Origin of the sequence: Cellulosimicrobium sp. SL-1 (assembly GCF_011033075.1) — a bacterium.
Lineage (GTDB): Bacteria > Actinomycetota > Actinomycetes > Actinomycetales > Cellulomonadaceae > Cellulosimicrobium > Cellulosimicrobium funkei.
Genome location: NZ_JAACJC010000013.1, coordinates 1 through 55,431 on the forward strand (window position 1 = coordinate 1; position 55,431 = coordinate 55,431).

General features: G+C 74.9%; 59 protein-coding genes. 44 read left to right on the forward strand and 15 right to left on the reverse strand.

Going from position 1 to position 55,431, the window contains the following annotated elements; all coding sequences use genetic code 11:
- The 7 genes from GWJ10_RS18150 to GWJ10_RS18180 form a co-directional block, all read left to right on the forward strand.
- The coding region (locus GWJ10_RS18150) for a methyl-accepting chemotaxis protein (protein ID WP_241005901.1) at nucleotides 1-416 on the forward strand (416 nt) is incomplete at its 5' end.
- A 64-nt stretch (nucleotides 417-480) separates the two neighbouring features.
- Nucleotides 481-1,533, forward strand: coding sequence for a chemotaxis response regulator protein-glutamate methylesterase (locus GWJ10_RS18155; RefSeq protein WP_163188833.1), 1,053 nt, complete (start codon nucleotides 481-483; stop codon nucleotides 1,531-1,533).
- The gene (locus GWJ10_RS18160) at nucleotides 1,530-2,342 is read left to right on the forward strand and encodes a protein-glutamate O-methyltransferase CheR (protein ID WP_021482438.1); all 813 of its coding nucleotides are present in this window, start codon (nucleotides 1,530-1,532) and stop codon (nucleotides 2,340-2,342) included. Before GWJ10_RS18155 ends, GWJ10_RS18160 begins: the two co-directional genes overlap by 4 nt.
- Nucleotides 2,339-2,722, forward strand: a complete 384-nt coding sequence (locus tag GWJ10_RS18165) for a response regulator (protein ID WP_021482437.1) — start codon at nucleotides 2,339-2,341, stop codon at nucleotides 2,720-2,722. The genes GWJ10_RS18160 and GWJ10_RS18165 overlap by 4 nt, the downstream gene beginning before the upstream one ends.
- Nucleotides 2,719-3,189, forward strand: coding sequence for a chemotaxis protein CheX (locus GWJ10_RS18170; protein WP_021482436.1), 471 nt, complete (start codon nucleotides 2,719-2,721; stop codon nucleotides 3,187-3,189). The genes GWJ10_RS18165 and GWJ10_RS18170 overlap by 4 nt, the downstream gene beginning before the upstream one ends.
- Nucleotides 3,186-3,548: a response regulator gene (locus tag GWJ10_RS18175; protein WP_021482435.1), complete on the forward strand. Its 363-nt coding sequence runs from the start codon at nucleotides 3,186-3,188 to the stop codon at nucleotides 3,546-3,548. Before GWJ10_RS18170 ends, GWJ10_RS18175 begins: the two co-directional genes overlap by 4 nt.
- A gap of 31 nt (nucleotides 3,549-3,579) precedes the next feature.
- Nucleotides 3,580-4,068: a hypothetical protein gene (locus GWJ10_RS18180; protein ID WP_021482434.1), complete on the forward strand. Its 489-nt coding sequence runs from the start codon at nucleotides 3,580-3,582 to the stop codon at nucleotides 4,066-4,068.
- A gap of 226 nt (nucleotides 4,069-4,294) precedes the next feature.
- On the opposite strand, the gene GWJ10_RS18185 is transcribed toward GWJ10_RS18180, so the two are convergent.
- The 4 genes from GWJ10_RS18185 to GWJ10_RS18200 are packed head-to-tail and all read right to left on the reverse strand — an operon-like array spanning nucleotide 4,295 to nucleotide 7,484.
- Nucleotides 4,295-4,660: a flagellar assembly protein FliW gene (locus tag GWJ10_RS18185; protein WP_021483278.1), complete on the reverse strand. Its 366-nt coding sequence runs from the start codon at nucleotides 4,658-4,660 to the stop codon at nucleotides 4,295-4,297.
- The gene (gene flgL, locus GWJ10_RS18190) at nucleotides 4,660-5,532 is read right to left on the reverse strand and encodes a flagellar hook-associated protein FlgL (protein ID WP_241005902.1); all 873 of its coding nucleotides are present in this window, start codon (nucleotides 5,530-5,532) and stop codon (nucleotides 4,660-4,662) included. The genes GWJ10_RS18185 and flgL overlap by 1 nt, the downstream gene beginning before the upstream one ends.
- A 29-nt stretch (nucleotides 5,533-5,561) precedes the next feature.
- The gene (flgK, locus tag GWJ10_RS18195; protein WP_163188834.1) at nucleotides 5,562-6,983 is read right to left on the reverse strand and encodes a flagellar hook-associated protein FlgK; all 1,422 of its coding nucleotides are present in this window, start codon (nucleotides 6,981-6,983) and stop codon (nucleotides 5,562-5,564) included.
- 12 nt (nucleotides 6,984-6,995) lie between these two features.
- Nucleotides 6,996-7,484 carry a flagellar protein FlgN gene (locus GWJ10_RS18200; protein WP_021483253.1) on the reverse strand — a complete coding sequence of 163 codons (489 nt, stop codon included), beginning with the start codon at nucleotides 7,482-7,484 and terminating at the stop codon, nucleotides 6,996-6,998.
- Between the two features lie 205 nt (nucleotides 7,485-7,689).
- Here GWJ10_RS18200 and GWJ10_RS18205 point away from each other — a divergent pair, with 205 nt between their 5' ends.
- The 32 genes from GWJ10_RS18205 (at nucleotide 7,690) to csrA (ending at nucleotide 35,078) form a co-directional block, all read left to right on the forward strand.
- Entirely contained in the window at nucleotides 7,690-8,490 is an 801-nt protein-coding gene (locus GWJ10_RS18205) for a sigma-70 family RNA polymerase sigma factor (RefSeq protein ID WP_061266685.1), read from the forward strand.
- Nucleotides 8,491-8,642: 152 nt separating this feature from the next.
- The gene (locus GWJ10_RS18210; protein WP_163188835.1) at nucleotides 8,643-9,506 is read left to right on the forward strand and encodes a flagellin; all 864 of its coding nucleotides are present in this window, start codon (nucleotides 8,643-8,645) and stop codon (nucleotides 9,504-9,506) included.
- Nucleotides 9,507-9,637: 131 nt separating this feature from the next.
- A complete protein-coding gene (locus GWJ10_RS18215; RefSeq protein WP_061266687.1) occupies nucleotides 9,638-10,495 on the forward strand; it encodes a flagellin in 858 nt (285 codons plus the stop codon).
- 231 nt (nucleotides 10,496-10,726) lie between these two features.
- Nucleotides 10,727-11,581: a flagellin gene (locus tag GWJ10_RS18220; RefSeq protein WP_163188836.1), complete on the forward strand. Its 855-nt coding sequence runs from the start codon at nucleotides 10,727-10,729 to the stop codon at nucleotides 11,579-11,581.
- Nucleotides 11,582-11,692: 111 nt separating this feature from the next.
- Complete coding sequence (fliD, locus tag GWJ10_RS18225) at nucleotides 11,693-13,069, forward strand: flagellar filament capping protein FliD (protein ID WP_061266688.1); 1,377 nt, start codon at nucleotides 11,693-11,695, stop codon at nucleotides 13,067-13,069.
- 26 nt (nucleotides 13,070-13,095) lie between these two features.
- Complete coding sequence (fliS, locus tag GWJ10_RS18230) at nucleotides 13,096-13,518, forward strand: flagellar export chaperone FliS (RefSeq protein ID WP_163188837.1); 423 nt, start codon at nucleotides 13,096-13,098, stop codon at nucleotides 13,516-13,518.
- Nucleotides 13,508-13,825: a hypothetical protein gene (locus GWJ10_RS18235; RefSeq protein WP_061266689.1), complete on the forward strand. Its 318-nt coding sequence runs from the start codon at nucleotides 13,508-13,510 to the stop codon at nucleotides 13,823-13,825. The genes fliS and GWJ10_RS18235 overlap by 11 nt, the downstream gene beginning before the upstream one ends.
- 232 nt (nucleotides 13,826-14,057) lie before the next feature.
- Nucleotides 14,058-14,402 carry a flagellar basal body protein gene (locus GWJ10_RS18240; RefSeq protein ID WP_021482579.1) on the forward strand — a complete coding sequence of 115 codons (345 nt, stop codon included), beginning with the start codon at nucleotides 14,058-14,060 and terminating at the stop codon, nucleotides 14,400-14,402.
- A gap of 1 nt (nucleotide 14,403) precedes the next feature.
- Complete coding sequence (locus GWJ10_RS18245) at nucleotides 14,404-14,796, forward strand: flagellar basal body rod C-terminal domain-containing protein (RefSeq protein ID WP_021482578.1); 393 nt, start codon at nucleotides 14,404-14,406, stop codon at nucleotides 14,794-14,796.
- 5 nt (nucleotides 14,797-14,801) lie between these two features.
- A complete protein-coding gene (gene fliE, locus GWJ10_RS18250) occupies nucleotides 14,802-15,131 on the forward strand; it encodes a flagellar hook-basal body complex protein FliE (protein WP_061266694.1) in 330 nt (109 codons plus the stop codon).
- A 2-nt stretch (nucleotides 15,132-15,133) separates the two neighbouring features.
- Nucleotides 15,134-16,762: a flagellar basal-body MS-ring/collar protein FliF gene (gene fliF / locus GWJ10_RS18255; RefSeq protein ID WP_163188838.1), complete on the forward strand. Its 1,629-nt coding sequence runs from the start codon at nucleotides 15,134-15,136 to the stop codon at nucleotides 16,760-16,762.
- The gene (gene fliG, locus GWJ10_RS18260; RefSeq protein WP_163188839.1) at nucleotides 16,759-17,880 is read left to right on the forward strand and encodes a flagellar motor switch protein FliG; all 1,122 of its coding nucleotides are present in this window, start codon (nucleotides 16,759-16,761) and stop codon (nucleotides 17,878-17,880) included. Before fliF ends, fliG begins: the two co-directional genes overlap by 4 nt.
- Nucleotides 17,870-18,520 carry a FliH/SctL family protein gene (locus GWJ10_RS18265; RefSeq protein WP_083711187.1) on the forward strand — a complete coding sequence of 217 codons (651 nt, stop codon included), beginning with the start codon at nucleotides 17,870-17,872 and terminating at the stop codon, nucleotides 18,518-18,520. Before fliG ends, GWJ10_RS18265 begins: the two co-directional genes overlap by 11 nt.
- Nucleotides 18,521-18,615: 95 nt before the next feature.
- Complete coding sequence (locus tag GWJ10_RS18270) at nucleotides 18,616-19,899, forward strand: FliI/YscN family ATPase (protein WP_232322819.1); 1,284 nt, start codon at nucleotides 18,616-18,618, stop codon at nucleotides 19,897-19,899.
- A complete protein-coding gene (locus GWJ10_RS18275) occupies nucleotides 19,899-20,333 on the forward strand; it encodes a flagellar FliJ family protein (RefSeq protein ID WP_043660553.1) in 435 nt (144 codons plus the stop codon). Before GWJ10_RS18270 ends, GWJ10_RS18275 begins: the two co-directional genes overlap by 1 nt.
- Nucleotides 20,334-20,335: 2 nt before the next feature.
- Nucleotides 20,336-21,055 carry a C40 family peptidase gene (locus GWJ10_RS18280; protein ID WP_163188882.1) on the forward strand — a complete coding sequence of 240 codons (720 nt, stop codon included), beginning with the start codon at nucleotides 20,336-20,338 and terminating at the stop codon, nucleotides 21,053-21,055.
- Between the two features lie 11 nt (nucleotides 21,056-21,066).
- The gene (locus GWJ10_RS18285) at nucleotides 21,067-22,662 is read left to right on the forward strand and encodes a flagellar hook-length control protein FliK (protein ID WP_163188840.1); all 1,596 of its coding nucleotides are present in this window, start codon (nucleotides 21,067-21,069) and stop codon (nucleotides 22,660-22,662) included.
- Nucleotides 22,663-22,675: 13 nt separating this feature from the next.
- Nucleotides 22,676-23,164 (forward strand): flagellar hook capping FlgD N-terminal domain-containing protein, encoded by a 489-nt coding sequence (locus GWJ10_RS18290; RefSeq protein ID WP_233139604.1) that lies wholly within the window; start codon nucleotides 22,676-22,678, stop codon nucleotides 23,162-23,164.
- Nucleotides 23,165-23,179: 15 nt separating this feature from the next.
- Nucleotides 23,180-24,361: a flagellar hook protein FlgE gene (locus GWJ10_RS18295; RefSeq protein WP_076403297.1), complete on the forward strand. Its 1,182-nt coding sequence runs from the start codon at nucleotides 23,180-23,182 to the stop codon at nucleotides 24,359-24,361.
- A gap of 145 nt (nucleotides 24,362-24,506) precedes the next feature.
- Entirely contained in the window at nucleotides 24,507-24,818 is a 312-nt protein-coding gene (locus GWJ10_RS18300; RefSeq protein ID WP_034652796.1) for a flagellar FlbD family protein, read from the forward strand.
- A 3-nt stretch (nucleotides 24,819-24,821) separates the two neighbouring features.
- Nucleotides 24,822-25,595, forward strand: coding sequence for a MotA/TolQ/ExbB proton channel family protein (locus GWJ10_RS18305; protein WP_021483317.1), 774 nt, complete (start codon nucleotides 24,822-24,824; stop codon nucleotides 25,593-25,595).
- Nucleotides 25,595-26,488: a flagellar motor protein MotB gene (locus GWJ10_RS18310; RefSeq protein ID WP_081895843.1), complete on the forward strand. Its 894-nt coding sequence runs from the start codon at nucleotides 25,595-25,597 to the stop codon at nucleotides 26,486-26,488. Before GWJ10_RS18305 ends, GWJ10_RS18310 begins: the two co-directional genes overlap by 1 nt.
- A gap of 66 nt (nucleotides 26,489-26,554) precedes the next feature.
- Complete coding sequence (locus GWJ10_RS18315; protein ID WP_228485236.1) at nucleotides 26,555-27,454, forward strand: flagellar motor switch protein FliM; 900 nt, start codon at nucleotides 26,555-26,557, stop codon at nucleotides 27,452-27,454.
- A gap of 3 nt (nucleotides 27,455-27,457) precedes the next feature.
- Nucleotides 27,458-28,162 (forward strand): flagellar motor switch protein FliN, encoded by a 705-nt coding sequence (gene fliN, locus GWJ10_RS18320; protein ID WP_076403293.1) that lies wholly within the window; start codon nucleotides 27,458-27,460, stop codon nucleotides 28,160-28,162.
- Between the two features lie 5 nt (nucleotides 28,163-28,167).
- Complete coding sequence (locus GWJ10_RS18325; protein ID WP_076403291.1) at nucleotides 28,168-28,764, forward strand: flagellar biosynthetic protein FliO; 597 nt, start codon at nucleotides 28,168-28,170, stop codon at nucleotides 28,762-28,764.
- Nucleotides 28,761-29,603: a flagellar type III secretion system pore protein FliP gene (fliP, locus tag GWJ10_RS18330; protein ID WP_163188841.1), complete on the forward strand. Its 843-nt coding sequence runs from the start codon at nucleotides 28,761-28,763 to the stop codon at nucleotides 29,601-29,603. The genes GWJ10_RS18325 and fliP overlap by 4 nt, the downstream gene beginning before the upstream one ends.
- Before the next feature lie 2 nt (nucleotides 29,604-29,605).
- Nucleotides 29,606-29,881: a flagellar biosynthesis protein FliQ gene (gene fliQ, locus GWJ10_RS18335; RefSeq protein ID WP_021482560.1), complete on the forward strand. Its 276-nt coding sequence runs from the start codon at nucleotides 29,606-29,608 to the stop codon at nucleotides 29,879-29,881.
- 6 nt (nucleotides 29,882-29,887) lie between these two features.
- On the forward strand, nucleotides 29,888-30,640 hold the full coding sequence (locus GWJ10_RS18340) for a flagellar biosynthetic protein FliR (RefSeq protein WP_043657044.1): 753 nt from the start codon (nucleotides 29,888-29,890) through the stop codon (nucleotides 30,638-30,640).
- On the forward strand, nucleotides 30,640-31,773 hold the full coding sequence (locus GWJ10_RS18345) for an EscU/YscU/HrcU family type III secretion system export apparatus switch protein (RefSeq protein WP_076403286.1): 1,134 nt from the start codon (nucleotides 30,640-30,642) through the stop codon (nucleotides 31,771-31,773). The genes GWJ10_RS18340 and GWJ10_RS18345 overlap by 1 nt, the downstream gene beginning before the upstream one ends.
- A gap of 127 nt (nucleotides 31,774-31,900) precedes the next feature.
- Nucleotides 31,901-33,946, forward strand: coding sequence for a flagellar biosynthesis protein FlhA (locus tag GWJ10_RS18350; RefSeq protein WP_061266703.1), 2,046 nt, complete (start codon nucleotides 31,901-31,903; stop codon nucleotides 33,944-33,946).
- Nucleotides 33,918-34,769, forward strand: a complete 852-nt coding sequence (locus tag GWJ10_RS18355) for a hypothetical protein (RefSeq protein ID WP_163188842.1) — start codon at nucleotides 33,918-33,920, stop codon at nucleotides 34,767-34,769. The genes GWJ10_RS18350 and GWJ10_RS18355 overlap by 29 nt, the downstream gene beginning before the upstream one ends.
- A 69-nt stretch (nucleotides 34,770-34,838) precedes the next feature.
- Entirely contained in the window at nucleotides 34,839-35,078 is a 240-nt protein-coding gene (gene csrA / locus GWJ10_RS18360) for a carbon storage regulator CsrA (RefSeq protein ID WP_061266705.1), read from the forward strand.
- An 83-nt stretch (nucleotides 35,079-35,161) separates the two neighbouring features.
- Here the strand turns inward: csrA and GWJ10_RS18365 are convergent, their stop codons facing one another.
- Nucleotides 35,162-36,538, reverse strand: coding sequence for a hypothetical protein (locus GWJ10_RS18365; RefSeq protein WP_061266706.1), 1,377 nt, complete (start codon nucleotides 36,536-36,538; stop codon nucleotides 35,162-35,164).
- A 138-nt stretch (nucleotides 36,539-36,676) separates the two neighbouring features.
- Complete coding sequence (locus tag GWJ10_RS18370; RefSeq protein WP_061266707.1) at nucleotides 36,677-37,627, reverse strand: hypothetical protein; 951 nt, start codon at nucleotides 37,625-37,627, stop codon at nucleotides 36,677-36,679.
- Nucleotides 37,628-37,910: 283 nt separating this feature from the next.
- Between GWJ10_RS18370 and GWJ10_RS18375 the strand changes: the two genes are divergently transcribed.
- Entirely contained in the window at nucleotides 37,911-38,522 is a 612-nt protein-coding gene (locus tag GWJ10_RS18375) for a hypothetical protein (RefSeq protein ID WP_163188843.1), read from the forward strand.
- A 12-nt stretch (nucleotides 38,523-38,534) separates the two neighbouring features.
- On the opposite strand, the gene GWJ10_RS18380 is transcribed toward GWJ10_RS18375, so the two are convergent.
- Complete coding sequence (locus GWJ10_RS18380; RefSeq protein WP_163188844.1) at nucleotides 38,535-41,162, reverse strand: LuxR C-terminal-related transcriptional regulator; 2,628 nt, start codon at nucleotides 41,160-41,162, stop codon at nucleotides 38,535-38,537.
- Between the two features lie 298 nt (nucleotides 41,163-41,460).
- On the opposite strand from GWJ10_RS18380, the gene GWJ10_RS18385 reads away from it, so the two are divergent.
- Nucleotides 41,461-43,014 (forward strand): hypothetical protein, encoded by a 1,554-nt coding sequence (locus tag GWJ10_RS18385; RefSeq protein ID WP_163188845.1) that lies wholly within the window; start codon nucleotides 41,461-41,463, stop codon nucleotides 43,012-43,014.
- Nucleotides 43,015-43,080: 66 nt separating this feature from the next.
- Here GWJ10_RS18385 and GWJ10_RS18390 read toward each other — a convergent pair whose 3' ends face one another.
- From GWJ10_RS18390 to GWJ10_RS18410, 5 genes are all read right to left on the reverse strand, one after another.
- A complete protein-coding gene (locus GWJ10_RS18390; protein WP_206158443.1) occupies nucleotides 43,081-44,388 on the reverse strand; it encodes an alpha/beta fold hydrolase in 1,308 nt (435 codons plus the stop codon).
- Nucleotides 44,389-44,441: 53 nt separating this feature from the next.
- Nucleotides 44,442-44,951, reverse strand: coding sequence for a pyridoxamine 5'-phosphate oxidase family protein (locus tag GWJ10_RS18395; RefSeq protein WP_163188846.1), 510 nt, complete (start codon nucleotides 44,949-44,951; stop codon nucleotides 44,442-44,444).
- 151 nt (nucleotides 44,952-45,102) lie between these two features.
- On the reverse strand, nucleotides 45,103-46,620 hold the full coding sequence (gene glpK / locus GWJ10_RS18400; RefSeq protein ID WP_021482287.1) for a glycerol kinase GlpK: 1,518 nt from the start codon (nucleotides 46,618-46,620) through the stop codon (nucleotides 45,103-45,105).
- A gap of 136 nt (nucleotides 46,621-46,756) precedes the next feature.
- Entirely contained in the window at nucleotides 46,757-47,503 is a 747-nt protein-coding gene (locus GWJ10_RS18405) for an MIP/aquaporin family protein (RefSeq protein ID WP_233139602.1), read from the reverse strand.
- Nucleotides 47,504-47,691: 188 nt separating this feature from the next.
- Nucleotides 47,692-49,440, reverse strand: coding sequence for a glycerol-3-phosphate dehydrogenase/oxidase (locus tag GWJ10_RS18410; protein WP_061266713.1), 1,749 nt, complete (start codon nucleotides 49,438-49,440; stop codon nucleotides 47,692-47,694).
- Nucleotides 49,441-49,670: 230 nt separating this feature from the next.
- Here GWJ10_RS18410 and GWJ10_RS18415 point away from each other — a divergent pair, with 230 nt between their 5' ends.
- Together GWJ10_RS18415 and GWJ10_RS18420 are read left to right on the forward strand one after the other, a co-directional pair.
- Nucleotides 49,671-50,621, forward strand: a complete 951-nt coding sequence (locus tag GWJ10_RS18415) for a sugar-binding domain-containing protein (protein ID WP_034655252.1) — start codon at nucleotides 49,671-49,673, stop codon at nucleotides 50,619-50,621.
- Between the two features lie 25 nt (nucleotides 50,622-50,646).
- Nucleotides 50,647-51,300, forward strand: coding sequence for an amino-acid N-acetyltransferase (locus GWJ10_RS18420; protein WP_163188847.1), 654 nt, complete (start codon nucleotides 50,647-50,649; stop codon nucleotides 51,298-51,300).
- 16 nt (nucleotides 51,301-51,316) lie between these two features.
- Here the strand turns inward: GWJ10_RS18420 and GWJ10_RS18425 are convergent, their stop codons facing one another.
- Nucleotides 51,317-52,189, reverse strand: coding sequence for an A/G-specific adenine glycosylase (locus GWJ10_RS18425; RefSeq protein ID WP_241005904.1), 873 nt, complete (start codon nucleotides 52,187-52,189; stop codon nucleotides 51,317-51,319).
- A gap of 283 nt (nucleotides 52,190-52,472) precedes the next feature.
- Here GWJ10_RS18425 and GWJ10_RS18430 point away from each other — a divergent pair, with 283 nt between their 5' ends.
- Nucleotides 52,473-53,315 (forward strand): hypothetical protein, encoded by an 843-nt coding sequence (locus tag GWJ10_RS18430; protein WP_163188848.1) that lies wholly within the window; start codon nucleotides 52,473-52,475, stop codon nucleotides 53,313-53,315.
- Between the two features lie 76 nt (nucleotides 53,316-53,391).
- Here GWJ10_RS18430 and GWJ10_RS18435 read toward each other — a convergent pair whose 3' ends face one another.
- Together GWJ10_RS18435 and disA are read right to left on the reverse strand one after the other, a co-directional pair.
- The gene (locus GWJ10_RS18435; RefSeq protein ID WP_163188849.1) at nucleotides 53,392-54,114 is read right to left on the reverse strand and encodes a methyltransferase domain-containing protein; all 723 of its coding nucleotides are present in this window, start codon (nucleotides 54,112-54,114) and stop codon (nucleotides 53,392-53,394) included.
- Nucleotides 54,115-54,151: 37 nt separating this feature from the next.
- Entirely contained in the window at nucleotides 54,152-55,237 is a 1,086-nt protein-coding gene (gene disA / locus GWJ10_RS18440) for a DNA integrity scanning diadenylate cyclase DisA (protein ID WP_034654928.1), read from the reverse strand.
- Between the last annotated feature and the right edge of the window lie 194 nt (nucleotides 55,238-55,431).

A 55,431-nucleotide genomic window follows, 5' to 3' on the forward strand; every position in this document is an offset into this window, starting at 1 on the left:
CTCGTGCGGGTGAGGCGGGCAAGGGGTTCGCGGTGGTGGCCAGCGAGGTGAAGGAGCTGGCGCAGGAGACGGCGAAGGCGACGGAGGACATCGCGCGTCGGGTGGAGGCGATCCAGGGGGACACGGTCGGTGCGGTGGAGGCGATCGGGGAGATCGCGGACATCATCGGTCGGATCAACGACTACCAGCTGACGATCGCGTCGGCGGTGGAGGAGCAGACGGCGACGACGAACGAGATGTCGCGCGGGGTGCAGGAGGCGGCGACGGGGTCGAGCGAGATCGCGGGCAACATCACCGGCATCGCCGCCGGCGCGCAGGAGAGCGCGCGGTCGATGGAGCAGCTCAACGTCGCCGTCGGCGAGCTCGCCCACGTCTCCGAGCTGCTCGACGCCCAGGTCTCCCGGTTCCGGCTCTGAGACCGCCGGCCATGACGCCCACACCCCGCGCGGCCGGCGCGCGCCGCGCCCGAGGAGGTCGGCGATGATCCGCGTGCTCGTCGTCGACGACTCCGTCGTGATCCGTCGCCTCGTCGCGCAGACGCTCGACCGGGACCCCGAGATCACCGTCGTCGGCACGGCGGCCGACGGTCGCCTCGCCCTCGCGAAGGTCGAGCAGCTCGATCCCGACGTCGTCACGCTCGACATCGAGATGCCCGTCATGGACGGCATCGAGACGGTCCGGGCGCTCCGCGCGGCCGGCCGGCGCATGCCCGTCGTGATGTTCTCGACGCTCACCGAGCGCGGGGCGGCCGCGACGCTCGACGCCCTGACGGCCGGAGCCACGGACTACGTCACCAAGCCGAGCGGGAGCGGGTCGGTCCAGACCGCGCTCGAGCGCGTCGGCCTGGAGCTCACGCCGAAGATCAAGGCGCTCGTCCCGCGCGCGCCCGCCGCCCCGACGGCGCGGTCCGGCGGGACGACGACCGCGGTCCGGCGTCCCGCCCCGGCCCGACCGGTGCGCGCGGTCGTCGTCGGCTCCTCCACGGGCGGGCCGGAGGCGCTGCGGACCGTGCTGTCGTCCCTGACCACGCCGCTGCCCGTCCCGATGCTCGTGGTCCAGCACATGCCGCCGGTGTTCACGCGGCAGCTGGCCGAGCGCCTGGACCGCGCGGGGCCCACGACCGTGGTCGAGGCCGCCGGCGGCGAGGTGCTCCGTCCCGGTCACGCCTACCTGGCGCCCGGCGGCCGGCACCTCGAGCTCGGCCGCCAGGGCACGGGCCTGACGACCCTCGTCACGGACGGGCCGCCCGTCAACTTCACGCGCCCCGCCGTCGACGTCCTGTTCCGCTCCGCGGTCCGCACGCTCGGCGGCGACCTGCTCGCCGTCGTCCTCACGGGGATGGGCTCCGACGGCCGCGACGGTGCGGGGGAGATCGCCCGCGCCGGCGGCCACGTGCTCGCCCAGGACGAGCAGAGCTCGGTCGTCTGGGGCATGCCGGGCGCCGTCACGACCGCGGGGCACGCCCACGCGGTCCTTCCCCTCGACCAGGTCGCCCGCGCCATCGTCGGTGCGGCCGAAGGAGCGCACGCATGACCGTCTCGACCCAGTCGTTCGCCTACGTGAGCGACCTGGTCCGCAAGCACAGCGCGATCCAGCTCGCGCCGGGCAAGGAGTACCTCGTCGAGGCCCGGCTCGGGCCGCTCGCGCGCGAGAAGGGTCTGCAGGGTCCCGACGCCGTCGACAGCTACGTCCGCCGCTACCTGCGGGGCGGCTCCCCGGCGGAGACCGTGCGGGTCGTCGAGGCCATGACGACCAACGAGACGTCCTGGTTCCGCGACACCTCGCCGTTCACCGCCCTGCGCCGGGCGATCCTGCCGGAGCTCGCGGGCGCGGACCTCAGCATCTGGTCCGCGGCGTGCTCGACCGGCCAGGAGCCGTACAGCATCGCGATGGTCCTGCGCGAGGAGCGGGTGCGGAGCTACCGGATCCTCGCGACGGACATCAACGCGCAGGTCGTCGAGCGGGCCCGGACAGGCCGCTACAGCCAGCTCGAGATCAACCGCGGCCTGCCCGCGCCCATGCTCGTGCGCAACTTCCGGCGCGTGGGCGCCGAGTGGGAGGTCGACCCGGCGCTGCGGGAGAACCTCACGTTCCAGCAGCACAACCTGCTCACGGCGCCGCCCGGGCCGCGGATGTTCGACATCGTCTTCCTGCGCAACGTGCTCATCTACTTCGACATGCCGACCAAGCAGTCGATCCTCGCCCGGCTCCGCAGCCGGGTGCGGCCGGGCGGCTTCCTCCTGCTGGGGGCCGCCGAGACCACCGTCGGCGTCGATCCCGCGTGGGAACGGGTCGACGTCACGCAGGGCTCCATCTACCGACTCCGAGGAGGCAGCGCATGAGAGCGCTGATCATCGACGACGCCCGCGTGATGCGCCGCATCGTCGCCACGACGCTGAGGGATCTCGGCTTCGAGACCGCCGAGGCGGGTGACGGACGCCAGGCGCTCGACCTGCTCGAGGCGGGCGAGCGCTTCGACCTCGCGTGCGTCGACTGGAACATGCCGGTGATGGACGGGCTGCAGTTCGTGCAGGCCGTCCGCGCGCGCCGCGAGTGGCGCGACCTCACGCTCATGATGATCACCACGGAGTCCGAGCAGTCGCGCATCGTGCGCGCGCTCGCCGCCGGTGCCCACGAGTACCTCATCAAGCCGTTCACGCCGGACGCACTCATGGGCAAGCTCGACATGCTCGGGCTCCTGCCGACCAAGGAGCTCGCATGATCGACACCCGGGACACGCTCACCCAGAGCGTCCTGCCCATCGCCCAGGACCTCTTCGCCGCCATGGTCGACGGCGAGCCGGGCCTGCTCGAGCCGGTCGACGCCCTCGGGGCGCCGATCCCCGACCCCGTGCACGCGTGGGTCGACATCGTCGGCCCGACCTCGTGGCGCACGCTCGTCGTGACCGCCCGCCCGACCGCGGACCGCATCGCGCGCGCGCTCCTCCAGCTGGACGACGACGAGACCGTGGGCCTCGACGACGTGCGCGACGCGCTCGGCGAGGTCGCCAACGTCGTCGGCGGGAACCTCAAGGGCATGCTCGACGGCGGCTCCTCGCTCACCCTGCCCGTGGTCGACACCACGGGCCCGGCGGTCGCGCGGGCGGCCGACCACGCGCAGGCGCTGCTGTGGCGCGGCGAACCCCTCGTCATCTCGTTGTGGACCTCGAAGGACGGAGAACAGCTGTGAGAGTCGTCGTCGCGGACGACAGCCGCGTGATGCGGCAGATCGTCGTCCGGACCCTGCGCCAGGCCGGGTTCAAGGACTGGGAGATCCTGCAGGCCGGGGACGGCGCCGAGGCGCTCGCCCTCACCCAGGCGGAGCAGCCGGACCTCGTGCTGTCCGACTGGAACATGCCGGAGATGAACGGCATCGACGTCCTGCGCGCGCTGCGCGCCGCGGGGTCGACCGTGCCGTTCGGTTTCGTCACGTCGGAGGGCTCGCCGCAGATGCGCGAGCTCGCGGACGCCGAGGGCGCCCTGTTCCTCATCGCCAAGCCGTTCGACGCGGACACGTTCGAGGACGTCCTGCGTCCCCACGTCCGTTGACCCGACGCACGTCCCCCCGGAGGAGCCCCCTGTGACCACGACCCCCCTGCCCGAGCTCAAGGAGATCCGCGACCTGTACGCGGGACTGGTCGGCCGCGGGTGCACGGCCGTGCGCGCGAGCGCGCTCCTGACGCCCGAGACGCGGCCGGGCGTCATCGCCGCGACCTACGTCAGCCACCGGGCGCAGGTCGAGGCGGTCGTCGCCGTCGACGTCCCGCTCGGTGCCCACCTCGGCGCCTCGATCGGCCTCGTGCCGCCCGGCCCCGCCCAGGACGCGGCGGCCGAGGGCACGCTGAGCGACGTCCTGCTCGAGAACCTGTCCGAGGTCCTCAACGTCACCGCCGCGCTCTTCAACGCGGAGGACGCGCCGCACCTCAAGCTCGCGGAGGTGTTCGACTCGACGCGCGGGCCGCTGCCCGGCGCGCCCGTGTCGTTCCTGCGCAGCACCGGTCGCCGGCTCGACGCGGAGATCGAGATCGCCGGCTACGGCGGCGGGGCGCTGACGGTGGTCCTCGCCTGACGGCGACGGGACCGACCCGTGCGGAGGCCGGGCCGGGGGCGCACGCCCCGGGCCCGGCCTCTCGTCGTCCCCGGCCCGGTGCTCGTCCCCGGTGCCCGTCCCCGGTGCCCGTCCCGGTGCGCGTCCCGGCACCGCACCGCACGGCACGACGACGGACAGCCACCCCGGTGCCGTGAGCGGCGCCGGGGCGGCTGTGGTCGGGGTGGGGACGCGGTCGTCCGCGACGTCAGGCGGTGACGAGGGTCCGTCGCAGGTCGAGCCCCTGGCCGTCGAGGACGGACTGGACCGCGGCGCCCGTGTCGGGGTGCACGAGCACCGGCGCCATGAGGTTCGCGTGCACGCCGCCGGCGCGCACGCTCGCGACGACGAGCACGAGCGGGTCGGTGTCCTCGGCCCCGATGCGCGCGAGGTCGGACGACGGGATGGCGGGGGAGTAGCCGGGCACCCAGCGGCCGGGGTCGAGGACGAGCATCTCGACGCCCGGGGTGTCGAGCGCGGACAGCGTGTAGACGCCGTCGCCCTGCTCGGTGAGCAGCTCGAACCGGCGGGCCGCGAGGCCGGGAGGCGGGGTGACGAAGGTGAGCGTGGTCATCAGCGGAGGTAGTCCAGGAGGGAGGGCTGCAGGAGGGTGGCGCCGATGCTCAGGGTCGCCTGGTAGGCGACCTGCTTGAGCTGGAGGTCGATCGCGAGCTCGGCGAGGTCGACGTCCTCGATGGCGCCGCGGCGCGTCTCGAGCGAGGTGCGGTTGCCGAGGTTGGTGTCGGCGGCGCGCTCGAGCTGGTTCTGGCGCGCGCCGACGGTCGTGTGCTGGGTGAGGACCGCGTCGAGCCGCGCGTCGACGGCGGCGAGATGGCTGCCGCTCCCGTTGCCGGCCCGCAGGTCGGCCGCCACGGTGTCCAGCAGCGCGAACACCGAGCCGGACCCGGTGCCGAAGACGGCGGCGCCGTCGATGTCGACGCGCACCGTCGAGTCGACGCCGATGCGGCGCTCGACGGACGCCCCGCCGCCCGTGAACGAGTAGTCGTCGCGGAACGCGACCCCCTCGTCCGAGGTCCCGGCGAAGACGGTGCGCCCGAGGTACGTCGAGTTCGACTGGCGCAGCAGCTCGTCGCGCAGCTCCACGAGCTCCGCGGCGACGGCCTCCCGGCCCTCCGTCGACGTCGTGTCCGACGCGCCCTGGAGGACGAGGTCGCGCACCCGCTGGACGATGTCGGTCACGGTGCCGAGCGTCGAGTCGAGCGTCGCGAGCCAGCCCTCGCCGTTCGCGATGTTGCGGTCGTACTGCTGCTCGGCCGCGAGGCGGCCGCGGATCGCGAGGGCGTCCGCCGCGGACGACGGGTCGCTCGAGGCGCGCGTGAGCTTGCGCCCCGAGGTGCCCTGCTCCTGGAGCTCGGCGATCCTCGCGAGGTTGGACTGCAGGCTCCTCGTGACGTACGAGGCCTGCATCTGGTTGGTGATGCGCACGGTTCTCCCCTTGCGGACCTGGTCGTGGGCTACAGCCCGACGCGGCCGGTGCGGTTGATGAGGTGGTCGAGCATCTCGTCGACGGCGGTGAGCACGCGGGCCGCGCCCTGGTAGGCGTGCTGGTACTGCATGAGGTTCACGGTCTCCTCGTCGAGCGAGACGGCGGAGTGCGAGAGCAGGTCGCTGAAGGCCGCCGTCGACGCCGTGGTCGCGAGCTTCGCGTCGTAGCCGGCGGAGCTCGACCTCACGGCGAGCTGCGTGACGTGCGTCGACCACACCGCGTCGGGACCGCCGCCGGCGCTCCCGAGCGCGGCGATGCGGTCGGCCACGGACCCGTCGAGGGATCCCGCCCCGACGGCGGCGGTCGCGACCTGGCTGGGCGCGGTCACCGCGACCCGCAGGCCGGCGCCCGCGGACCTGCCGGGCTCGATCGCGAAGAACGCGCCGCCCGGCGTGCCCGACGGCGTCAGGCCCGTCGTGTGCAGCGCGTTGACCTGCGTGACGAGCGCCGACGCGAGCGCGTCGTAGCCCGCCGCGGCCTGGGCGTAGATCCCGCCGGACGACACCGGCGCGAGGGCCGACAGGTGCCCGGCGAGCTCGCCGCCCTCGAGCCCGACGGCCGCGCCCGGGCGGTGCGACCACTCGAGCCGCACCGCGTCGTCGGCCGCGCCGTCGAGCGTCGAGGACCCGACGAGCCGGACCTCGTTCACGTGGTGGCCGTCGACGAGGAGGTTCCCGCCCAGGAGCACGTTGACGGTGCCGTCGGGGTTCGTGCTCGTCTGGGCGCCCGCGAGGCGCGCCAGGTCGGCGGCGAGCTGGTTGCGCTGGTCGACGAGCTCGTTGGCGGAGCCGTTCTGGCCGGAGGCGTCGAGGATGCGCGTGTTGAGGGCGGCGATCTTGTCGGCGACCGTGTTGATCTCGGCCACGAGCGAGCCCGCGCTCGTGCGCGCCTGGCCCCACGCGGCCTCCACGCGGGCGCGGCCGTCGACGATCCGGTCGACGACGGCGCCGGCCTCCTCGACCACGACCCAGGCCTGGGCGTCCTTGCCCGGGGAGTTCGCGGCGTCCTGCCACGCGCCCCAGAACGACTGCAGCGCGGCGGACAGCCCGGTGTCGGAGGGCTCGCCGTGGATGTCCTCGACGGCCGTGAACGCCGCGGCGCGCACGCTCGCGTACCCGTCGGCGGACGCCGTCTGGCGCACGCGCGACTCGAGGAAGAGGTTCCCGAGCCGGGCGACGCCGTCGATCGTCACGCCCTGGCCGGACCGGGCGGACTGCGAGAGCCGCCCCAGGCCCATCTCGGTGAGCGGGGCCGTGGCCGACTGCTGCACGCGCTGGCGCGTGTAGCCCGGCGTGTTGACGTTGGCCACGTTCTGACCGGTGACGTCGATGCCCGCCTGGGCGGCGCTCATGCCCCGGAAGGCGGTGTTGAGGATGGAGAACGAGCTCATGGGCGGGACTCCTTACAGCACCGTGTCGAAGAGGCGGGCGACGTCGGACCGGTCCGTGGTGGCGCCGGTCGCGTCGTAGGTGCGGGGCTCGCCGCCGAGCGTCGCGAGCGTCTCCTGCGTCGAGCGCGACGCGTGGTTGACGAACTGCGTGTTCGTGTCGCGGACGGTCTTGATCCGCACCGTCAGCTCCGTGAGGCCCGTGAGGTGGCCCTCGAAGATCTCGCGCCAGGGCCCCGCGGCCGGGGCGGCCGCGGCGATCTCCCGCAGCGTGGCGTCGGGCGCCAGGCCCCACTCGGCCGCGACGGTCTCGGACGCGACGGTGCGCACGAGGGTCGCCTCGCGCACCTTCTCCATCACGGTCTCGACCTCGCGGTTCGCGTGGGCGAGCCAGCGGGTGCGGCCGGCGGTGAGGAGCAGCTGCTCCTCCTCGAGCTTGAACAGCAGCATCTCGAGCAGCTCGCGCTCTCGCCACAGCAGGGTCGACAGCTCCTGAGGGCCCAACGTGGCTCTCCCTTGTGTGCGCGGTGGTCGGTCGGGACGGCGGGCAGCGCCCGCTCGAGACCCACTGTCGGCACGCGCGGCGCGCATGTGGCGGCTGATCCCCGCGCCCGCTGCATGGGAGAGGTCAGGACGCGGTGCCACCGCGTGCCTCACCCGCGTCTCCCGGTGCCGTACCGGGCCCGCCCCAGCAGAAAGGTGCTTCGGCGTGAACCTCTCCGAGCGCAACGCTCTCGTCGTCGACAACCTTGCCCTCGTCGGCTTCCTCGTCTCCGACCTGTGCGCGCGGGCCGACCACCTCTCGCGCGAGGACCTCGCGTCGGTCGGCGCGGTCGCCCTCACCACGGCGGCCACGAGCTTCGACCCGACGCGCGGCGTGCCGTTCGGCGCGTACGCGCGGCGCCGCATCGTGGGGGCGCTCGCCGACGAGCTGCGCTCGCAGGACTGGGCCCCGCGCTCGGCGCGCCGCCGCATCAAGGCGCTGACGGCCGTGACGGCGTCGCTCACCGCGTCCCTCGGCCGCGAGCCGACCGACGCGCAGGTCGCCGAGGCGATGGGCGTCGCGGTCGCGGACGTGCGCGCGGCGCGGGACGACGCCGGGCGCTCGATCGTGGCGATGGAGGACACCACCTACGACCACGTCGCGCTCGAGGCGCCGACCCCGGAGGAGCAGGTCCTGTCCGTCGAGGAACGGCACGTGGTGCGCGAGGCGGTGGCCGCGCTGCCGGACCAGCTGCGGCACGTCGTCGAGCAGGTGTACTTCGCGGGGCGCAGCGTCGGCGAGCTCGCCGCCGAGCTGGGGATCAGCCACTCGACCGTCTCGCACGCGCGCATCGAGGCGGTCCGCCTGCTCCGCGAGGGGCTCGAGGCCCACTACTCGGGCCGCGAGGCGAAGGGCCCGGCCGCGCCGCTCACGGCCCGCCGGCGGGAGTACCTCGCCGCGATGGGCGAGCGCGTCGCGGGCGGTGCCACGCAGCGCTCCGCCTGGGCGGTGCCCGCGGCGTCGTGACCCGGGCCGCGACGGCGTCGACCGGCGTCGGTCGACGTCGGCCACCGTCGGGCCGCGGCGTCCGACAGTCCCCAGGAGCAGGCCGGTCGAGGTGACGGGCCGGTACCGGACGAGCCGGCCCGCCCGGGGCCGCGCGGGACAGGAGCGCACGCATGGGTCTCTCGATCGTGACGAACGTGGCGGCGACGACGACGTACCGCCGCCTCGCGACGACGCAGCGCGAGCAGGGGGCGTCGGCGGAGCGGCTCGCGTCCGGCCTGCGGATCACCACCGCCGCGGACGACTCCGCGGGCCTGACGACGGCGGAGGGCCTGCGGGCCCAGGCGAACGGCAGCGCCGTCGCGCAGCGCAACGCGGCGGACGCGGTCGCCATGCTCGAGACGGCGGACGGCGCGCTCGGCGGCATCCAGAGCATGCTCCAGCGCATGCGCGAGCTCGCGCTCCAGGCCGCGAACGACACGAACGGGCCGGACGCGCGCGCCGCGATGGAGGACGAGCTGACGGCGCTCGCGCGCGAGGTGAGCCGGACCCACAACGAGTCGGCCTTCGCCGACCAGCTCCTCCTCGCGAGCGAGCCGACCGTGACCTTCCAGGTCGGTGCCGAGGGGGACGCCGCCTCGACGATCTCCGTCCAGCTCCCGCGCGTGACGTGGGCGGTGTCGTCGGTGCTCGTCGCGGGCGACGGCGACCTGCGCGTGAGCCTGACCGGCGCGGGGTACCCAGAGCTCGCGCACATGACCTCGCGTGCGGCGGTCGAGGCGATCGACCGCGCGATCTCGCGCGTCTCGGAGGAGCGCTCGCGCATGGGCGCGACGATCAACCGGCTCGACCACGCGGCGCGCGTCGCGGGCAGCACGGGGGAGAACCTGCGCGCGGCGGAGTCGCGGATCCGGGACGCCGACCTCGCCCAGGAGCTGCGCGACGGCGCCCGCCTGAACGTGCTGGCGCAGGCGGGGACGGCGATGCTCGCGCAGGCCAACCAGGCGCCGTCGTCGGTGCTGCAGCTCCTGGGCTGAGCCCCCGAGGCTCCCGAAAAGTGACACAGGTCACTGACCACGAGGGGGCGGTGGCTGCCGAGAGTGCTCGGTGACCGGCCCATGGATGGGCTGGGGGATCATCCACTCGCCCGTCTCACGGAGGACTCATCATGGGCTTCAGCGTCAACACGAACGTCTCGGCACTCAACACGTACCGGAACCTCACGAGCACCCAGAACAGCCAGAGCAAGTCGCTGGAGAAGCTGTCCTCGGGTCTGCGGATCAACCGTGCGGCGGACGACGCAGCGGGTCTGTCGATCGCCGAGGGTCTCAAGGCCCAGGTGAACGGTTACAGCGTCGCGGCGCGCAACGCGCAGGACGGCATCAGCGTCGTGCAGACGGCGGAAGGTGCGCTGGGTGAGGCGCAGTCGATCCTGCAGCGCATGCGTGACCTGTCGGTGCAGGCCGCGAACGACACGAACAACGCCGACGCGCGCACCGCCATCAGCTCGGAGCTGGGCGAGCTCGCGGACGAGCTCGACCGGATCGTCGACTCGACGAACTTCAACGGGATCGACCTGCTCAAGTCGACGTCGACGGACCTCACGGTCCAGGTCGGCGCCGAGGGCGCGGGCGGCGGGAACACCATCTCGATCGACCTCACCACCAACGACCTGCAGGGCATCATCGAGGCCGGCGTCTACGACGCCACCAACGGTGGGACGTCGCTCAACGTCGCGACCGCCGCCGGCGCGCAGGCGGCGATCGAGACGATCGACACGGCGCTCAAGGCCGTGTCGACGGCTCGCTCGGGCCTGGGTGCGACGCAGAACCGCCTGGAGTACGCGATCTCCAACATCAACGTCGCGACGGAGAACCTGACCTCCGCCGAGTCGCGCATCCGCGACGTCGACATGGCCAAGGAGATGATGAACTACTCGCGCACCAACATCCTGTCCCAGGCCGGCACCGCGATGCTGGCCCAGGCGAACCAGGCCAGCTCGGGAGTGCTCCAGCTCCTCGGCTGACCCTGACGGCCGCGCGGCCGGTCCCGCGCGGCCGTCCCCACCGACGGCGTCGCACCGGAGCACCCGGTGCGACGCCGTCGTGCTGTGCGCACCGCGGGCGCCCCCGACGGGACGGGGAACTCGTCGAAAGTCGTCCCCCACGACGTGGTGGTGGCTGCCGAGAGTGCTCGGTGACCGGCCCACGGATGGGCTGGGGGATCATCCACTCGCCCGTCTCACGGAGGACTCATCATGGGCTTCAGCGTCAACACGAACGTCTCGGCACTCAACACGTACCGGAACCTCACGAGCACCCAGAACAGCCAGAGCAAGTCGCTGGAGAAGCTGTCCTCGGGTCTGCGGATCAACCGTGCGGCGGACGACGCAGCGGGTCTGTCGATCGCCGAGGGTCTCAAGGCCCAGGTGAACGGTTACAGCGTGGCGGCGCGCAACGCGCAGGACGGCATCAGCGTCGTGCAGACGGCGGAAGGTGCGCTGGGTGAGGCGCAGTCGATCCTGCAGCGCATGCGTGACCTGTCGGTGCAGGCCGCGAACGACACGAACAACGCCGACGCGCGCACCGCCATCAAGTCGGAGCTCGACGAGCTCGCGGACGAGCTCGACCGGATCGTCGACTCGACGAACTTCAACGGCATCGACCTGCTCAAGGCCAGCGCGACCGACCTCACGGTCCAGGTGGGCGCCGAGGGCACCGGTGACGGCAACACCATCACCATCGACCTCACCACCAACGACCTCCAGACGGTCATCGAGGCGGGCGTGTACAACACCGCGGGCGGCAGCTCCCTCACGGTGAACACGGCGGCGAACGCGCAGGCGGCGATCGAGACGATCGACACGGCGCTCAAGGCCGTGTCGACGGCTCGCTCGGGCCTGGGTGCGACGCAGAACCGCCTGGAGTACGCGATCTCCAACATCAACGTCGCGACGGAGAACCTGACCTCCGCCGAGTCGCGCATCCGCGACGTCGACATGGCCAAGGAGATGATGAACTACTCGCGCACCAACATCCTGTCCCAGGCCGGCACCGCGATGCTGGCCCAGGCGAACCAGGCCAGCTCGGGAGTCCTCCAGCTCCTCGGCTGACCCTGACGGCCACCCGGCGGGCGGCACGGACCGCCCTCCGCGCCGTCCGCCGGGTCTTCTCCGCACCACGTCCCCAGCACGTCCCCCGTCCCACACCTGGAGGTGATCCGCGTGGGCATCTCCTTCACCGGGCTGTCGAGCGGTCTCAACACGGCAGACCTCGTCAAGCAGCTCATCGCCGTCGAGTCGATCCCGCAGCAGCAGCTCCAGGCCAAGGTCAAGGCCGAGCGCTCCGAGATCTCCGCGCTCCAGGACCTCAACACGCGCGTGGCCGCGCTCGCGAAGCTCGCCAAGGAGCTCACCGCCGGCGACGCGCTCGCGCTCTTCACCGCGAAGGGCTCGTCCGACGCGGTCTCGGTCACCGCCCGCGCCGGCGCCTCCCCGGGGAGCATCGACGTCGTCGTCGACGCCGTCGCCACCGCGCAGAAGTCGGTCACCGCGACCCTCACGACGGCTCCCACCACGCGCTTCACCCTCACGGACGCCGCGGGCGAGCACACCGAGCTGACCGCGGCCTCCACGTCGCTCGACGACGTCGTCGCGGCGATCAACCGCGCCGACGCGGGCGTCACCGCGGTCAAGGTCGGTGCGGGTACCGACGCCGCGACGGGGGAGAAGCTCTACCGCCTCCAGCTCACGGGCGCCGCGACGGGCGCCGCGGGCGCGTTCTCGTTCCACGCCGGGACCGCCGCCGAGGTGGACGCCGGCACCGCGACGAACCTGCTCGCCGCTCCCGGCGCGGCCACCGTCACGGCGGCCGCCGACTCCGTGGTGCGCCTGTGGGCCGGCACCGCCGCCGAGCAGACCGTCACCTCGGCGTCGAGCACGTTCACCGACCTCCTTCCCGGCATCGACGTCACCGTCTCGAAGGCGTCCGCCGACCCCGTCACCGTCACCGTCGCCGAGGACCCCGAGGCGCGCGCGAACAAGGTCCGCAGCCTCGTCGACGCCGTGAGCGCGATCCTCGCGCGCATCGGGACGCAGACCAAGGTGACCATCGGGTCCGACGGATCGACCTCCGGCGCGACGCTCGCCGGCGAGTCCATCGTGCGCAACGCGCGCCAGTCGCTGCTCGGCGCCGTCACGGACCCGGTGGACGGGGCGTCGCTGTCGTCGATCGGCATCGAGATCACGCGCTACGGCGAGGTCACGTTCGACGCCGAGAAGCTCTCGGCGGCCCTCGCCGCCGACCCCGACACGACGATGAGCACGTTCACGCAGGTCGCGACGCGCGTCCAGAAGGCCTCCGAGATGCTCTCCGACAAGTACGACGGCCTCCTCACGACGTCCGTCAAGAACCGCGAGACCCAGGCCACCCGCCTGGACGACCAGATCGCCCGGTGGGACCAGCGGCTCGAGCAGCGCTTCAAGCGCCTCACCGCGCAGTACACCGTCATGGAGGTCCAGCTCGCCAAGCTCGACTCGCAGCAGCAGTGGCTGACGGGCCAGCTCGCGACCCTCATGCCCTCCTCGTCCTCGAAGCGCTGAGCCGCACCTCCAGCGAAGGAACCGCCGTGACCCACCTCGCCCGGAGCGCCTACGGGCGCGACGCCATCCTCACCGCGTCCCCCGCGCGCCTGCTGACGCTGCTCTACGACCGTCTCGTGCTCGACCTGCGCCGGGCCGAGGCCGCGCAGGGCGAGGAGCGGTGGGCCGCCGCGTCCGAGCAGCTCCTGCACGCCCAGGCGATCGTGGCCGAGCTCATGGGCTCGCTCGACACCACGGTCTGGGACGGTGCCGAGGACCTCATGGCCCTCTACGTCTACGTCCACGAAGCCTTGATCGCCGCGAACGTCCACCGCGACATCGGGCGCACGCACGAGGTCCTCGAGATCGTCGTGCCGCTCCAGGAGACGTGGCGCCAGGCCGCGGAGGTGCTGCCCGCCGGGCACGGGAGCGCCGCGGCGCACGGCGGCGGAGCGACCGGTGTCGCCTGACCGCGCAGGCACGGTCACGGCCTGGACCCGTGCCCTCGACGAGCTCGACGCGATGGCGTCGGTCGCGGGCGAGCACGCCGGCGAGACGGCCGTCGCCCACCTGGCCGCGTGGACCCCTCCGACCGGGCTGGGGCGGCTCCCGGCCGAGCTCGTGGACCGCGCGCTCGAGGTCCTGGTCCGCCAGGCCGACGTGGTGGACCGCCTGCACGCCGCCATCGTGGAGAACCGGCGGCACTCCCGTGCCCTGACGTGCGTGCCCCGCGCGCACGACTCGACCGCGGCGGCGTACCTCGACGTGAGCGCCTGACCCTCGCGACACCTCCGGCCCGGCGGCGCTCCCGGGCGAGCACGGCTCACGCGTCGCGACCCTGCATAGGGGTCGGGTGAGCACACGACCGACCGCGCAGCACGCGTCCCCGCTGCGCGCGCACGACGCACGACGGCGGCCCCTCGGCCGTCGTCGGCTCAGGGTGAGCACGGACCGCTCCCCCCGCAGGCCATCGGACGGCCGACACCGACGACGTGGGGAATCCGCGACCGTGTTCGACTCCGTCACCTCCGTAGCGATCCAGAGCGCGCTGGACGGGCTGTCCGCCCGGCAGAGCGCCATCGCCGAGAACGTCGCCAACATCAACACCCCGGGCTACACCGCGAAGCGCGTGCAGTTCGAGGAGGCGCTGGCGGCCTCCGTCGCCGACGGCGACGCCCGGCGCACCGCCTTCACCGTCGACCGCTCGCTCGAGCCGACCCGGCTCGACGGCTCGAACGTCAACCTCGACACCGAGACCGTCTCGAACGTCGACACCGTCCTGCGCTACCAGTTCGCGACCCAGGCCGTCGGCGGCGAGGCCGCCGCCCTGCGCGCGGCGATGCGGACGGCCTGACATGACCTACGACGCTCTCGGCATCGCCGGCACCGGCCTCACCCTGCACCGCAAGTGGCTCGACGCCGTCGCGGACAACCTCGCGAACGTCAACACCGTCACGTCGACCGACGACGCCGCGTTCCGCGCCCGCTACGTCCTCGCCACCGAGGGCGGCGAGAAGAACCCGGGCGCGTACGTCGCCGGGGCGGCGTGGGGGAGCGCGGAGGGCCGGCTCACGTACGAGCCGGACCACCCGCTCGCGGACGAGGACGGCTACGTGCGCTACCCGGACATCGACATGTCCGAGCAGATGGGCAGCCTCATCCTCGCCCAGCGCGGCTACCAGGCGAACGCCGCCGTGATCGACCGCGCGAAGACGGCCTACGAAGCAGCACTCCAGATCGGGAAGTGATCCTCATGTCCATCCCCTCCGTCGAGGCCACGACCGGCACCGGGTACCTCACCGGCGTCGAGAGCCTCTCCGCGACCGCTGCCGCCGCGACCGGGTCGACCGGTGCCGCGGGCGCGAGCGCCTTCGCCGACGTGCTGGGCGGCGCGGTCGACAGCACGCAGCAGCTCCAGGGCGCCGCGAACGAGCTGGCGATCGCCGCCGTCACGGGCGACCTCGAGAGCGTCCACCAGGCGACCATCGCCTCCACCCGTGCCCAGACGACCCTCGAGCTCGTCGCCGCCGTGCGCAACAAGGCGGTCGACGCGTTCAACGAGATCATGAGGATGCAGGCCTGACGATGCCCGAGAAGATCAGGTCGACGTTCGGCCGCGCGTTCGGCGCCGTCCGCGACTTCACCATCGCCCAGCGCACGCTCGCGCTGCTCGCCCTCGCGATCCTCGTGGTCGGGATCGTCGCGCTCGTGTCGTGGGCGTCGCGCCCCAGCTACACGCCCCTGTTCTCCGGCATGTCGAGCGCGGACGCCGCCGCGATCGTCGACCAGCTCCGCTCGCAGGGCGTGCCCTACGAGCTGACCGACGGCGGCGGCACGGTGCTCGTGCCCGAGGAGCGGGTCTACGAGCAGCGGCTCGCGGCCGCGACGGCCGGCCTGCCCGCCGACGAGTCGACGGGCGGCTACTCGCTGCTCGACGAGATGGGCGTCACGTCGAGCGAGTTCCAGCAGGACGTGACGTACAAGCGCGCGCTCGAGGGCGAGCTCGCCCGCACCCTCTCCGCGATGGACGGCGTCGAGACGGCGACCGTCCAGCTCGCGATCCCCGAGAAGACGGTCTTCGCGGCCGAGCAGGGCACCCCGACCGCGTCGGTGTTCGTCGCTCCCGCCCGCGGCCAGAAGCTCACGACCGAGCAGGTCGAGGCGATGGTCCACCTCGTCTCGGCGTCGATCGACGGCATGGCACCCACCGACGTCGCGGTCGTCGACGCGCAGGGAGAGGTGCTCTCCGAGGTCGGCGTCGGGGCGCGCTCGTCGGGCGAGCAGGCCGGGCAGTACGAGGAGAAGGTGTCCGGGCAGGTGCAGGCGATGCTCGACCGCGTCGTCGGGGCCGGGAACTCGACCGTCGCGGTGACCGCGCAGATGGACGTGGCGAGCTCCGAGCGTCTCGAGGAGACGTTCCGCACGCCGGAGGGCGGGCCCGTCCTCAACGAGTCCACGACGACCGAGGAGTACACCGGCGCGGGCGGTGGCGTCGCCGGGGTGCTGGGACCGGACAACATCGCCGTCCCGGGCGGCGCCGGCGGGGACAGCAGCTACACGTCGGAGGACGCCACGCGCAACAACGCGATCGACAAGGTCACGGAGACCACGACGACGCCCGCCGGCGCGCTGACCCGGCAGGCCGTGTCCGTCGCGCTCGACGCCGAGGTGGCCCGGGGGATGGACACGGCCGCGATCACCGCGATGGTCTCCGCCGCCGCCGGCATCGACGCCGAGCGCGGGGACACCGTCGAGGTCGCGGTGCTGCCGTTCGACACGGGCGCCGCGGAGTCGGCCCAGGCCGCGCTCGCCGCGGCGGAGGAGGCGGCCGCCGCCGAGAGCCGGGCGCAGATGCTGCGCACCGCGGCGGTCGTCGCCGGGGTGCTCATCGCCCTGGTGATCGTGCTCGTGGCCGTGCGGCGCGCCCGTCGTCGCCGCGAGCGGCGCGAGACGGTCGACCTCGAGGACCTCCGCATGACGACCCTGCACGAGCTCGACCGCGACGACGAGCACCCGGCGCTCCTGTCCGGCGGCGGTCAGGGCGAGCTCGAGCCCGTGCCCGAGCGGCCGGAGATCCAGCCCCCGACCCCGCGGTTCACGAGCCTCGACCAGCGTCGGGCCGAGATCGACGCGCTCGCGGCGACCGACCCCGACAAGACGGCCGAGTACCTGCGGGTGCTGCTCGCCGAGGACCGGGCGGGGGCGCAGCGATGAGCGTCACGACGGCACCGCCCGAGACGGCGCCGCCGGGCACCGGCGCCGCCGGTCTGGCGGCCGCCCTCGACCCCGCCGCCGCGGCGGCCGCGACCGAGGCGGCGCGCAAGGTCGCCGCGATGAGCGGGGTGCAGAAGGTCGCCCTGGTGCTCATGCAGCTCAGCCAGGAGCGGGCGGCGACGGTCCTGTCGCTGCTCTCCGAGGAGGAGGCCTCCGAGGTCGCCGCCGAGATCATGCGCACCCAGGTGGTGGACGAGGACCTGGCGGTCGCGGCCCTCGACGAGTTCTACGACATGGCGCTGTCCGGCACGCCGCGCCCGCGCGGGGGCAAGGACTTCGCCGTCGGGCTGCTCGAGGCGTCGATGGGCGCCGACCGGGCGGCCGACGTGGTCGAGCGCCTCGTCGCGAGCATGCAGGGCAAGGCGTTCGAGTACCTCGACGGCACCGAGCCGGGACAGATCGTGTCCCTGCTCGACGGCGAGCACCCACAGACCGTCGCCCTCGTCCTCGCGCACCTCAGCTCGGGCGTCGCGTCCGCGGTGCTCGCCAAGCTGGCCGACGACTACCGCACGGACGTCGCGCAGGCGCTCGCGACCATGGGCACCGCGTCGCCGGACGCGGTGAAGATCGTGTCGGAGCAGTTCCGCACCCGCATGGGCGCGAGCATCACCCCGCGTCAGCCGGTCGAGATCCTCGGCGGCGTCCAGCCGCTCGTCGACATCATCAACCGCTCCGACGGCGCCACGGAGAAGGCGGTCCTCGAAGGGCTCGAGGCCCGCGACCCGCAGCTCGCCGAGGAGGTCCGCTCGCGCATGCTGACCTTCGAGGACATCGCCTCGTTCGAGGCGCGCGACGTGCAGATCATCCTGCGCGGCGTCGAGATGTCGGTGCTCGCGCTCGCGATGAAGGGCACGACCGCCAAGGTCGTCGAGACGATCACGAAGAACATCTCCGAGCGCAACCGGGCGCTGCTGGAGGAGGAGGTCGCCGGGCTGGGCGGGGTGCGCATCAGCCAGGTCGAGGAGGCGCGCGCGGAGATCGTCCGCGTCGTCCGCAACCTCGAGGCCGACGAGAAGATCACGATCCACCGCACGGACGGGGACGAGCTTGTCTACTGACGCCTCCTTCGTGCCGCGGGCCGTGCCGGTCCTGCGCAGCGACCGCGTCGCGGAGGTCGAGGCGGCGGCGTCGGCCCGCGGGTACGCCGCCGGCTACGCGGCCGGGGCCCGCGCGGCCCGCGACGAGGCGGAGCGCCTGCGCGCCGCGCTCGAGGCGGACCACGCGCGGCGCACCGCCGAGCGCGACGAGCGGACCGCGCGCGCGGTCGCCGTCCTGCGCGAGGCCGCCCGGGCGCTCGGCGAGCGGACGGTCCCCGTCGTCGCCGCGGCGCAGGACGCCACGGTCCGGGGCGCGCTCGACCTCGCGGGGTCCGTCCTCGGGTACGAGCTCACCGACCGGCCGGGGGCCGCCCGCGCGGCCCTCGCGCGCGCGACGGCCGTCGCCGACGGCGCGGTCGTCGCCGTCCGGCTGCACCCCGACGACGTGCGCCTGCTGACCGAGGCCGGGGTCGACGACGTCCGCCTCGTCGCGGACGCGTCGCTCGACCGCGGCGACGCCGTCGCGGAGCTCGAGCACGGCTTCCTCGACGCGCGCGTGCGCGCCGCCGTCGACCGGGCGCGGGCCGAGCTGGCGCTGCTCGACGTCGGGCCCGACCTCCCGCCCGACGCCGGGCCCGGCGCGGCCGGAGGGTCGTCGTGACGGCCCCGGTCGGCTCCGCCGTGCCGGGCACGCGCACCACGGCGGGCGCGACCCGCCCGCACTCCCGCCCGCCCGCGCTCGAGTCCCTCGTCGCGGTGGCGCGGCCCGAGCGGGTCGGCGTCGTGACGTCGGCCGTCGGGCTGAGCCTCGAGGTCGCGGGCCTGAGCTGCGGCATCGGCGACCTCGTCCACGTCGGCGACGGCCCGCACCCCCTCGACGCGGAGGTCGTCGCGACCGCCGAGGGCAGGGCGCGCTGCATGCCGCTCGGCCGGCTCTCCGGTGTCCGCGCGGGCGACCCGGTGCGCACGCGCGGCACCGGGGTCCTCGTCCCGACCGGGCGCGGCCTGTTCGGCCGCGTGGTCGACGCGCTCGGCCGCCCCGTGGACGGGCGCGGCCCGCTCGGGCGCGCGCCCCGCGTGCCCGTGGACGCGGACGCGCCCGCCGCGATGGAGCGGGCGCGCATCGACACGCCGCTCCAGACCGGCGTACGGGTCCTCGACACGCTCACCACGCTCGGCCGGGGCCAGCGCATCGGGCTGTTCGCCGGCTCCGGCGTCGGCAAGTCCTCGCTGCTGTCGATGGTCGCGCGCGGGACCGACGCCGAGGTGTCGGTCATCGCGCTCGTCGGCGAGCGCGGGCGCGAGGTGCGCGAGTTCCTCGAGGACGACCTCGGCCCCGAGGGCCTGGCCCGGTCGGTCGTCGTCGTCGCGACGTCCGACGAGCCCGCGATGATGCGCCGCCGCGCAGCCTTCACGGCGACCCGGATCGCCGAGTCGTTCCGGGAGGCCGGGTCGCACGTCGTCCTCATGATGGACTCCCTCACGCGCGTGTCCATGGCGCAGCGCGAGATCGGGCTGTCCGTGGGGGAGCCCCCCGCGACGCGCGGCTACCCGCCGTCGACGTTCTCCCTCATGGGGAACCTGCTCGAGCGCGCGGGCACCGCGGCGACGGGCTCCGTCACCGGGATCTACACCGTCCTCGTCGACGGCGACGACCACAACGAGCCGATCGCCGACCAGGCGCGCTCGATCCTCGACGGGCACGTGGTGCTCGACCGGTCCATCGCCGTCTCGGGCCACTACCCGGCGGTCGACGCGCTCGCGTCGGTCTCGCGCGTCGCGTCGCGCGTGACCACGCCCGAGCAGAGGTCGGTCGCGCTCACGCTGCGCCGGGTCCTCGCGGCGCGCCGCAAGGCGCAGGACATCCTCGACATCGGGGCGTACAAGAAGGGCACCGACCCCCTCGTCGACGCGAGCCTCGAGCACCAGGGGGCGATCGACGCCTTCCTGCAGCAGGTCATGACCGACAGGACGCCGGCCGAGGAGTCGTGGGCGCGCCTCACGCGGCTCACCCAGGTGCTGGCCGGAGGGGAGGACTGATGGCGGGGAAGTTCCGGCTCGCGGGCGTGCTGCGCCTGCGTCGCCTCGAGGAGGACGGCGCCAAGGCGGCGCTCGCGGGAGCGCACGCGGACCTCGCGCGCACCGTGGAGGAGGCGGGCGGTCTCGCCGCCTACCTCGACGCCTCGCCCGAGCGCCCGACGACGAGCGCGGCGCTGTCCGGGCTCGCGGCCTCCCGCGCCGCGGCGAGCGCGTTGTTCTCCGTGCTCGAGTCCGAGGAGCGCGTGCGCGCGCACGCCGTGGACGAGGCGCGCGCCGAGCTCGCGCGCGCCCGCGCCGCCGCGCTGGGCCTCGAGAAGCTCGAGGAGCGGCACGACGCCGAGACGGCCCGCGCGGAAGGGCGCGCCGACCAGGCCGCGCTCGACGAGATCGCCTCGGCCGCGCGGCGCACGACGGCCGGGGGGTCGACGACGTGAGCATGACCCAGGCGCTCGCCCGCGTGGGCGAGATCCGCACGGAGATCGTGGCGCTGCACGACGTCGTGACCGCCCCCGGCCGGTCGACGCCGGCGTCGTCGTCGTCCACGAGCGCGACCGACTTCGCGTCGGCGCTCTCGGCGCTCTCGGCGCTGCCGACGACGGGCGCGACGGGCACCGGCTCGGACGTGGTCGGGCGCCTGCTCGGCACGCTGTCCGGGGCGACCGGCGCCGACGAGCTCGCGCGCAGCGCGCTGTTCGGGGCGGGTGCATCGCCGGGCGCCGCGGCGGCGGCAGCCGTCGCGCCGGCCGCCCCCGCTGCGCCCGCCGGCCCGGCGACCGCGCCGGACGGCGCGACCGACGGCGCGGCGGGACGGTCGGTCGTCGAGACGGCGCGCCAGTACCTCGGCGTGCCGTACGTGTGGGGCGGCGAGAGCCTCGGCGAGGGCGGCCTCGACTGCTCGGGCCTCGTCCAGCTCGTGTACTCCGCGCACGGCGTCGACCTGCCGCGCGTCGCGCGCGACCAGATGCGCCAGGGGACCGAGGTCGGCTCGCTCGCCGAGGCGCGACCCGGCGACCTCGTGGTGCAGCGCGGGGGCAAGCACATCGGCATCTACGTGGGCGACGGGCAGATGATCCACGCGCCCAAGCCCGGCCGCACCGTCGAGATCACGGACGTCACCGACGCCTCCGTGACGACCGTCCGCCGCGTGATCGGCTGAGGAGGACCACGATGACCCTGACCACGAACGCCCTGGTCGCGGCTCCGGCACCGGCCACGACGGCGCGGCCCCGGGCGGCGTCCGGAGCGTCGGCCGACGCGTTCGGCCGCAGCTTCGACGCCGCGCTCGGCGAGGCGGCCCGCGGCCGCCCGGAGCCCGCGCGCGCTCGCGGGGGCACCCCTGCCGACCGGGCCGTCGACGACGGGCCCGCCGCCGGGTCCTCGACCGGCAGCACCCCGACCGCCGGGCTCTCGACCGCCGGGCTCTCGACCGACGGGTCCTCGACCGACGGGCCCGCGGCCACCGGGGCCCCCGGCGCCGACTCCTCGGCGGACGGCGCCACCGCCGCGGACGGTCAGCCCGCCGTGCCGCCCGTGCCCGTCGGCCTGCCGGGCCTGCCGGTGCTCCCCGACGCGGCGCCCGTCGGTCTCGACGGCGCGCTCGCCGGCACCGCCACGCCGGACGGCGCGGCAGCTGCCGCCGTCGCGGACGACGCGGCGCCCGGCGACGAGCACGGTCCGACGCGCGCCGCGTCGTCGGCCGACGCCGCGGGCGCCCCGGACGCGTCCACGGCTGCCCCGGCCACGGGCGACCGCCCGGGCGCACCCGGCACAGCCTCGGCGGCCGGCACAGCCTCGGCGGCCGGCACCGCCTCGGCGGTCGGCACCGCGGCGGCGGCCGGGCCGGGCGAGGCTCGGACGCCGACCGGTGCACCGTGGTCGTCCGACGCGACGGCGACGGCGGACGGCCCGGTGACGGTGCCCGCCGCGACGCGGGCGAGCGGTGGTGCCGGAGAGGCCGTCGCGACGGCCGGACCCCTGGCGAGCGCCGGGCCCGGGGCCGGGACGACCACGACCCCGCCGCCGGGTCCGGTCCCCGCCACGCCGGGTGCGCCGGTCCCCGCCGCGCCGGGTGCGCCGACCAGCTCGGGGGGCGTCGCCGTCGCCCCTGCACCGGGGGAGGCGGACGGCGTGACCTCACCGGTCCCGACCGGCCCGGAGGGCACGACCCTCGCGCCGGACGCCGCGCCGCGGGCCGCCGGGGAGCTCCTCGCCGCCGCCCCCGTCGCGGCCCCTGCCGCACCGGCCGCCGTCGGCGCGCCCGCGGTGACCGCCCCGGCGGCCGCGTCGCACCCGGCACAGCCGCTGCACGCCCAGGTCGCCGGGCCCGTCGTCCGGCTCGCCGAGGCGGGCGACGGCGACCACGTGCTCACGCTCTCCGTGACGCCCGAGAACCTCGGGCCCGTGACGGTCCGCGCGCACGTCGCGGGCGGTGACCTGCGCATCGAGCTCTACGCGCCGCACGACACGGGCCGCGAGGCGCTGCGCGCCATCGTCGCCGACCTGCGGCGCGACCTCGCGGGCATCGCGGGCGGGGCGTCGTCGGTCACCGTCGCGGACGCGGGAGCACCGGGCACGGCCGTGGACGGTCGGGACGGCCGCGGCGCCACCGCGGACGGGTCCGGCGCGCGTCGCGACCCGCAGGAGCCCGGCGCGCACGACCGCGGCCCGGCCCGGCCGCACCGAGGGGCCACCGAGCCCGAGACCGAGCCGACAGTGGTCGGCAGGACGTACGGCGCCGCCCGGCGCCTCGACGTCCTCGTCTGAGGAGAGGAACCACGTGCCCGTCGAACCCGTGAGCGCGCCGGCGCCGGCATCGATGTATGCCACGAAGAGCGTGCGCGCGCCCAAGCAGGAGTACGACAGCGAGCTCTTCCTCGGGCTCCTCGTGACCCAGCTGCGCAACCAGGACCCGTCCAGCTCCATGGACACCGGCGAGATCGTCTCGCAGACGACGTCGCTCGCCATGATGGAGGCGCTCACGCGGATGACCGGGCTCGTCGAGGAGTCGTTCGCGCTCCAGATGCGCCAGTCGGCCGCCGACCTCCTGGGCAACAAGGTCTCCTACCTCGACGCCGACGGCGTCGAGCACACGGGCACCGCCACCGCGGTGTCGTACCGCGACGCGGTACCCACCGTGACGATCGGCGGGGTGACGGTCGACCTCGACCACGTCTCCGCCGTCACCTCCTCGGTCAGCACGGATGCCACCGGGACCCCGGCAGCCACGGACGGCGCCACCGACGACCACGGCAGCTCCGCCGCCTGACCCGAAAGGACTCTCGTGCTCCGCTCCCTCAACACCGGAATCTCCGGCCTGCGCGCCCACCAGAACATGCTGGACGTCACGGGCAACAACATCGCGAACGTCAACACGACGGGCTTCAAGTCCTCGCGCACCCAGTTCCAGGACACGCTGTCCCAGCTCGTCGCGGCGGGTGTCGCGCCCGACCAGCAGGTCGGCGGCGCGAACCCCGCGCAGATCGGCCTCGGCGTCACGACGGCCGCCATCACGACGCAGTTCACGCAGGGCGCCGCGCAGACGACGGGCGTCCCGACCGACCTCATGATCGACGGCGACGGGTTCTTCGTCGTCGAGCGGGGCGGCCAGGCGTACTACACGCGCAACGGCGGGTTCACGTTCGACGGCGCGGGCCGGCTCGTCAACGCGAGCGGCGACCTCGTCCAGGGCTGGACCGCCACCGACGGCGTGGTGAACACGAGCAGCCCGCTCGGCAACCTCACGATCCCCGTCGGGGACGTCATCCCGCCCCGCGCGACCACGGGCGTGACGTTCGGGGGCAACCTGCCCTCGGACGCCGCGGACGGCACCGAGCTCGTGCGCGACGTCGAGGTCTTCGACGCGGCGGGCCGGGCGAGCAAGCTCTCGCTCGTCTTCACGGCCGCCGCCGGCGGCTGGTCCGTGAGCGCCCGCGACGGCGCGACCGGCGCGACGCTCGCGGGCCCGCAGGCCCTCACGTTCACGGGTGGTGCCCTGACCGGCGGCGGGTCCCTCGCCGTCGGCGGCGTGACGGTCGGCCTCGACGGGCTCACGTCGTACGCGGGGCTGTCGAACGTCGCCGTCGCGAGCAAGGACGGCGGGGCCGCCGGGTCGCTCACGTCGTACTCGGTCTCCGGCGACGGCTCGATCGTCGGCCGCTACTCGAACGGCCGGACCGAGGTCCTCGGCCAGGTCGCGCTCGCGACGTTCACCAACGCCGGCGGGCTCGAGAAGGCGGGCGACTCGCTCTTCGCGGCGACGCAGTACTCGGGCGACCTGCTGGTCGGCGCCGCGGGCGACCCGGGCCTCGGCTCGATCACCGCGGGCGCTCTCGAGATGTCGAACGTCGACCTCTCGCAGGAGTTCACCAACCTCATCGTGTCGCAGCGCGGGTTCCAGGCGAACTCGCGCGTGATCACGACGTCCGACGAGGTGCTCACCGAGCTCGTCAACCTCAAGCGCTGACCCGGGCGCGGTGGGGTGCCTCCCGGCCCGACCGGGAGGCACCCCACCGAACCCCGGACCGGACCCCGCACCGCCCCCTGACCCGCACCTCCGTCCCGAACCCGTCCGCACCTGACCCGGACCCGTCCCACCCGAAGGGAGAGCCGTGATCGTCCTCACGCGCTTCAGCTCCGAGCGCATCGCGATCAACGCGGACCTGGTGGCCCGCGTCGAGACCAACCCGGACACGCGCGTGACGCTCATCGACGGCTCGCGCTACATCGTGACCGAGCCCATGGAGGTCGTGATCCGCCTCGTCGAGGAGCACAAGGCGCGCGTGCTCGCGCTCGCGCGCTCCCTGCCCGCCCCCGCCGAGCGCGCACCGCTCGAGGTCGTCCGGTCCGCGCCCGACGACGCCCCCGCCCCCGGCGACCGCCCGGTCGCCCTCGCACCCCTGCCCGACACGAGGACGAAGTAGGCCATGGACCCCGCAACCATCATCGGCATCCTCGTCGCGTTCGGCTCGCTCATCGCGATGGTGTACCTCGAGGGGTCGCAGATCACCTCGATCCTGCTCCCGGCACCGATCATCCTCGTCTTCGGGGCGAGCATCTTCGCCGCCGTCGCGTCGGGGACGCTCAAGGACTCGGTCCGGGCCTTCAAGACGCTGCCGCGCGCGTTCACGGGCAAGGCGCCGCGTCCCGCGGAGGCCATCGAGGAGGTCGTCCGGGCCGCGGAGATCGTCCAGAACGACGGCGGCCTGCTCGCCCTCGAGGCCGAGTCCCAGAAGACGGACGACCCGTTCCAGCGCAGCGCGCTGCAGTCGCTCGCCGACGGCTCGGACGCCGAGCAGCTGCGCACCCTGCTCGAGGAGCGGATCGAGACCAAGGCCCGCGAGGACGCCGTCGCGTACGACTTCTTCAACGCGATCGGCGGCTACGCCCCCACGATCGGCATCGTCGGCACCGTCGTCTCGCTGACCCACGTGCTGGAGAACCTGTCCGAGCCCGAGAAGCTCGGGCACATGATCGCCGCGGCGTTCATCGCGACCCTGTGGGGCATCCTCTCCGCCAACTTCATCTGGCTGCCCATCGGCGCGAAGCTCAAGCGCCTGTCCGACCTCGAGATCGAGCGGCTCCACGTCCTCCTCGAGGGCTACATGTCGATCCAGGCGGGCTCGCGCGCCCGGGTCATCGACGAGCGGCTCAAGACGATGGTCCCCGAGTGGTCGTTGCCCGAGGACAAGGCCGCCTGATGGCGCGGCGTCGCAGGGGCGGCCACGGCGGCGGGGGCGGCGGTGGCGGGCACGACACGGGCGGCTCCGGCCGCTGGATGGTGTCGTACATGGACATGGTGACCGTGCTCATGTGCCTGTTCATCGTCCTGTTCGCCATCAGCTCGGTCGACCAGGGCAAGTACCAGGAGCTGAAGTCCTCGCTCGCGGAGGGCTTCGGCAACGTCGAGGACGCCGCGGTCGTCGAGGAGGTCGTGGAGAACCCGGCGGAGGAGCCGGTCGACGTCGAGACGGACCTCGAGCGCGCGCTCGACGAGGTGTCGGACCTCTCCGCGCTGCGCGACGCGATGGCCCGCGACCTCGCCGCGCACGGGCGGTCCGACACGGTCCGGTTCGACATCGACGAGCGCGGGCTCACCGTGCGGCTCGTGTCCGCGGACACGTTCTTCTCGCCCGGGAGCGCGGACCTCACGCAGGAGGCGCGGGCGGTGCTCGACGTCGTGGGCCCGGCGCTCGCGCCGACCGCGCACGAGATCCGCATCGAGGGCAACGCGGACTACACCTCGACCGTGACGTCGGTCTTCCCGTCGAACTGGGAGCTGTCGTCGTCGCGCGCCACCGCCGTGCTGCGCCACCTCGTCGAGCAGGACGGTCTCGCCGAGCACCGGATCGCCGCGGTGGGCTTCGGGTCGGCGCGTCCGCTCGCCGAGGGCACGAGCCCCGAGGCGCTCGCGACGAACCGCCGCGTCGACATCATGGTGCTCTCGTCCGCGCCGGAGGCCGTGCGCGCGCTCATCCCGCAGGTGCTGTCGGGGCAGCTCAGCGCGGCGGACGTCCCGGCCGCGGAGGCGGACGCGCGGGCTCTCGCGCGGGCCGCCGAGACGGCGGGGGAGGCGGGCGCTCCGGGGGAGTGACGCGGTCCGTCGAGCCTGCGCGGCGTCGCGCAGGCTCGCGTCGTGCGCGCCCGCATAGGAGCGGTCGTGAGCACGACGACACCCGAGCGGGTCCAGCAGCCCGCACCGAGCCGCAAGGTCGAGGTCTACGACTTCCGCCGCCCGACGACGCTCGTCCGCGAGCACCACCGCATCCTCGAGATGGCGTTCGAGAGCTTCGCGCGCCAGTGGGGCACGCAGCTCACGGCCCGCGTGCGGGTCGTGAGCCAGGTCAACCTCGCCGCGGTCGCGATGCGCACCTACGACGACTACGTCGCCGAGCTGCCCGTGACGACGACGTTCGTCGTGTGCGAGCTCGAGGGGATCGGCCCGCGCGCCGTCCTGCAGTTCCCGCACACGGACGCCCTCACGTGGATCGCCCACATGCTCGGCGCCGGACCGACCATCCCGGTCGTCGACCGCAAGTTCACCGACGTCGAGCGCACGCTCGTGACGTCGCTGCTCACCGAGACGCTGCGCGACCTGCGCCACTCGATGGGCCGGCTGCTCGAGAACCCGCTGCGGATCTCGTCGATCCAGCACAACTCGCAGTTCGCCCAGGCCGCCCCCACCGCCGAGCTCATGATCGTCGCCGAGCTCGACCTCCGCGTCGGCGAGCGCGCGTGCCGGGCGACCCTCGCCGTGCCGTCGGTCGCGCTGCTCCCGCACCTCGGCGAGGCCAACCCGGCGGACGACCCCGCCGACGCGACCCGGCGCACGCGCCAGCACGTCGCGCGCTCGCTCGTCGACGTCACCGTCGAGCTCACCGGCGCGTCCATGACGCCGACCGAGGTGCTGGACCTCGCCGTCGGCGACGTCGTGCACGTCCCCCACGCCCAGTCCCGCCCGCTCGACGTCATCGTCGACGGCCACGTCCTGGCCCGCGGCGCCGTCGGCTCGTCCGGCTCCCGCCTCGCCTGCCGCATCGTCACCACCGAGGAGAACTGACCCATGAGCACCGCCACCCCGGTCGAGCAGTCCGTCGTCGAGGCCGCGTCCGCCGCCGCCCACGCGCTCGTCGAGCTCGTCCCGACCAGCACCCCGCTGCGCGCGGCCCTGCGCGGCGGCGCCCCCGTCGGCCCGCAGGCCGCACGGGCGGTCGTCGCCTCGTACGTGGGGGACTCCGGCACCGACCTCGCGCTCGCCCTCATCGACCAGGACACGCTCGCCGACGCCTCCCAGGAGGCGGCGCTCGACGTCACCGACGTCCTGCGCCCCGCCCTGGAGGCCGCGGGGTCGACCACCGGCGTCGGCGTGCTCGGGGAGGTGCGCGTCGCCGACGCGACCGCGCTCTTCGAGGACCCGGAGTCCGTCGTGTTCGAGCTCTCCACGGACGACGGCCCGACGGCGGGCTGGTTCGTCGTGCGCACGCGCCGCGCCCTGCAGAGCCTGCCCGACGAGGCCGTGACCGGTGCCCGGCTCGCGCGCATCTCCAACGTCGAGATGCGTCTCTCCGTCATCGTGGGCCGCACCCGGATGCCGGTGCGGGACGTGCTCAGCCTCGAGCCGGGCGCCGTCGTCGAGCTCGACCGGTCCGCCGGGGCGCCGGCGGACGTGCAGCTCAACGGCCGCACGATCGCCAAGGGCGAGGTCGTGGTCGTCGACGGCGGCGACTACGGGGTGCGCATCACCAAGATCCTCGACGCGGACGACTGACCGGCATGGACGTCACCACCGTGCTGCGCGTCGCCTTCTCGCTGGCGGTCGTGCTCGGGCTCCTGTGGGTCTCGTACCGCGTCGCGAGCAAGACCTCGCGCTCCGCGCCGCGCGGGCGCCAGGAGCAGCTGACCGTGGTCGCGCGCCAGGGGCTGTCGCAGAAGAGCGCCGCGGTCCTGCTCGAGGCCGGGGGCCGCCGGTACCTCCTCGGCGTGACGGAGTCGTCCGTGACCGTCATCGACGGCCCGTTATCCGTGCCGTCCGACGTCCCGCCCACCGCGGTCACCACGGTCACCGCCGCGGACGCGACGCCCGGTGCCCCGACCTCGGACGAGCCGTCGTTCGACGACGCCGTCACCGCGGCACGGCTGTGGCTCGCGCAGCCGCCCGCGAACGGGGACGCCCCGGCGTGGAACGGCGAGCCCGGCTCGGTTCCCGCCGACGTGCCCGCCGACGTGCCCCCGGCCGTCTCGGGGCCTCGGGCCGGGGCCCTCACGACCGCCGTCGTCGCGCCGCCCGTGCCGACGAGCGCCCTGCGCACCTTCCTCGCGCCCGACACGTGGCGCAAGGCCGCGCGGGTCGTGCGAGGAGGTGCCCGGTGACACGCGCCCTCCCGTCGCGCCGCGCGCTGCGCGTCGCGGTGCTCGTCGGGGCGGTCCTGCTCCTCGTCGCGGTCGCGACCGTCCTGCTCGCGCCCCACGCGGGCGCCGCGGTCGTCGACCCGACCGACCCGGCCCCGCCCACCCAGCCGGTCGACCCGCAGGACGGCGGGTCGACGCTCTCGGTGGAGATCAACGGGCCGAACGGCGAGCCGTCGTCGTCCCTCGTGACGCTGGTCGGCATCACGCTGCTGTCGCTCGCGCCGACGCTGCTGCTCATGATGACGTCGTTCACCAAGATCTTCGTCGTCCTCGCCCTGACCCGGAACGCGCTGGGCACCGCCACGGTGCCGCCCAACATGGTCCTCGCCGGGCTCGCGCTGTTCCTCTCGCTGTTCGTCATGTGGCCGGTGTTCGGCGAGATCAACGACACCGCGGTCCAGCCCTACCTCGACGGCACCACGACCTTCAGCCAGGCGCTCGACGCGGGCGCCGTGCCGCTGCGCGAGTTCATGCTCGCCCACACTCGCGAGGAGGACCTCGCGCTCATGACGCGCGCCGCCGACCTCGAGAACCCGGCGACCCCCGTCGACGTCCCGCTCACGACGCTCGTCCCCGCGTTCGTCATCTCGGAGCTCCGCGCCGCGTTCATCATCGGGTTCGTCGTCTTCGTGCCGTTCCTCGTCATCGACCTCGTCGTCGCCGCGGCCCTCATGAGCATGGGCATGATGATGCTGCCGCCGACGATGATCTCGCTGCCGTTCAAGCTGCTGCTCTTCGTCCTCGTCGACGGGTGGGGTCTCATCACGACGTCGCTCATCGGCTCGTACGGGATGGGTTGACCGTGGAGACCGCCGCCGTCCTCGACGTCGCCACGCAGGCGCTCGTCCTCGCCGCCAAGCTCGCGGCCCCCGTGCTCGTCACGTCGCTCGTCGTGGGCCTCGCCATCTCGATCGTGCAGTCCGTCACGCAGATCCAGGAGATCACGCTCTCGTTCGTCCCCAAGGCGCTCGCGGTCGCCGTCGCGCTCGTCGTGTGCGGCAACTGGATGATCGGCGAGATGGTGACGTTCACGCACGAGATGTTCGACCTCATCCCGTCGCTGCTGAACGGGGGCTGACGTCCCGTGCAGCTCGAGATCGACCTCGCGTGGCTCCAGGCGACGATGCTCGCGGGCGTGCGCATGGCCGCGTTCATGACCATCGCGCCGCCGTTCTCGCACCACGCCATCCCGCGCCAGGTGCGCGCGATCCTCGCGGTGTCGCTCGGGCTCGTGGTCTCCGGTCGTGCCGCCCCCGGGTACGAGGCGACCGGGACCGCGACGTTCCTCGCGCACCTCGTCGCCGAGGCGGTCACGGGCGCGATGCTCGGGACGCTCGTCATGGTCGTCTTCTCGGCGATCACCGCCGCCGGCGCCCACCTCGACCTGTTCGGCGGGTTCTCGCTCGGCATGGCGTACGACCCGCAGACGAACGTCAACGGGTCGCAGTTCACGCGCCTCTTCGCGCTCCTCGCGGTCGTGCTCATGTTCGTCTCCGACGCGTACCAGCTGATGGTGCTCGGCCTCGCCCGCTCGTACGAGGCCGTCCCGGTGGGCGGCCTGGCCGGCGTCCCCGCGGCGTCGTTCGTCGAGGCCCTCACCGGCTCGTTCGTGGCGGGGCTGCAGATCGCCGGCCCGATCGTCGTCGTGCTCTTCCTGGCCGACGCCGGGCTCGGCCTGGTCAACCGGGTCGCCCCCGCGCTCAACGCGTTCGCGATGGGCTTCCCGCTGAAGATCTTCCTCACGCTCGCGCTCGTCGGGACGGTGCTCGTCGCGCTCCCGCATGTCGTCTCGGTGCTCACGGCCGAGGCCGTCGAGCGCATGGGCGGGGTGGGCTGATGGCCGACTCCACCGAGGAGAAGACCGAGCAGGCCTCCGACCGGAAGATGAAGGAGGTCCGGTCCAAGGGCCAGCTCGGCAAGTCGCAGGACCTCACGGCCTGGGTCGGGGTCGGGATCGCCGGTGCGGTGATCCCGCTGACCGTGAGCGCTGCGGCACGGGCCGCGACCGACCAGGTGCTGTCGCTGCGCACCGTGATCGAGAACCCTGAGCCCGCGGTCGCGCTCCAGCTCGCGCAGGACGCGCTCGGTTCCGTGGTGCCGACCATGCTGCCGCTGCTCGGGGCGATCGCCGTCGCCGTGCTGCTCGCGTCGGTCGCGCAGGGCGGCCTGCACCTGAAGCGGCTGAGGCCCGAGGCCGACCAGTTCAACCCGATGAGCGGGCTCAAGCGGATGTTCGGGGCGCAGGCGCTGTGGAACGGCGCGAAGGCCCTGCTCAAGACGACGGTCGTCGGCGTCGTGCTCTACGCGGTCGTCCAGTCCCTCATGCCGGTCCTCCTGGCCGCGGGCGGCCTGCCGATCGCGTCGTTGCTCGAGGCGGCGGGCTCCGGCGTGCGCTCGCTCCTGGTCTGGGCGACGGCGGCGGGCCTCACCCTCGCGCTGTTCGACGTGCTCGTCGTGGCGCGACGCAACCGCAAGAAGACGCGCATGACCAAGAAGGAGCTCAAGGACGAGAACAAGAGCACCGACGGCGACCCGCTCGTGAAGTCGCAGCGCCGGTCGATGGCGCGCTCGATGACGCGCAACCGCATGATCGCCGCCGTGGCCGACGCGGACGTCGTCGTCGTCAACCCGACCCACGTCGCCGTCGCGCTGCGGTACGAGCCCGGGCGCTCCGCGCCGCGCGTCGTCGCGAAGGGCGCCGACCACGTCGCCGCCCGCATCCGCGAGAAGGCCGAGGAGTCGCGGGTGCCGATGGTCCGCGACGTCCCGCTCGCGCGCGCCCTGCACCGGGCGTGCGACGTCGGGCAGGAGGTGCCCGTCGAGCTCTACATGGCCGTCGCGCGCGTCCTCGCGTTCGTCATGGCGCTCACGCGCCGCGGCGCGGCGGCCTCGTCCGTCCCGCACCGCATGGCCCGCCCGGCGATCGCGCCGGGCGAGTGGCCCGCCGCCGACGACGCGCGGGCCGCGTGACCCCGCCCGGCCGAGCCGTCGGCGCGCGCTGCGGCGGCCACGACCTGCATAGGACGTCGCGTCAGCAGCCGCCGACGCCCCGGACCCGGAAGGACCAGCGTTCCGCGTGAAGAACCGATCCCTCGCCATGATCGCCGTGCCGCTCGGCGTCGTCGGCATCGTCCTGCTGCTCGTCGTGCCGATCCCCGCGGCCCTGCTCGACGTGCTCATCATCGTCAACATCCTGCTGTCGCTCGTGATCCTGCTGACGTCGATGTTCGTCAAGAAGCCGCTCGACTTCTCGGTGTTCCCGTCGCTGCTGCTCGTCGCGACGCTGTTCCGGCTGGGCCTCAACGTCGCCTCGACGCGGCTCGTGCTCGGGGACGGCTACGCGGGCGAGGTCATCGGCGCGTTCGGCCACATCGTGGTCGACGGGAACCTCGTCATCGGCATGGTCGTGTTCCTCATCCTCGTCGTCATCCAGTTCCTCGTGATCACCAAGGGCGCCGAGCGCGTGGCCGAGGTCGGCGCGCGCTTCACGCTCGACGCGATGCCCGGCAAGCAGATGGCGATCGACGCCGACCTCAACGCGGGGCTCATCAGCGAGCAGGACGCGCGGGCCCGCCGCGCCGAGATCTCCGCGGAGTCCGACTTCTACGGGGCGATGGACGGCGCGTCGAAGTTCGTCAAGGGCGACGCCATCGCGGGCATCGTCATCACGCTCATCAACCTGCTCGGCGGCATCGTGATCGGCGTCGTCATGCACGGCATGCCGGCCATGGAGGCCGTCGACACGTACTCCATCCTCACGGTGGGCGACGGGCTGGTCACCCAGGTCCCCGCGCTGCTCATGGCGGTCGCCACGGGCATGATCGTCACGCGCTCGAACTCGGGCGAGGGCGACGTCGGCTCGCAGGCGTCGAGCCAGCTCGTCCAGTCCCGGCAGGCGCTCGCCATCGCGGGCGTCGCGGCGTTCGCCATGGCCCTCATCGAGGGCATGCCGAAGCTGCCGTTCCTCGTGCTCGGGGTGGGCCTGATCATCGCGGCCCAGCAGATCAAGGCGAGCCAGCGGCGGGCCGAGGTGGCGCGCGCCGCGGCCGAGCAGATCGAGAAGGAGGGCACGCGCAGCGACGGCACCGAGGACCTCCTCGAGCAGATGCGCGTGCACGCGCTCGAGATCCTGCTCGCGCCCGACCTCGTCGACCTGGTCACCGGCGCGCACGACGACCTGCTCGGACGGGTCCGCGCCCTGCGGCGCAAGATCGCGACCGACCTCGGGGTCGTCGTGCCCCCCGTCCGCACGCGCGACTCCCTGGAGCTCCCGGCGTCGACCTACGCGGTGCGGATCGCCGGCGTCGAGGCCGGTCGCGGCCAGGCGCCGGCCGGCAAGGTCCTCGCGCTCGGCGACGACCTCGCCGCGCTGCCCGGGCTGGCGACGGTCGACCCGGTGTTCGGCATGGACGGCAAGTGGGTCCCGGTGGAGATGCGGCACAGCGCCGAGATGGCGGGCGCCACGGTCATCGACCGGGTCTCCGTTCTCGTCACGCACCTGTCCGCCCTCATCGCCGCGAACGCGGCGCGGCTGCTGTCCCGCGAGGACGTGCGCGTGCTCACCGACGAGGTCAAGCGGACCAACCCGTCGGCCGTCGACGAGCTCACGCCGGCTCTGCTGTCGCTCGCGGAGGTCCAGCGCGTCCTGCAGGGGCTGCTCGAGGAGCAGGTCGCCGTCAACGACCTGCCCCGGATCTACGAGGCGCTCGCGCTCGCCGCGAAGCGCTCGACCGACCCCGAGCACCTCGTCGAGGCGGCGCGCGCCGCGCTCGGACCGGCGATCCCGGCCCGGCACACGGTCGCCGGCACGATCCGGGTCGTGACGATCGCGCCCGCCCTGGAGCAGGCGATGCTCGCGGGCCGCCAGCCCGGCGGCGACCAGGGCACCGCGATCGTCGTGGACCCGGCGCGCCTCGACGCGTTCCGCTCGTCCGTGGGCGAGCGGGTGCAGGAGGCCCGGGCCACCGGCGAGGACGTCGTCCTCGTGTGCGCGCCGTCGCTGCGCGCGGCGGTCCGGCGCCTCGTCGCGACGCAGGTGCCCGACCTCGCCGTGCTGTCGTACACCGAGGTGACGGCGGGCAACGCGCTCATCGAGACGGTCGGGGTGGTGAACGATGCCCCGGCGATTGCGGCTCGAGGGTGAGTCCCTCGACGCCGTGCTCGCCCAGGCGCGGCGCCTGCACGGCCCGGACGCGCGGATCGTCTCCGCCGAGCGGGTCATCACGGGTGGCTTCAAGGGGCTCTTCGGGCGGCAGCACTACGAGGTGGTCGTCGAGGTGGGCGACGCGCCGCCCCGGACCGCCGTCGGGCCGGTCCGGTTCCCCGCGGCCCGCCGGGCGGGCATCGCGGCGCTGCTCGACGACGCCGACGAGGGCGACGCGCTGCGCCCGGCGCCGTCGGCGGCGGTCGAGGTCTCGACCCGCGGCGACGACTTCGCGGCGCTGCTCGACGAGCTCGTGGCCGAGACGGCGGAGCCGCCGCCCGCGGCCGTCACCGCCCCGCCCGCGCCCGTGTCGCCGCTGCCGCGCGCGGCGCCGGGCGACCTCGTGGCGCTCGTCGGGCTGGCCGCGGACGTCGTCCCGGCGGCCCGCGCGCTGGCGCAGCGGGAGGGCCTGCTCACGGCCTGCGCGGGCAGCGCGACCGACGACGACACGGTGCGCGTCGACGACCGCCGCGCGGCGACCGAGGCGCGCGCCCGCGGGGTTCGTGCGGCCCGCGCCACGGTCGTGGCCGTCGGGGTGCGCGTGGACGCGGTCGGCGTGGCGCGGGTCCTCGACGAGCTGGGCGCCGAGCAGGTCGCGGTCGTGGTCGACGCCTCGCGCAAGCCCGCGGACACCGAGCGCTGGGTCGCCGAGGTGCAGCGGCTCGTGCTGGTCCGCGCCATGGTCGTGGTCGGGCGCGAGCTGACGGCGACGCCCGACTCCGTGCTCGCGCTCGGGCTCCCCGAGCTGCGGCCCGCAGGCTGACCCGCGCCGCACCCGCATAGGTCCTCCGAACGGTCAGGATGACACGCGGGACGTCAGGAGGACGTGGCGATGCTGGTGCTGGGACGCAAGGTGGGAGAACGGATCCTCGTCGGCGAGGACGTCGTGGTCACGGTCGTGTCGGTGGGCCGGGACGGGGTGCGCGTCGGGATCGACGCGCCCCGCGAGGTGCGGGTCCACCGGGCCGAGATCGTCGACCAGGTCGCCGCGGACAACCGGGCCGCCGCGCTCGGGGCGCCCGGGGGCGAGGCGCGCGCCCGCGCGCTGCTGGGGCTGGACGCGCGCTCCTGACGCACCGCACGGGACGTGCGGGGCCCGCGGCGGCGGAGAGCCGCCGTCGGGGGTGCCCGTCCCGTCGGGAGGCCCGCCGGGCGCTACCCGCGTCCCTCGCGGCCGCCGCCGTGGCCCCGGTCCTGCCGGCCCGAGTCCTTGTCGGGGCGCCGGTCGTCGTACGTCTGCGGCTGCGGCGTCGCCGTCCCTGACAGGGACGAGCCGCGTGCGTCGTCCGACCGCGGTGCGGGACGGTCGGGCTTCGGGAGAGCCGGACGCGTGACGGGCGGCCCGGGTCGCGCGGGCACGGGCGTCGGAGCGGGCCGAGCGGCCGGCGCGGGCTTCGGCGTCGGCTTCGGCGACGGCTTCGCTGCAGCCGGCGGCGCGGGCTGGGGCGTGGCCGCCGGTGCCGGCGCCGCTCCCGAGGCCGGTGCGGGTGCTGGCGCGGGCGTCTGCGGGACGGCCGGGCCCGGCGGGGCCGGCACGACCACGGGCAGCGGCTCGACCACGGGCCCGCTGCCGGGCTCGGCGGCGGGCACCTCGACGGCGTCGCCCACCCGCGGACCGACCGGCTCGTCCGCCGGCTCGTCGACGAGCTCGACCGCGGGTGCCGGCGACGGCGCCAGGCCCGTCAGCACCGGGGAGGACAGGTCGAGGCGGACGGATGCGGCGCCGGCGCCGTCGAGCGGCGCCCACGCGGTCGAGCCGGTCCCCGGGGTCGTGCCCAGGAGCACCTGCTCGGGCCGTGCCGAGACGCCCGGGCCACCACCGACCTCGTCCTGCGCGGGCGCGACGACGACCCCGAACGCGAGCGTCGCGGCCGAGAGCACCGCGGCGGCGCCCCAGCGCACGGGACGACCCGGGCCGCTGGTGCGCGCGCGTCCCCGCACCCTGGGCGCACGGCGGCGCTCCTGGCGTGCGAGGGTGTGCGCCGACGAGACCGACGCTGCAGGCCGGACCGTCGGGAGCACGCGCGTGGCGGTGGCCTCGTCCAGCGGGTGCGGCGTGGGCGGGAGCCCCACCGCCACGGCACCCGCGCGGACGACCTCTCGCGGCGCGGGACGGTCCACGACGGCGGCGGTCTCGCGGAGCAGCAGCAGGGCCGCGCGGTCGGCCGCGAGGCGGTGGCGGTACGGCGGGACGGCGACCGCGCCCTCCGCGGCCAGCGCGCGCACCGCGCGCAGTGCCTCGAAGCGCACCGTGGGCGACCAGGCGCGGCCCTCGGGCGGACGGCGACCGGCGACGAGGTCGTCGAGCACGGCGCGCTGCGCGTCGGTCACCGCCCGCAGCGCGGCGACCTGGTCCGTCCCCGAGACCCCCGCGGCGCGCACGTGCCGCCGGGCGTCGCGCGCGAGCCCGACGGCGTGCGCGGCGACCAGGCCGTCCACCGCGCGCTCGCGCTCGCCCTCCGGCACCGTCGCGGCGACGACGCGTGCGTCCTCGACGACCGAGCGTCGAGACCCGGGTCCCTCGTCAGACATGTCCTGCTGCCCCCGTGCTCCTGCGCCCGCCCTGCGGCCGCCCCCTGGTCCCCGTGCGCGCCACGGTGCGGTTCTCCTGCTCGCCGCGGTACGCCGCGGGCCTCCCGGCAGGTGCGGGTCGTGGAGCGACGCTCGCGCTCACACGCTGTCCACGGCGTCGAGGACGATGCCGACGTCCCGGAGGTGCTGCGCCGCCAGCACCCGGACCCGGTCGATGTGGGCGACGGTCCGGTGCCGGGGCAGACCCAGCGTCCGGGCGATCCACACGACCGTGTCGTGGCCCGGGAGCGGGCCGCCGCCCCCGTAGGCCTCGGACATCCAGAGCGCCGCGACCCGTCCGCGGACCGGGTCCTCCGCGTGCGCCGCGTCGACGACGGAGCGGACGAGCGCCGGGACCTCGACCGCGTGCAGCACGCAGTCCGCGTGCGCGTCCGTCGTGCGCGCGGAGTCCAGGGCCTCGTCGAACGACAGCGCGCCGCGCAGCACGAGCTCGTCGGCCTCCGTCACGACCATGCCCTGCCGGACGACGTCTGCCCGGTGGGCGCCGAGGCGCTCGTTCGTCGCGCGGACGGCCTCCTCGACCGAGGGTGCCGCGCCGCGCAGCGCGGCGAGCTCCGACCGCGTGCGCGCGAGCTCGCGGCGGCGACGCTGCGCGGCCACCATGCCCGACGCCGGCGCGGTCGCGTGGTCGAGGAACGAGCGGACCCGGGGCCGGGCCGTGTAGACGACGATGGCGAGGAACGAGCGCATGCTGCGCAGGTACGCCGGGTCGCGCCGGGACCGCTCGAGCATCTCCCAGGCGGTCTCCACGACGATCGCCGCGACGTCGTCGAGGTGCTGAGCCGCGGGCACCGAGTTGGTGCGGCACAGGCGCGCCGCGATCCGGCGCCACTGCGTCGCGTGGGCGGCGAGGAGCGCCGAGACCTCGGCGCGGTAGCGGTCGTCGTCCTCGATCGCGACGACGCGGGCGACCTCGTCCCGGAGCGCCCCGGGGTCGTCGTCCTCCTGCGGGCCCTCGTCGACGGCGCGCACGGGACGCGCGTCGCGCGCCCGCTGCGGGCGCGGGTCGAGCAGGGTCCGGTCGGTCACGGTCCAAGCATGCGGACCCGGAGGGGCTCCTGGCGCGCGGGACACCGTCTTTCACACCGGACTTCACCCTCGGGTGCCCCGGGCAGCGGGTGATCTCCGCACGCTTCGCCCGCCGCGGGTGTTTCGCGGACGTCGCCACGGTGGGATGCTGTCCTCGGCGACGGGCTCGCCGGCTGGACAGGGCAGGACGAGATCAGGAGGTGGACCGGGTGCACGCAGCGTCCTGCGCTTCGACGGCGTCGCCGTGCCGGGCCGCCGACGCCCCGGGCGGGGTGGTGTCGCGGTGACCCCCGAGGAGGGCGCCGGCGCGCCGTGGGACGACACGACCTGGGCCATCTGGGCCGTGGGCCTCGTGGAGCCGCTCATCGACCCCGACGACCGGCTCGCGACCATGGCCGCGATGCGCGCGCAGGCGAAGGCGCACCCGCTGCGCGCCGTGACGCTCCTCGCCGGCGCCCTCACCGACCTCCTGGACTCGTTGCCCGACGACGACCCGTGGCGCCACCTGGACCCCGCGACGTTCGGCACGTACCGGGACGGCCTGGACCTGGTCCCGTCGGAGGCCGTCGTGATCGCCGAGGACATCGGCCTCGCGGCGCTCGCCCGGCCGCTCGGGCACGGCGGGGCGCGGGTCATGAGCGAGGCGCAGCACGGGTGGGAGAACGCCGCGCACGCGGCGAACGAGCTCGAGGACCCGGTGCGCACGCTCACGCGCGCCGTGGCGTGGGCCGCCTGGCGCCGCCGCGTGTACGTGGGCGAGGACAGCTACCCCGTCCTCGTGGTCTTCTCGTGGCTGCCGCGCGCGGCGCTCATCGCCGCGGGGCGCGAGATCGACGACGACCTCGCGCGCGCCGAGATGCGCGCGTCCGCCAAGATCGTCGACGACCTCGTCTGACCGGCCCGGGCCTCAGCGCCCGTCCGTGCCGCTCGCGGGCAGGGGACGCTGGGCCGGGAGCAGCCCCAGCTCGATCCCGCGGGCGAGGGCGTCCTCGCGCCGACGCACCCCGAGCTTCCGGTAGATCGAGCGGAGCTGGCTCTTCACCGTGTTCACGGACACGGTGAGGCTCCGGGAGACGTCGACCGCGGTCGCGTGCCGCATGAGGGTGTCGAGGACGACGACCTCGCGGTCGGACAGGGGCTGGGGGAGGTCGACCGTCGCGGCGAAGAGCTCCGGCACGGGTTCCGCGTCCCCGATGAGGCGCTGCGCCGTCTGGTCCTTGCTCCGTGCCGCGAGCTCGACGAGCGTGAGGAGGTCGTGCCGGGCGGGGAGCGCGAGGGCGAACCGCAGCCGTCGGTCCTCGGCGACGCCGGCGAGCTTGTCCAGGGCGTCGCGCGCCTGCGTCTCCTCCTCGGCGTGCGTGAGGGCGGCGGCGAGCAGGACGGCGTGCGCGGCCCGCAGGCGTGGCGCGGCGGTCCGCGGCGGCGTGTGCGCGACGAGCACGTCCCGCGCGGTGCTCCACCGGCCGGTGAGCAGGGCGACGTGGGCCCGCAGCAGCCAGGTGAGCGACGACGTCGCCGGGGCGACCTTGAGCCAGGAGTGCACCGCGCCGACCTGGCCGCGCGCGAGCCCGAGCAGGCCGCTCACGTAGTCGAGGTGGTCGATGTCGCGCGCGGAGATGCGGCGGCGGCCGCGCTCGGACTCGATGTAGCGGCGCAGCCGCTCGATGCCCAGGGCCGGCTCGAAGGACACCAGGTCGACGTACGCCTGGACCGTGGCGACGACCGGGCGGGTCTCGAGCGTCGCGAGGTGCGGTCGCAGCACGTCGAGGTGGGCCTGGGCGCCGCGGGCGTCGAAGCGCTCGAGGCACACGATCGCGCGGGCGATGCGGTACAGGTGGTCGTCGCGCCCCGCGCGGACCTCGGCGTGGGGCGACGCCTCGATGACCTCGAGGTCGCGCACGGCCTCCGGCAGGTCCCCGCGGAGCGCGAGCACGAGCGCACGCAGCGACAGGCCGTAGAGCGTGCGGGGGTCGACGGCGGGGGAGCCGCCGAGGTCCTCGAGCGTGGCGAGCGCCTCGTCGTCCGCGCCCGCCCGCGCGAACGACATCGCGACCTCGGCGCGGAGCCGGGGCAGCTCGCGCACGAGCTCCCGGCGCTCGTCCACGCCCAGCTCGTCGAGCGTCTGCCGAGCCCGGCGCGCCGGCTCGAGCGCGCGCTGCGTCGCGTTCGTGGAACGCAGCGCGACGCTCTCGAGCACGTCCAGGACGACGCGTTCCGTCGTCGAGGTCGCCCTCGCCCGGGGGCGCAGGGCGGCCAGCGTCAGCTGGTACGTCTCGATCGCCTCGGTGCGCTCCCCGGGGACGCTGTCGTGGTGGATCGCGAGGGCCCCGGCGAGCAGCGGCCAGCGCCGCAGGTCCGTCTGCGGGAGGCCCTTGAGGACGTCGAGGCGGGCCAGCGCCTGCGGCTCGAGCAGCTCGCCCCAGTACCGCGAGACGGCCGAGGACGCGAGCCCGAGGTCGCCCGCGCCGACCGCGCGCCGCAGCGCCTCGACGGGATAGCCGTTCGTCAGGTACCAGCGTGCGGCGGCGAGCTGGGCGAGCCCCCACTCGTCCGGGTGCTCCTCGCGGACGCGCTCCGCCACGAACGTCCGCACCACCGGGAACAGGACGAAGACCCGGCCCGCGGGACGTCGCTCCCACGCACCCAGCCCGCGCTCCTCGAGCATCCACAGCAGCTGCGGTGCCGCGGGCTCCCGCGTCAGCGCCACGGCGAGGTCGGCGGTGAGGACGTCCGCGACCGCGCACCGCCGCAGGACCTGCTCGAGCCGAGGGCGCTCGGCGCCCTCGAGCTGCTTCTCGAGCGCGGCGCGCAGCAGCTCGTCGGCGACCTGGACGTGCGCCGGGGTCCCGTGGGAGCCGGCCATCTCCGCGGCGAGCATCGCGACCCGCAGGTACAGCGGCTGGCCGCCGGTGAGGACGTGCGCCTCCGCGGGGTCGAGGTCCACGCCCGCCTGGCGCAGCATGCGGGCCGTCTCGTCCCGGGTCAGCGGCAGCTGGTCCGCCGTGATGACGGTCCGGTCGAGCTCGAGCCCGACCGATGCGGCCTCCAGGGGGGAGACCGTGCTCGTGGCCACGGCCACGGAGAGGTTCGGGCACAGGCGCAGCAGGGCGAGGACGTCGTCGTGGACCGCGGCGTCCGTGACGTCCTGGTAGTCGTCGATGACGACCACGACCTCCCCGGGCACCGCGAGGAACGCGTCGGCCAGCCGGCCGGGCACGTCGTCGGGGGCGAGCTCCGCGGGACCCAGCGCGGCCTCGAACGCCACGAGCCCGGCGCGCGCGGCGCGTCGCGCGACCGCGCGCCAGAGGTCCGTCCGGGACATCTCCGGGATGACGGACAGCCAGAGACCCGGCGTGGCCCGGCGTCGGGACCACTCGGCGAGGAGGGAGGTCTTGCCCGCACCTGCGGGGCCGCGGACCACGCGGAGAGCGGCGTCCACCTCGAGCCGGTCGAGCAGGCGCTCGCGGACGAGCTCGGTGTGCGGGGGGCGTGGCGCCCCGTACAGACGGAACGTCGTCGTGTCCGTCACCGACATGCTGCCTCCGTGCTTCCCCCGCTCCACGGGCGGGCGGACGGACGGCGGCGAACCGCGTCCGGCCACGGCTCCGCCCCGAGAGCCGGCACCGCGCCGTGATCCGCTCTCACCCTAGGCGAGGAGGTGCGCCGGTTCTCGGGGAAGGCGGGTGAAGCGCTCGAACCAGGTCGCCCGCGGCTCCCGCCACCCCGGACGAAACGGGACGCCCGGGGACGATGCGGACAGCGCGGCCCCTCGCGTGCATAGGGGCCTCGGTCGCGTCCACCCGCGGACGCGACCGGAGAGGAGCCGCACGCCCATGTCTGTGCACCGGGCCCGCCCACGGACCGCGCTCGCCGCGGTGCTGGTGTGCGCCGTCGTGGTCGGCGCGTCCACGACGGCCCACGCCGCCCCGGTCGCCAGTGCCACGGCAGACCCGGGCGTCGCGCCCGTGGCGACGGAGACCCTCGCGCGGGTCGTGGAGGACGGCCGGCCCGGTGCCGCGGGTGCGGCGACGTCCACCGCTGCGGCCGACGGCACGGGCCCCGACGCGGCATCCGGCACGCACCCCGGCGCGGGCACGGACTCCGGCTCCGGCGCGGGCGCCGGCACCGTGGGCGTCGGGCCGGTCGTGCCTGCCGTGCCCGGCGCTCCCGTGCCGGACGGACCGGAGCCTCCCGCGCCCGGGTCGGCCGCTCCGGAGGAGGGCGCGTCTCCCTCCGTCCCCGCTCCCGACCCGGCGGCCCCGGAGGAGGGCGAGACGCCCCCCGGCCCCGACCCCACCGTGCCCGACGGCGGGCCCGCGCCCCGCGTGGTCGTGCTGCCGCCGGTCCTCGTCCGCGCGGCGGCCGGGGACGCGGTCTACCTCGTGCCGGTGGTCGAGGGCGTGCGCTGGTCCCTGGGCGGCGAGCCGATGACGTGCACCGTGGTCGTGGTCGACGGGTACCGGACCGTCGAGGCGCCGCGGGACGGCGGCGTCCTGCGGGCGACGGCCGTGGCGGAGGACGGCCACGTGCTGCAGCTCCCGGACGGGCGGTCCGCCGCCGAGGCGGTCACGGAGCTGCTCCCCGTCGTCACGGCGGTGCTCCCCGCCGCGCAGGACGGCCCGGGTAGGGCGGACACGTACACCGTGCCCGACGCCGAGGGCCTCGTCGTCCGCGACGCGACCGGCGCGGTGCTCCCGCCCGGCAGCACGCACGCCGTCGAGGGGTACCTCGACCACGTGGCGCGCGTCGTCCTGACGCTCTCCCCGGCCGCGGGCCTGCGGCTCGCGGCCGAGGGCGCGGCGGAGCCGGTGCTGCCGGGGTCGGACGGGTCGCGCGCCGTCGAGCTCGTGTTCTCCGGTCTCACCGAGGTCCGGGCGCCGACGCCCGTGGTCGTCGCCGCGCGCCCGGGCGCGGCGGCCGCGGTCGAGGTGCCGCGGGCCGACGGCGTGGAGTTCGTCCTCGACGAGCGGGTCCTCGCCCCGGGCCGCCATCCTGCCCGGGGCACGGTGACCGTGACGGCGCGCGCGCTCGACGGCTACGTCCTCGTCGGCGAGGCGTCGTGGGAGCTCGTGCTCGACGGGCCGGCCGTCCCCGAGGCGCCCGCCGCCCCGCCCGCGTCGCCTGCTCCGGCCGCCCCGGCGCCCGCTGCGACACCGGACGCGTCCGCGCCGACGACGGCGGACGGGCCCGCGCTCGACCTGGCGCCGGTGGTCGGCACGGCGGACCCGTCGGGCGCCGTCGTCGTGGCCGCGGGCGGGGCGCCCGCCGCGGTGCCACCGGCCCCGCCGCGCGGCGACGCCGGGTTCGACCTGCTCACACTGGTGCTGGGCGGGGCGCTCGTGTCCGGGGCGTGGGTGCTGCGCGCGCGCCGCGACCAGACGGCCTGACTCCGCCCAGCCGGGGTCTGGGAGCCGGGCGCCGCAGCCCGTCCAGCGGGCCGGGCGCGGCACGCCTCAGGCGCGCGGGCCGCCGCGGGCGCCGAGCCGCTCGACCAGGCGCGCGAGGACGTCGCCCGTGCGCAGGCCGTCGTGCTCGAACTCGTTCGTCACCCACGTGCGGACGTTGCCCACGCGCGCCGCCGTCTCGAGCGAGAGCCCGGCGTCGACGAACATGTCGTCGACGTACACCGCCGCCTCGACGGGCACCTCGTTGCGCGCGAGGACGTCGAGGTCGTACAGGTCGGGCCACTCCTCGCGCGCGGCGAGCGCCTCCGCCGCCGCGCGGAACGGCCGCAGCGCGGCGATCTCCTCGAGCATCCAGGGGTAGATCATCTCGCCGGTGAGGAGCAGCGGTCGCGCCGCCGGGTCGAAGGCCGGCTCCTCGGCGCGGACCGCCTCGGCGGCCCACGCAGTCGGGCCGGTGCCCGACTGCGCGTAGATCGACTCGTGGAGCACGGCGTAGAGCGGGTTGGTGCGGAACGACGTCGCCGCCGCGACCTCCGCGAGGAACGTGTCCGTGAGGGCGTCCGGCGCGTCCGCGTCGAACGCCTCGTCCACGAGCCAGTGGATGCGCTCCGGGCCGGGCTTCATCCCGAGGTCCGTGCCGAGCGACTGGAGCCGGCGCACGGTGAGCCGGTCGCCGTCGGGCAGGCGCACGTCGTCGGCCGCGAGGAGGTCGGCGACGCGCGCGAGACGGGCCGCGTCGTCCGGGTACCGCTCCCGGTAGGCGGCGTTCTTCGCGACGACGCGCGGCTGGGTGCGGCGGTACACCTCGCGCGCGTCCGCCGTCAGGCCGGGCAGCCCGCCCGTGACGTAGCACGCGGCGAGCGCCTCGGGCGCACGCGACAGGTACGTCATCGTGAGGAAGCCGCCGTAGGACTGGCCGAGCGACGTCCACCGCCGCCCGCCGTACACCGTCCGGCGCACGTGCTCGGCGTCGGCGACGATCGCGTCCGCCCGGAAGCGGGAGAGGTACTCCGCCTGGGCGGCCCCCGGGCCGCGCGCGGCGAGCGCCGCCCCGCGCACGGCCGAGGACCGGCCGGTGCCGCGCTGGTCGAGCAGCACCACTCGGTGCGTCGCGAGCGCGGTGCCGACCCAGCCGTCCGGCCCCGTGGGCCGGGGCCCCTTGCCACCCGGGCCGCCCTGGAGGAACACGAGCAGCGGCAGGTCGTCGTGACGCCGGACCGGGTCGACGAGCTCGCGCACGAACAGCGTGAGGCGGCGAGGGTCCGTGTCGTCGTCCCACACGAGCGGCACCTCGAGCTCGCGGTCGGTGACGTGTATGCCGGGCAGGGTGTACGCGGTCTCGTGGGCGACGCTCACCCGGCCACCCTAGCCGCGCCGCGCGCGGCGCTCCCGGCGGTCGGCGGCACGTGTCACAGCTCGACGGTCTCGTTCTCCCCGCCGTGGTAGCGCGAGCCGGTGACCTTCGCCTTGACCAGGCTGAACAGCGTCGCGACGCGGCCGCCAGGGGAGTCCCAGTACTCCGCGGAGTGGGCGTGCAGCCGGACGAGCACCACGCCGGGCGTGTCCGGGCCGTCGGGGAACCAGGCGTCGGCGACCGTGTTCCACAGCTCGCGGATCTTGTCGCGGTCGCGGACGACCGCGGCGCGCCCGGACACCGAGACCCAGGACGTCGAGCCCGAGAAGGCCGCGTTCGCCGCCGAGTCCCGCGCGATCTCGGCGACCTTGTGCGAGTCGGCGGCGGCGAAGAACCACAGGTCGCCGTCGAAGTCGACGGCCTGGACGCCCATCGGCCGGCTGACCAGGCTCCCGTCGGTCGCGACGGTGGTCAGCATGGCGATCTTCTCGTCCTTGATGAGCTCGCGGACCGTGGCGACCTCGTCGGAGCTCGCGTGGGGCTGCTCGTGGTGCGTGCCGGTCATGTCGTCTCCCGTCGTCGGGCCGCGGGGCGCGGCACCTCGACGCTAGGCACGACGCGCGCGACTCGCCCCGTGGGAGCACGACGAGGGGGCGGGGTGCGCGACGCCGCGGCGCCGTGCACCCCACCCCCTCGGCAGGTGGTCCCGGGACGGGCTACTGCTCCACGTCCTCGTCGACCCACTCCATGGTCTTCGTCACGGCCTTCTTCCAGTTCCGGTACAGGCGCTCGCGCTCGCCGGACTCCATCGACGGGCTCCAGCGCTTGTCCTCGGCCCAGTTGTCGATGACGTCCTGCTCGCCCTTCCAGAAGCCGACGGCGATGCCCGCGGCGTAGGCGGCGCCGAGCGCCGTCGTCTCGGCGACCTTGGGGCGCACGACGTCGACGCCGAGCTGGTCGGCCTGGAACTGCATGAGGAGCTCGTTGGCGACCATGCCGCCGTCGACGCGCAGCTCGGTGAGGTCGACGCCCGAGTCGGCGTTCATCGCGTCGACGACCTCGCGGCTCTGGAACGCCGTCGCCTCGAGCGCGGCGCGCGCGATGTGGTTGCGGTTGACGTACCGCGTGAGGCCCACGAGCGCGCCGCGCGCGTCGGGCCGCCAGTAGGGCGCGAACAGGCCGGAGAACGCCGGCACGAAGTAGGCGCCGCCGTTGTCCTGGACCTTGCCCGCGAGCCACTCGACGTCGGGCGCGTCCTCGAACATGCCCAGGTTGTCGCGCAGCCACTGCACGAGCGAGCCGGTCACGGCGATCGAGCCCTCGAGCGCGTACACCGCGGGTGCGTCGCCGATCTTGTAGCAGACGGTCGTGAGCAGGCCGTTCTTGCTCATGACCTTCTCCGTGCCCGTGTTGAGCAGCAGGAAGTTGCCGGTGCCGTACGTGTTCTTGGCCTGGCCGACCTCGAAGCACGCCTGGCCGAACGTCGCCGCCTGCTGGTCGCCGAGGATGCCGGCGATCGGGACGCCGGGGACGAGGCCGCGGGGCCGGCCGTGACCGTACACCTCGGACGACGACCGGATCTCGGGGAGCATCGACAGCGGGATGCCCATGTCCGCGGCGATGTCCTCGCGCCAGGAGAGCGTGTCGAGGTCCATGAGCATCGTGCGCGACGCGTTCGTCACGTCGGTGACGTGCACGCCGCCCTCGGTGCCGCCCGTCATGTTCCACAGCACCCACGTGTCGGTGTTGCCGAACAGCAGGTCGCCCTTCTCGGCCTTCTCGCGCGCGCCCTCGACGTTGTCGAGGATCCACTTGATCTTCGGGCCGGAGAAGTAGGTGGCGAGCGGCAGACCGACGATCGACTTGTACTTCTCGGGGCCCTCGTCGCCGCCGAGCTCGTCGACGATCTTCTGGGTGCGCGTGTCCTGCCAGACGATGGCGTTGTAGACGGGCTTGCCCGTGGTCTTGTCCCAGACGACGGCCGTCTCGCGCTGGTTCGTGATGCCGACGGCCGCGATGTCCTCGTGCGTGAGGTTGCCTCGGGTGAGGGCGAGACCGACGACCTCGCGCACGTTGTTCCAGATCTGCTCGGGGTTGTGCTCGACCCACCCCGCGCGCGGGAAGATCTGGTCGTGCTCGAGCTGCCCGGTGGAGTAGATCTCCCCGGAGTGGTTGAAGACGATGGCCCGGGAGCTCGTGGTCCCCTGGTCGATGGCGAGAACGTAGTCGGCCATGGTGCGTTCAGTCCTTCACGTCGGTGTGGGTGTGGTTGCGGCGTTGGTGCCCGGCGCCCGACGGCGCGGGTCGCGTGACCGGGGAGGCCCCCGGCTCCCCGGTCACGCGGGGGAGAGGTCCGGTCGTCCGGGTCGGTCAGACCCAGGCGGCCCCGAGCAGGCCGGCGAGGACGCCGCCGACCAGCGGACCGGCGACCGGGACCCAGGCGTAGGCCCAGTCGCTCGAGCCCTTGCCCCGGATCGGCAGCACCGCGTGCGCGATGCGGGGACCGAGGTCACGGGCAGGGTTGATGGCGTAGCCGGTGGGACCACCGAGGCTCGCGCCGATACCGACCACGATGAGCGCGACCGCGAGCGGCCCCAGGCCGGACGGGGTCTTGCCGGACGCCACGACGAAGAACACGAGCACGAACGTCGCGATGACCTCCGTGACGAAGTTCCACGCGTAGGAGCGGATCTCCGGGCCGGTGGAGAACACCGCGAGCTTGGTCGCGCCGGGCGCGTCCTCGTCGAAGTGCTTCTTGTACGCCAGGAACGCCAGCACGGCGCCGATGAAGGCACCGATCATCTGGGCCCCGAAGTACAGGAACATGTTGCCGACCGTCGGCTCGATGGTCGCCGTCACGAGCCCCTCGGGGCCGGTCACGGAGAAGAACGGCTCCTGGGCGGTGAAGAGGCCGATGGTCACGGCCGGGTTGAGGTGCGCACCCGACTTGTAGGCCACGTAGACGCCGGCGAAGACCGCGAGGCCCCATCCGAAGTTGATGAGGAGCCAGCCGCCGTTGAAGCCCTTGGTCCTCGGGAGGACGACGTTCGCGACGACGCCCGCGCCGAGGAGGATCAGTGTCGCCGTGCCGAGTATCTCGGACCAGAAGGCGTTCATGAGGAGTTGATCCATCGTGCTCTCTCTTTCGTGGTGGACTTCTCTGTCTCAACCGTCCCGACGCACCTGAGCGCCGGGTCCTCGGGTCGGTCCGCCGTCGGCGTGGCGCCCCGTGGGGTCGGTGTGCGGGGCCCCGGGGCCGACCCGTCGGTCGGCCACCGGGGCTCGCTCGCGGCGATGTGCAGCTGTCAGGTCGTGCGGAGCGGCTGGAGCGGCGCGACGTCGGGCGCCTCCAGCCGGGTGCGCTCGGCGGACGCGTCGTCGGGCTCCTGCTCGGCGGCGGCCTCGGCCTCCGCGCGGGCGGTGTAGCTCGCGATCTCGGCGTCGCGCGTCGCGTCGTCCCACCCGAGGATCTCGGCGGCGACGGCCGCGATCTCGGGCAGCGCGGCGAGGCCCCGGTCGGGCACCTCGTAGTTGAGCCGCGTGCGGTGCAGCAGCAGGTCCTCGAGGTGCAGCGCCCCCTCGTGGGAGACGCCGTACGCGATCTCCGCGCGCAGGTACGCCGGCGCGTGCTCGAGCGGGCGGGCCAGGTCCGGCTGCGCCTCGCACAGCTCGACGAGCTCGCGCAGGTTCGACCCGTACCGGTGCAGGAGGTGGTCCACCATGGCCGGGGTCCAGCCGTACCGGGACGCCCAGGGCCGTGCCTGGCGGCGCACGGCGTCGAGGCCGACGGCGCCGAGCAGCGGGATCTTGTGCGTGATCGACGGCAGGGCGCTCGCGCGCTGGCCGATCGCGAAGTCCACCGCGTCCTTCGCCATGACGCGGTAGGTGGTGAGCTTGCCGCCGGCGATGACCGTGAGGCCCGGGGTCGGGGAGGCGACCGTGTGCTCGCGCGAGACCTTCGCGGAGCTGGTGCCCTCCTTGGTGCCCGGCTGGAGCAGCGGCCGCAGGCCCGCCCAGGTGCCGATGATGTCGTCGCGCGTGAGGGGGTGGGCGAGCACGGCGTTCGCGTGCTCGAGCACGTAGTCGATGTCGGCCGCGGTCGCGACGGGGTGCTGGAGCTCCTGCTCCCACGGGGTGTCGGTCGTGCCGATGACCCAGTAGCGGGACCACGGGATGACGAACAGGACCGACTTCTCGGTCTGCAGGATCAGCCCGACCTGGCCCTTGATGCGCTCGCGCGGCACGACGATGTGGATGCCCTTGGACGCGAGGACCCGCAGCCCGCCCTCGCTGCCGGCGAGCGCCTCGGTGTCCTCCGTCCAGACGCCGGTGGCGTTGATGACGGCGCGTGCCCGGACGGTGATCTCGCGGCCCGTCTCGAGGTCCTGGAGCACGGCGCCGTTCACGGCGCCGGTCGAGCCCTTGGTGAGCGAGACGACCTGCGTGCGGGAGGCCGCGTGCGCGCCGTACGACGCGGCGGTGCGCACGAGCGTCGAGACGAGGCGGGCGTCGTCGACGGACGCGTCCCAGTACTGGACGGCGCCGACGGCCGCGTCGTGCGCGAGGTCGGGGAACTTCTTCTCCATGCGGCTGCGCGACAGGTGCCGGTGCAGCGGCATCGCGCGGCGTCCGGGGGCGACGCTCGCGAGCGTGTCGTAGAGCGCGATGCCCGCGCCGACGTAGGCACGCTCCCACACGCGGTGCTCGAGGGGGTACAGGAAGGGGACCGGGCGCACGAGGTGCGGCGCGATCTCCTTGAGCAGCAGGTCGCGCTCGGTGAGCGCCTCCTTGACCAGGTGGAAGTCGAGCATCTGCAGGTAGCGCAGGCCGCCGTGCACGAGCTTGCTCGACCGGCTCGACGTCCCCGCCGACCAGTCCTGCGCCTCGACGATCGCGGTGGAGAGACCGCGCGTGACCGCGTCGAGCGCGATCCCGGCGCCGGTGACCCCGCCGCCGATCACGAGGACGTCCAGCTCGGCGTCCGCGCTGGTGCTGGCCTCGAGCGCGGCGAGCGCCTGCCGCCGGGAGTCCGCGGTGAGTCTCGTGGATGCCATCCGTCTTCCTCTCTCGTCCCTCGGTGCTGCGGCACGCCGCGGGACGATCGCGCCCACGGTGCGCTCACAGCGACGGTCCCACGCCCGACCAGGGTGCGCGAGCGGGAACCGCCGTGCGCGCACCGGGGTCTCCGGCGCGAAGGCACACGGTCCAGACCACCACGCTGCGAACGCCCGCGCAACCGTGGTGCACGAACGTGCAGAATGGGGGTGACGGGAAGGAGACCGCGATGGTCGATCGGGAGCAGGACGTCCTGCGCGCGGCGTCGATGTACTACCTCCAGGACATGAAGATGGAGGCGATCGCCAAGCACCTGCACACGTCGCGGTCCACCGTGTCGCGGCTGGTCAAGCGGGCGCGCGACACGGGCCTGGTCGAGATCTCGCTGCGCCCCGCGCGCAGCCGCGGACCGGGGCTCGGGCAGCACCTCGCGAGCACGTGGGGGATCGACGCCTACGTGGTCCCCGTGCCCGACCAGGCGCCGCAGGTCGAGCGGCTCGAGCAGGTCGCGCTGACGACCGCGCGCCTGCTGTCGACGTGGTTCGACTCCGACATGATCCTCGGGATCGCGTGGGGCACGACCCTCTCGGCCGTGTCCCGGCACCTGCCCCGCAAGCCGACCCGGGGGAGCGCCGTCGTGCAGCTCAACGGGGCGGCGAACACGCGGACGTCGGGCGTGCACTACGCGGGCGACCTCATCGCGGGCTTCGGCAGCGCGTTCGACGCCCACGTGCACCATTTCCCAGTGCCCGCGTTCTTCGACTACGCGGAGACGAAGCGCGCGATGTGGCGCGAGCGGTCCGTGCGCCGCGTGCTCGACGTGCAGCACCGGGCCGACATCGCGCTGTTCTCCGTCGGGGCCGTCGCCGGCGGCGTGCCGTCGCACGTGTACTCCGCGGGGTACCTCGACCCTGACGACATCGCGGTCCTCGACGCCGAGGGCGTCGTCGGCGACGTCTGCACCGTGTTCCTCCGCGCCGACGGGACCTACCGCGACATCGCGCTCAACGAGCGCGCGACGGGGCCGGCCCCCGAGGAGCTGCGGCGCGTGCCGCGGCGGGTGTGCGCCGTCGCGGGCGACAACAAGGTGGCGCCGCTGCGCGCGGCCCTGCGCGCGGGCGTGGTGACCGACCTCGTCGTCGACGAGATCACGGCGGCCCACCTCGTCGGGGGCTCGTGAGCGCAGAGCGCACATATGCGCCCTGATGCATGACTATGCAGCGGGTGCTCCGCGCGCGTACAGTGTCGCGGTGCCCACGACCTCCGCCGTCCGTGTCCGTCCCGCCCTGCCCGCGGACGTGCGGACGGTGCGCGCGCTCGTGCAGCCCTACGCCGAGGACCGCATCCTCCTGGCCAAGGAGATGGTCGGGTACTACGAGGCGGTCCAGGAGTTCGTCGTCGCCGAGGTGCCGGACCCGGACGCGGCGGACGGCGCGGACGCGCGGCGCGTCGTCGGGTGCGGGGCGCTGCACGTCATGTGGGACGACCTCGCGGAGATCCGCACGCTCGCGGTGGACCCGGCGTGGCGCGGGCACCGAGTCGGGCACGCGCTCGTCGTCGAGCTCGTCGCCCGCGCCCGCGCGCTCGGCCTGCGGCGCGTGTTCTGCCTGACGTTCGAGGTCGACTTCTTCCGCGCGCACGGCTTCCGCACCATCGAGGGGACGCCCGTGTCCCCCGAGGTGTACACCGAGCTCCTGCGCTCGCACGACGACGGCGTCGCCGAGTTCCTCGACCTCGCGCGCGTGAAGCCCAACACGCTCGGCAACACGCGGATGCTGCTCGACCTCGACGGCCCTGCCGTCCCCGGCGGCCCCGCCGACCTCGACCGCGACCGGGCCGCGGACGTCGCGCGCGGCTGACGGCCCGCCCGCCGCGTCAGACGGGGAGCCGGTAGAGCACCCCGCCCGGCCCGTCCTCCTGCTCGACGAGACCGTCCTCGACGAGGCTCGCGACGCACCGGTCGAGCTGCGCGGCGTCGTGCCACACCTCGGCCACGACGCCGCGCGGCACCGGGCCCGGCGCGTCGCGCAGCGCCGCCATGACCCGGCCCCGCGCCTGCCGGTCGGTGCCGGCCCAGGCCTGCGTGCGGCGTCGGGCCGCGTGCTCGTCGCCGGGGCGCCCGGCCAGGCGCCACGCGCACGCGTCGCGGACGGGGCAGACGCCGCACCGGGGCGCGCGCGCCGTGCAGACGAGCGCGCCGAGCTCCATCGACGCCGCGGCCCACAGCACCGCGTCGTCGTCGTCGGGCGGGGCGACGGCGGCGGCGGTCGCGCGCTCCGCGGCCGTGTAGGACGGCGCGGGCAGCGCGACGCCCCCGACCGCCCGCGCCAGGACGCGGCGCACGTTCGTGTCGACGACGACCGCGCGGCGCCCGTGCGCGAACGCGGTGACCGCCGCGGCGGTGTACTCGCCGACCCCCGGCAGCGCGCGCAGCGCCTCCTCGCCGCGGGGCACCTCGCCGTCGTGCCGCTCGACGATCGCCCGGGCGCACTCCTGCAGGCGCAGCGCGCGCCGCGGGTAGCCCAGCCGGCCCCACGCGCGCAGCACGTCGGCGGTCGGTGCGGCGGCGAGGTCGGCCGGCTCGGGCCAGCGCTCCATCCACGCCCGCCACGCCGGCTCGACCCGCACGACCGGCGTCTGCTGCAGCATGACCTCGCTCACCAGCACGCCCCACGCGGTGCGGTCGGCCGCCCGCCACGGCAGGTCGCGGGCCGTCGCGCCGAACCAGCGCCCGACGGCGTCCCTCAGCCCCGCGTGCGGGTCACCGGGCGCGGTCGTGCTCGACGGCGCCGGGCGGGCGCGGCCGTCGGGACGCGGCGAGCGCGGGGCGGGGGCTGGCACGGGTGGGTCCTCGGGAGGGTCGGGGCGGCGGGCCGGGGGACGGAGCAGATCGACAGGACAGGCGCACAGGCAGGTGCACGGGCCGGACACATTGTGCCCCGACCTGCGCCGCCGTCGGCGCGGCACCGGCGCCGCGGGGCGGCCCCGCGGCTAGCGTGGTCCCGACCAGCACGAGCACGACGGAGGACCCGTGAGCACGCCGCGGACCGACCGCACCCCGAGGCCGAGCACCCGCCCCAGCACCGGGCCGGGCGCCCCCACGCGCGCCGCCCTGGTGCGGCGTCGGCTCGTCGCGCTCCTCCTGCTCGTCGCGCTCGTCGTCGGCCTCGTGCTGCTCGGCCAGGTGGCCGTCCGCGCCGTCGGGCCGCTGCTGAGCGGCGACGCGAGCGCGCAGGAGGGCAAGTCCCCGCCCCCCACGCCCGAGGCCGCGGGGCCGCCCCGCGACTGCACGGCGGCGTCGCTCGAGCTCGCCGTGACGACGAACGCCGCCGAGTACGCGCCCGGTCGCGCCGTGCAGCTCGACGTGACCGTCCGGCACTCCGGCGGGCGGCCGTGCCTCGTCGACGGCTCCGACGCGGGCCGCCAGGTGCTCGTCTACTCGGGCGACGAGCTCGTGTGGTCGTCGGCCCACTGCGGGTCCACCGAGCGCCTGCTGCTCATGAGCACGGGCGACGAGGACCCGTCGCGGCTCGTGCGGTGGGACCGGCACCGCTCGGTCGAGGGCTGCGCGCCCGACCAGCCCGAGGTCGAACCCGGCACGTACACGGCGGTGGTGAGCATCGCCGGCGTCGACGGCGCGACGAGCGAGCCCGTGACCTTCACCCTGCTCGCCCCGCCCGCGCCCACGCCGGACCCGGCCCAGCCCACCGCCCCGGCGGACGGGACCACCCCGGCGGAGGGAGCCCCGGCGGACGGGACCGCTCCCGCCGACGGGACGGCCCCGGCCGACGGAGCGCCGCCGGCCGAGGGGACGGCGCCCGCCGAGGGCGCCGAGCCGCCTGCCCCGTCCGGTCCTCCTGCCGACGGCGCGTAGACCGGCGGCGCTGCCCCCGCCCGGGACGCTGCCCCACCTCTGGGAGGGGCCTTCGGACGCTCCCGGGTCGCGGGCGTCAGCGGCGGGCGAGGGCCCAGCGGAAGGTGTTGCGCAGCAGGTAGGACCCGTCGGGCCGCCGGAACGGCCGCGCGGCGCGGAGCACGTCGGGGCGGAGCTCGGCGCGCAGCTCGTCCGACTCGCCGAACATGATCGCGGCGACGACCTCGTCCGCGTCGGCGAGCACCATCGGCGCGTCCGCGACGCCCTCCGTCACCGGCGTGAAGCCGTGCTCCGCGAGGAGCGCGCCGAGGTGCCCCTCCTCGCGGCTCTCGTCGCTCGGCTCGTGGTCCTCGCCCGCGACCGCGCGCTCGAGGACGGTGAGGTCGTTGAGCGCGTCCTCGGCCCACGTCGCGACGGCGACCAGCCCGCCGACGCGGCGGCACTCGACGAGCGTCCGCGCGACGTCGGTGAAGGCGAGCGCGTTGACGAGCGTCACGAGGTCGAAGGAGTCGTCCGGCCAGGGGAGTCGCTCCGCCTGCGCGACGCGCAGGTCCGCGCCCGGGCTGCGGCGCCGGGCGGCGTCGACCATCCCGGCGGCGGCGTCGCACCCGGCCGCCTCGGCCCCGCGGGCCACGGCCAGGGCGACGAGCTCGCCCGTGCCGCACCCGACGTCGAGCACGCGGGAGCCCGGCCCGACGCCCGCGGCGTCGAGGATCGCCCGCTGCGCGGGCTCGGCGGCGGGCGCCCACCAGCGCGCCCAGGCGTCGGCCAGTGCCGACCACTCGTCGACGTGGTCCACGGTCCCCTCCGTGTGCGTCGTGCGGACGGTCGGAGCGTCAGACGTAGCGCTCGAGGATGCTCGACTCCGCGAGCCGGGACAGGCCCTCGCGGACCGCGCGGGCCCGCTGCTCGCCGACGCCGTCGACGGTCATGAGGTCGTCGATGCTCGCGGCGAGGAGCTTCTGCAGGCCGCCGAAGTGCGCCACGAGCCGGTCGATGATCGTCGCGGGCAGGCGCGGCACCTTCGACAGGAGGCGGTACCCGTGCGGGGCGACCGCCGCGTCGAGCGCGTCGCCGCCGCCCGGCAGGTCGAGCACGCGGCCGATCTGACCGAGGTCGAGGAGCTGCGTCGAGTCGAGGCCGCCCAGGGCCTTCTGCACCTCCGCGAGCGAGCGGTCCTTGCGGCCCAGGTCGACGTAGTCCCGGATGACGAACTCGCGGTCCGAGCCGATGCCGCCGATGAGCTCGTCGAGCTGGAGCGCGAGGAGTCGGCCGTCGGTGCCGAGCTCGATGACGTAGCCGGCGATCTCCTCGGAGATGCGCGCGACCATCTCGAGACGCTGCACGACGGCGCAGACGTCGCGCACCGTGACCAGGTCCTCGATCTCGAGCGCGGACAGCGTGCCGGACACCTCGTCGAGGCGCGCGCGGTAGCGCTCGAGCGTCGCGAGCGCCTGGTTGGCGCGCGACAGGATCGTGTCGGAGTCCTCCAGGACGTGGCGCTGCCCGCCGACGTACAGCGCGACGATCCGCATCGACTGGCTCACCGAGATGACGGGGAAGCCGCTCTGCTTGGCCACGCGCTCGGCGGTGCGGTGCCGCGTCCCGGACTCGGTGGTCTCGATCGTCGGGTCCGGCAGGAGCTGGACGGCGGCGCGCAGGATGCGGTTGGCGTCGCGGTCGAGCACGACGGCGCCGTCCATCTTCGACAGCTCGCGCAGCCGCGTCGCGGAGAACCCGACGTCGAGCTGGAAGCCTCCCGAGCACATCTCCTCGACGACCTTGTCCAGGCCCAGCACGATGAGCGCGCCGGTCCGGCCGCGCAGGATGCGCTCGAGACCGTCACGGAGCTCGGTGCCCGGTGCCACGGCGGCGAGGGTCTCCCGGAGCAGCTCGTCGGGGTGCGCGGGGGAGTTGGCCACGGGGGAATCCTACGCTGCGAGCCCCTCCGCACCTCCGGAAAACCCCGGCGCCACGCCACAAAGCGGTCACGATCCGGTCTCGGCGTCGTGGGGCGTGCCGGGTCCGGGCGCCGGGCGCACCGGTGGCCGCCTCCGGAGGGCTCCGTCAGAGTGGGTGCTCGAAGCAGATCATCGGAGCGGCTCGGGGAGGGCAC

What these genes read in the sequence shown, in the direction of transcription:
- GWJ10_RS18155 (WP_163188833.1), top strand. Translation starts at nt 481, where the DNA reads ATGATCCGCGTGCTCGTCGTCGACGACTCCGTCGTGATCCGTCGCCTC.
- GWJ10_RS18160 (WP_021482438.1), top strand. Translation starts at nt 1,530, where the DNA reads ATGACCGTCTCGACCCAGTCGTTCGCCTACGTGAGCGACCTGGTCCGC.
- GWJ10_RS18165 (WP_021482437.1), top strand. Translation starts at nt 2,339, where the DNA reads ATGAGAGCGCTGATCATCGACGACGCCCGCGTGATGCGCCGCATCGTC.
- GWJ10_RS18170 (WP_021482436.1), top strand. Translation starts at nt 2,719, where the DNA reads ATGATCGACACCCGGGACACGCTCACCCAGAGCGTCCTGCCCATCGCC.
- GWJ10_RS18185 (WP_021483278.1), bottom strand. Translation starts at nt 4,660, where the DNA reads ATGACCACGCTCACCTTCGTCACCCCGCCTCCCGGCCTCGCGGCCCGC.
- flgK (WP_163188834.1), bottom strand. Translation starts at nt 6,983, where the DNA reads ATGAGCTCGTTCTCCATCCTCAACACCGCCTTCCGGGGCATGAGCGCC.
- GWJ10_RS18210 (WP_163188835.1), top strand. Translation starts at nt 8,643, where the DNA reads ATGGGTCTCTCGATCGTGACGAACGTGGCGGCGACGACGACGTACCGC.
- GWJ10_RS18215 (WP_061266687.1), top strand. Translation starts at nt 9,638, where the DNA reads ATGGGCTTCAGCGTCAACACGAACGTCTCGGCACTCAACACGTACCGG.
- GWJ10_RS18220 (WP_163188836.1), top strand. Translation starts at nt 10,727, where the DNA reads ATGGGCTTCAGCGTCAACACGAACGTCTCGGCACTCAACACGTACCGG.
- GWJ10_RS18245 (WP_021482578.1), top strand. Translation starts at nt 14,404, where the DNA reads ATGACCTACGACGCTCTCGGCATCGCCGGCACCGGCCTCACCCTGCAC.
- fliE (WP_061266694.1), top strand. Translation starts at nt 14,802, where the DNA reads ATGTCCATCCCCTCCGTCGAGGCCACGACCGGCACCGGGTACCTCACC.
- fliF (WP_163188838.1), top strand. Translation starts at nt 15,134, where the DNA reads ATGCCCGAGAAGATCAGGTCGACGTTCGGCCGCGCGTTCGGCGCCGTC.
- fliG (WP_163188839.1), top strand. Translation starts at nt 16,759, where the DNA reads ATGAGCGTCACGACGGCACCGCCCGAGACGGCGCCGCCGGGCACCGGC.
- GWJ10_RS18275 (WP_043660553.1), top strand. Translation starts at nt 19,899, where the DNA reads ATGGCGGGGAAGTTCCGGCTCGCGGGCGTGCTGCGCCTGCGTCGCCTC.
- GWJ10_RS18280 (WP_163188882.1), top strand. Translation starts at nt 20,336, where the DNA reads ATGACCCAGGCGCTCGCCCGCGTGGGCGAGATCCGCACGGAGATCGTG.
- GWJ10_RS18285 (WP_163188840.1), top strand. Translation starts at nt 21,067, where the DNA reads ATGACCCTGACCACGAACGCCCTGGTCGCGGCTCCGGCACCGGCCACG.
- GWJ10_RS18305 (WP_021483317.1), top strand. Translation starts at nt 24,822, where the DNA reads ATGGACCCCGCAACCATCATCGGCATCCTCGTCGCGTTCGGCTCGCTC.
- GWJ10_RS18310 (WP_081895843.1), top strand. Translation starts at nt 25,595, where the DNA reads ATGGCGCGGCGTCGCAGGGGCGGCCACGGCGGCGGGGGCGGCGGTGGC.
- fliN (WP_076403293.1), top strand. Translation starts at nt 27,458, where the DNA reads ATGAGCACCGCCACCCCGGTCGAGCAGTCCGTCGTCGAGGCCGCGTCC.
- GWJ10_RS18325 (WP_076403291.1), top strand. Translation starts at nt 28,168, where the DNA reads ATGGACGTCACCACCGTGCTGCGCGTCGCCTTCTCGCTGGCGGTCGTG.
- GWJ10_RS18345 (WP_076403286.1), top strand. Translation starts at nt 30,640, where the DNA reads ATGGCCGACTCCACCGAGGAGAAGACCGAGCAGGCCTCCGACCGGAAG.
- GWJ10_RS18350 (WP_061266703.1), top strand. Translation starts at nt 31,901, where the DNA reads ATGATCGCCGTGCCGCTCGGCGTCGTCGGCATCGTCCTGCTGCTCGTC.
- GWJ10_RS18355 (WP_163188842.1), top strand. Translation starts at nt 33,918, where the DNA reads ATGCCCCGGCGATTGCGGCTCGAGGGTGAGTCCCTCGACGCCGTGCTC.
- csrA (WP_061266705.1), top strand. Translation starts at nt 34,839, where the DNA reads ATGCTGGTGCTGGGACGCAAGGTGGGAGAACGGATCCTCGTCGGCGAG.
- GWJ10_RS18365 (WP_061266706.1), bottom strand. Translation starts at nt 36,538, where the DNA reads ATGTCTGACGAGGGACCCGGGTCTCGACGCTCGGTCGTCGAGGACGCA.
- GWJ10_RS18380 (WP_163188844.1), bottom strand. Translation starts at nt 41,162, where the DNA reads ATGTCGGTGACGGACACGACGACGTTCCGTCTGTACGGGGCGCCACGC.
- GWJ10_RS18385 (WP_163188845.1), top strand. Translation starts at nt 41,461, where the DNA reads ATGTCTGTGCACCGGGCCCGCCCACGGACCGCGCTCGCCGCGGTGCTG.
- GWJ10_RS18395 (WP_163188846.1), bottom strand. Translation starts at nt 44,951, where the DNA reads ATGACCGGCACGCACCACGAGCAGCCCCACGCGAGCTCCGACGAGGTC.
- glpK (WP_021482287.1), bottom strand. Translation starts at nt 46,620, where the DNA reads ATGGCCGACTACGTTCTCGCCATCGACCAGGGGACCACGAGCTCCCGG.
- GWJ10_RS18405 (WP_233139602.1), bottom strand. Translation starts at nt 47,503, where the DNA reads ATGAACGCCTTCTGGTCCGAGATACTCGGCACGGCGACACTGATCCTC.
- GWJ10_RS18410 (WP_061266713.1), bottom strand. Translation starts at nt 49,440, where the DNA reads ATGGCATCCACGAGACTCACCGCGGACTCCCGGCGGCAGGCGCTCGCC.
- GWJ10_RS18415 (WP_034655252.1), top strand. Translation starts at nt 49,671, where the DNA reads ATGGTCGATCGGGAGCAGGACGTCCTGCGCGCGGCGTCGATGTACTAC.
- GWJ10_RS18420 (WP_163188847.1), top strand. Translation starts at nt 50,647, where the DNA reads ATGCATGACTATGCAGCGGGTGCTCCGCGCGCGTACAGTGTCGCGGTG.